The 57,671-nt window shown below is 57.6% G+C and carries 47 protein-coding genes (2 of these 47 only partly in view); 31 read left to right on the top strand and 16 right to left on the bottom strand.

The features are described from left to right. Window positions 1–177: the start of a glutamate synthase large subunit gene (gene gltB / locus BMZ66_RS19995; RefSeq protein WP_092677640.1), read on the bottom strand. It extends 4,344 nt beyond the left edge of the window; 177 of the gene's 4,521 nt are visible here — the first part of the coding sequence; its start codon is at window positions 175–177; its stop codon lies beyond the left edge, outside the window. A gap of 440 nt (window positions 178–617) precedes the next feature. Further along, window positions 618–2,162, bottom strand: a complete 1,545-nt coding sequence (locus BMZ66_RS19990) for a hypothetical protein (RefSeq protein ID WP_092677638.1) — start codon at window positions 2,160–2,162, stop codon at window positions 618–620. A 394-nt stretch (window positions 2,163–2,556) separates the two neighbouring features. On the opposite strand from BMZ66_RS19990, the gene BMZ66_RS19985 reads away from it, so the two are divergent. The 17 genes from BMZ66_RS19985 to ureG all read left to right on the top strand — a co-directional run bounded on the left by BMZ66_RS19985 (window position 2,557) and on the right by ureG (window position 23,050). Then, window positions 2,557–3,450, top strand: a complete 894-nt coding sequence (locus tag BMZ66_RS19985; protein WP_092677636.1) for a branched-chain amino acid transaminase — start codon at window positions 2,557–2,559, stop codon at window positions 3,448–3,450. A gap of 216 nt (window positions 3,451–3,666) precedes the next feature. Continuing rightward, window positions 3,667–5,340: a dihydroxy-acid dehydratase gene (ilvD, locus tag BMZ66_RS19980; RefSeq protein WP_092677634.1), complete on the top strand. Its 1,674-nt coding sequence runs from the start codon at window positions 3,667–3,669 to the stop codon at window positions 5,338–5,340. Between the two features lie 164 nt (window positions 5,341–5,504). Next, complete coding sequence (gene ilvB / locus BMZ66_RS19970; RefSeq protein WP_092677630.1) at window positions 5,505–7,241, top strand: biosynthetic-type acetolactate synthase large subunit; 1,737 nt, start codon at window positions 5,505–5,507, stop codon at window positions 7,239–7,241. Between the two features lie 181 nt (window positions 7,242–7,422). Next, window positions 7,423–8,028: an acetolactate synthase small subunit gene (gene ilvN / locus BMZ66_RS19965; RefSeq protein ID WP_092677628.1), complete on the top strand. Its 606-nt coding sequence runs from the start codon at window positions 7,423–7,425 to the stop codon at window positions 8,026–8,028. Window positions 8,029–8,113: 85 nt separating this feature from the next. Beyond that, window positions 8,114–9,181 (top strand): ketol-acid reductoisomerase, encoded by a 1,068-nt coding sequence (ilvC, locus tag BMZ66_RS19960; protein WP_092677625.1) that lies wholly within the window; start codon window positions 8,114–8,116, stop codon window positions 9,179–9,181. A gap of 205 nt (window positions 9,182–9,386) precedes the next feature. After that, a complete protein-coding gene (gene ilvA, locus BMZ66_RS19955) occupies window positions 9,387–10,655 on the top strand; it encodes a threonine ammonia-lyase IlvA (RefSeq protein WP_092677623.1) in 1,269 nt (422 codons plus the stop codon). Window positions 10,656–11,022: 367 nt separating this feature from the next. Next, window positions 11,023–12,189 (top strand): 2-isopropylmalate synthase, encoded by a 1,167-nt coding sequence (locus tag BMZ66_RS19950; RefSeq protein ID WP_092677622.1) that lies wholly within the window; start codon window positions 11,023–11,025, stop codon window positions 12,187–12,189. Between the two features lie 145 nt (window positions 12,190–12,334). Next, the gene (gene leuC, locus BMZ66_RS19945) at window positions 12,335–13,729 is read left to right on the top strand and encodes a 3-isopropylmalate dehydratase large subunit (RefSeq protein WP_092677620.1); all 1,395 of its coding nucleotides are present in this window, start codon (window positions 12,335–12,337) and stop codon (window positions 13,727–13,729) included. A 357-nt stretch (window positions 13,730–14,086) separates the two neighbouring features. Then, entirely contained in the window at window positions 14,087–14,689 is a 603-nt protein-coding gene (gene leuD / locus BMZ66_RS19940; protein ID WP_439645769.1) for a 3-isopropylmalate dehydratase small subunit, read from the top strand. After that, window positions 14,677–15,798, top strand: coding sequence for a 3-isopropylmalate dehydrogenase (leuB, locus tag BMZ66_RS19935; protein ID WP_092677615.1), 1,122 nt, complete (start codon window positions 14,677–14,679; stop codon window positions 15,796–15,798). Before leuD ends, leuB begins: the two co-directional genes overlap by 13 nt. A 538-nt stretch (window positions 15,799–16,336) precedes the next feature. Then, window positions 16,337–17,371, top strand: coding sequence for an aspartate--ammonia ligase (asnA, locus tag BMZ66_RS19930; protein WP_092677613.1), 1,035 nt, complete (start codon window positions 16,337–16,339; stop codon window positions 17,369–17,371). Window positions 17,372–17,659: 288 nt separating this feature from the next. Then, window positions 17,660–18,184: an urease accessory protein gene (locus BMZ66_RS19925; RefSeq protein ID WP_234795176.1), complete on the top strand. Its 525-nt coding sequence runs from the start codon at window positions 17,660–17,662 to the stop codon at window positions 18,182–18,184. A gap of 169 nt (window positions 18,185–18,353) precedes the next feature. After that, window positions 18,354–19,103 (top strand): urease subunit beta, encoded by a 750-nt coding sequence (locus BMZ66_RS19920; protein WP_092677609.1) that lies wholly within the window; start codon window positions 18,354–18,356, stop codon window positions 19,101–19,103. A gap of 18 nt (window positions 19,104–19,121) precedes the next feature. Further along, window positions 19,122–19,640: a hypothetical protein gene (locus tag BMZ66_RS19915; RefSeq protein WP_092677607.1), complete on the top strand. Its 519-nt coding sequence runs from the start codon at window positions 19,122–19,124 to the stop codon at window positions 19,638–19,640. Between the two features lie 39 nt (window positions 19,641–19,679). Next, window positions 19,680–21,395 carry an urease subunit alpha gene (ureC, locus tag BMZ66_RS19910; protein ID WP_092677605.1) on the top strand — a complete coding sequence of 572 codons (1,716 nt, stop codon included), beginning with the start codon at window positions 19,680–19,682 and terminating at the stop codon, window positions 21,393–21,395. 157 nt (window positions 21,396–21,552) lie between these two features. Further along, the gene (locus BMZ66_RS19905; protein WP_092677603.1) at window positions 21,553–22,224 is read left to right on the top strand and encodes an urease accessory protein UreF; all 672 of its coding nucleotides are present in this window, start codon (window positions 21,553–21,555) and stop codon (window positions 22,222–22,224) included. A gap of 73 nt (window positions 22,225–22,297) precedes the next feature. Continuing rightward, entirely contained in the window at window positions 22,298–23,050 is a 753-nt protein-coding gene (gene ureG / locus BMZ66_RS19900) for an urease accessory protein UreG (protein ID WP_092677601.1), read from the top strand. A 25-nt stretch (window positions 23,051–23,075) separates the two neighbouring features. Here the strand turns inward: ureG and BMZ66_RS19895 are convergent, their stop codons facing one another. After that, window positions 23,076–23,933, bottom strand: coding sequence for an urease accessory protein UreD (locus tag BMZ66_RS19895; protein WP_092677599.1), 858 nt, complete (start codon window positions 23,931–23,933; stop codon window positions 23,076–23,078). A gap of 447 nt (window positions 23,934–24,380) precedes the next feature. On the opposite strand from BMZ66_RS19895, the gene BMZ66_RS19890 reads away from it, so the two are divergent. The 3 genes from BMZ66_RS19890 to BMZ66_RS19880 all read left to right on the top strand — a co-directional run bounded on the left by BMZ66_RS19890 (window position 24,381) and on the right by BMZ66_RS19880 (window position 27,627). Next, window positions 24,381–25,127: a J domain-containing protein gene (locus BMZ66_RS19890; protein WP_092677597.1), complete on the top strand. Its 747-nt coding sequence runs from the start codon at window positions 24,381–24,383 to the stop codon at window positions 25,125–25,127. A 113-nt stretch (window positions 25,128–25,240) separates the two neighbouring features. Further along, window positions 25,241–25,723, top strand: a complete 483-nt coding sequence (locus BMZ66_RS19885; protein ID WP_092677595.1) for an ankyrin repeat domain-containing protein — start codon at window positions 25,241–25,243, stop codon at window positions 25,721–25,723. Window positions 25,724–26,286: 563 nt separating this feature from the next. Continuing rightward, a complete protein-coding gene (locus BMZ66_RS19880) occupies window positions 26,287–27,627 on the top strand; it encodes a S8 family peptidase (protein WP_234795175.1) in 1,341 nt (446 codons plus the stop codon). Between the two features lie 188 nt (window positions 27,628–27,815). Here BMZ66_RS19880 and scpA read toward each other — a convergent pair whose 3' ends face one another. Then, window positions 27,816–29,993 carry a methylmalonyl-CoA mutase gene (scpA, locus tag BMZ66_RS19875; RefSeq protein WP_092677812.1) on the bottom strand — a complete coding sequence of 726 codons (2,178 nt, stop codon included), beginning with the start codon at window positions 29,991–29,993 and terminating at the stop codon, window positions 27,816–27,818. A 221-nt stretch (window positions 29,994–30,214) separates the two neighbouring features. Continuing rightward, on the bottom strand, window positions 30,215–31,996 hold the full coding sequence (locus BMZ66_RS19870) for a methylmalonyl-CoA mutase family protein (RefSeq protein ID WP_092677593.1): 1,782 nt from the start codon (window positions 31,994–31,996) through the stop codon (window positions 30,215–30,217). A gap of 185 nt (window positions 31,997–32,181) precedes the next feature. Between BMZ66_RS19870 and BMZ66_RS19865 the strand changes: the two genes are divergently transcribed. The 3 genes from BMZ66_RS19865 to dnaA all read left to right on the top strand — a co-directional run bounded on the left by BMZ66_RS19865 (window position 32,182) and on the right by dnaA (window position 35,624). Further along, the gene (locus BMZ66_RS19865; protein ID WP_092677591.1) at window positions 32,182–32,946 is read left to right on the top strand and encodes a 5'-nucleotidase C-terminal domain-containing protein; all 765 of its coding nucleotides are present in this window, start codon (window positions 32,182–32,184) and stop codon (window positions 32,944–32,946) included. A gap of 30 nt (window positions 32,947–32,976) precedes the next feature. Then, the gene (locus BMZ66_RS19860) at window positions 32,977–33,915 is read left to right on the top strand and encodes a bifunctional metallophosphatase/5'-nucleotidase (protein WP_092677589.1); all 939 of its coding nucleotides are present in this window, start codon (window positions 32,977–32,979) and stop codon (window positions 33,913–33,915) included. A gap of 152 nt (window positions 33,916–34,067) precedes the next feature. Further along, window positions 34,068–35,624, top strand: coding sequence for a chromosomal replication initiator protein DnaA (gene dnaA, locus BMZ66_RS19855; RefSeq protein ID WP_092677587.1), 1,557 nt, complete (start codon window positions 34,068–34,070; stop codon window positions 35,622–35,624). 147 nt (window positions 35,625–35,771) lie between these two features. On the opposite strand, the gene BMZ66_RS19850 is transcribed toward dnaA, so the two are convergent. Together BMZ66_RS19850 and BMZ66_RS19845 are read right to left on the bottom strand one after the other, a co-directional pair. Then, a complete protein-coding gene (locus BMZ66_RS19850; protein ID WP_092677585.1) occupies window positions 35,772–36,269 on the bottom strand; it encodes a hypothetical protein in 498 nt (165 codons plus the stop codon). Window positions 36,270–36,456: 187 nt separating this feature from the next. Next, window positions 36,457–36,891, bottom strand: a complete 435-nt coding sequence (locus tag BMZ66_RS19845) for an OsmC family peroxiredoxin (RefSeq protein WP_092677583.1) — start codon at window positions 36,889–36,891, stop codon at window positions 36,457–36,459. A 144-nt stretch (window positions 36,892–37,035) separates the two neighbouring features. On the opposite strand from BMZ66_RS19845, the gene BMZ66_RS19840 reads away from it, so the two are divergent. Genes BMZ66_RS19840 through BMZ66_RS19825 form a run of 4 tightly spaced genes read left to right on the top strand, consistent with a single transcriptional unit; the run spans window position 37,036 to window position 39,878 of the window. Then, on the top strand, window positions 37,036–38,529 hold the full coding sequence (locus BMZ66_RS19840) for a GH3 family acyl-acid amido synthetase (RefSeq protein ID WP_092677581.1): 1,494 nt from the start codon (window positions 37,036–37,038) through the stop codon (window positions 38,527–38,529). A gap of 4 nt (window positions 38,530–38,533) precedes the next feature. Further along, window positions 38,534–38,998, top strand: a complete 465-nt coding sequence (locus BMZ66_RS19835; protein WP_092677579.1) for an HAD family hydrolase — start codon at window positions 38,534–38,536, stop codon at window positions 38,996–38,998. Between the two features lie 2 nt (window positions 38,999–39,000). Continuing rightward, a complete protein-coding gene (locus BMZ66_RS19830) occupies window positions 39,001–39,432 on the top strand; it encodes a hypothetical protein (protein WP_092677576.1) in 432 nt (143 codons plus the stop codon). Beyond that, window positions 39,411–39,878 carry a 3-oxoacyl-ACP synthase gene (locus BMZ66_RS19825; protein ID WP_092677574.1) on the top strand — a complete coding sequence of 156 codons (468 nt, stop codon included), beginning with the start codon at window positions 39,411–39,413 and terminating at the stop codon, window positions 39,876–39,878. The genes BMZ66_RS19830 and BMZ66_RS19825 overlap by 22 nt, the downstream gene beginning before the upstream one ends. A gap of 7 nt (window positions 39,879–39,885) precedes the next feature. On the opposite strand, the gene BMZ66_RS19820 is transcribed toward BMZ66_RS19825, so the two are convergent. Further along, a complete protein-coding gene (locus BMZ66_RS19820; protein ID WP_092677572.1) occupies window positions 39,886–40,326 on the bottom strand; it encodes a hypothetical protein in 441 nt (146 codons plus the stop codon). 57 nt (window positions 40,327–40,383) lie between these two features. Then, window positions 40,384–42,510: an OmpA family protein gene (locus BMZ66_RS19815; RefSeq protein ID WP_234795174.1), complete on the bottom strand. Its 2,127-nt coding sequence runs from the start codon at window positions 42,508–42,510 to the stop codon at window positions 40,384–40,386. 368 nt (window positions 42,511–42,878) lie between these two features. On the opposite strand from BMZ66_RS19815, the gene lon reads away from it, so the two are divergent. The 3 genes from lon (at window position 42,879) to hslU (ending at window position 48,071) form a co-directional block, all read left to right on the top strand. Next, window positions 42,879–45,302, top strand: a complete 2,424-nt coding sequence (lon, locus tag BMZ66_RS19810) for an endopeptidase La (RefSeq protein ID WP_092677568.1) — start codon at window positions 42,879–42,881, stop codon at window positions 45,300–45,302. A gap of 129 nt (window positions 45,303–45,431) precedes the next feature. Then, complete coding sequence (gene porQ, locus BMZ66_RS19805; RefSeq protein WP_143080302.1) at window positions 45,432–46,496, top strand: type IX secretion system protein PorQ; 1,065 nt, start codon at window positions 45,432–45,434, stop codon at window positions 46,494–46,496. 162 nt (window positions 46,497–46,658) lie between these two features. Then, window positions 46,659–48,071 carry an ATP-dependent protease ATPase subunit HslU gene (hslU, locus tag BMZ66_RS19800; RefSeq protein WP_092677564.1) on the top strand — a complete coding sequence of 471 codons (1,413 nt, stop codon included), beginning with the start codon at window positions 46,659–46,661 and terminating at the stop codon, window positions 48,069–48,071. A 513-nt stretch (window positions 48,072–48,584) separates the two neighbouring features. Here hslU and BMZ66_RS19795 read toward each other — a convergent pair. The 4 genes from BMZ66_RS19795 to BMZ66_RS19785 all read right to left on the bottom strand — a co-directional run bounded on the left by BMZ66_RS19795 (window position 48,585) and on the right by BMZ66_RS19785 (window position 54,391). Continuing rightward, complete coding sequence (locus tag BMZ66_RS19795; protein ID WP_092677562.1) at window positions 48,585–50,021, bottom strand: RagB/SusD family nutrient uptake outer membrane protein; 1,437 nt, start codon at window positions 50,019–50,021, stop codon at window positions 48,585–48,587. 17 nt (window positions 50,022–50,038) lie between these two features. Further along, window positions 50,039–53,236, bottom strand: a complete 3,198-nt coding sequence (locus BMZ66_RS19790) for a SusC/RagA family TonB-linked outer membrane protein (RefSeq protein ID WP_177204823.1) — start codon at window positions 53,234–53,236, stop codon at window positions 50,039–50,041. Window positions 53,237–53,941: 705 nt separating this feature from the next. Then, on the bottom strand, window positions 53,942–54,112 hold the full coding sequence (locus BMZ66_RS25235) for a hypothetical protein (protein WP_177204822.1): 171 nt from the start codon (window positions 54,110–54,112) through the stop codon (window positions 53,942–53,944). 21 nt (window positions 54,113–54,133) lie between these two features. After that, window positions 54,134–54,391: a hypothetical protein gene (locus BMZ66_RS19785; protein WP_092677558.1), complete on the bottom strand. Its 258-nt coding sequence runs from the start codon at window positions 54,389–54,391 to the stop codon at window positions 54,134–54,136. Between the two features lie 58 nt (window positions 54,392–54,449). On the opposite strand from BMZ66_RS19785, the gene BMZ66_RS25605 reads away from it, so the two are divergent. Continuing rightward, on the top strand, window positions 54,450–54,614 hold the full coding sequence (locus BMZ66_RS25605) for a hypothetical protein (protein WP_177204821.1): 165 nt from the start codon (window positions 54,450–54,452) through the stop codon (window positions 54,612–54,614). Window positions 54,615–54,725: 111 nt separating this feature from the next. Here the strand turns inward: BMZ66_RS25605 and BMZ66_RS25600 are convergent, their stop codons facing one another. The 3 genes from BMZ66_RS25600 to BMZ66_RS19775 form a co-directional block, all read right to left on the bottom strand. Further along, entirely contained in the window at window positions 54,726–54,872 is a 147-nt protein-coding gene (locus tag BMZ66_RS25600; protein WP_177204820.1) for a hypothetical protein, read from the bottom strand. Between the two features lie 650 nt (window positions 54,873–55,522). Then, window positions 55,523–56,923, bottom strand: a complete 1,401-nt coding sequence (locus tag BMZ66_RS19780) for a SusD/RagB family nutrient-binding outer membrane lipoprotein (RefSeq protein ID WP_092677556.1) — start codon at window positions 56,921–56,923, stop codon at window positions 55,523–55,525. Window positions 56,924–56,943: 20 nt separating this feature from the next. Continuing rightward, on the bottom strand, window positions 56,944–57,671 hold the end of the coding sequence (locus BMZ66_RS19775) for a SusC/RagA family TonB-linked outer membrane protein (RefSeq protein ID WP_092677554.1). The gene runs 2,650 nt beyond the window's last position; only the last 728 of its 3,378 coding nucleotides appear in the window; the start codon falls outside the window, past its right edge; it ends in the stop codon at window positions 56,944–56,946.

Genomic DNA, 57,671 nt, shown 5'->3' with positions numbered 1-57,671 from the left:
GGAGTCGGAATCGCAGCCGCAGGCGCCGCGGTGCTCCATATTTTCCAGCATCGTCAGCGCATCGCCGATGATGCCGTGCGTTTTGCGGCCGTTGAGGTAAGTTATAAATCCAGTACCACAGGCATCATGCTCAAATTCGGGGCGGTACAGGCCTTCGGCATTGTCGGTGGATTGCATTGCGAATAGTAGATGCTAAAAGAACCCATCAGGCTGGCCCTGCAGTCAGTAAGCGTTGCCTGAACTGACTCTGGAAGGCACCAGCTGACGATGATTCGCAATTTCCTCGCAGCCTAACTCCGGCAAAGTTTTATTTTGCCTTCGATTACTATTTCCAGTAAAGTATAAATTTTGCTAATGGGCTGTTGTTTAAATATTTATTTGTTGTTTGTGTACAATGCCAAATGCTCCATTTATTGGCGTTACTAGCTGATAAGGCCGTGCTTATAATGATTTAAGGGGTGCACAGTTACGCCTAACCGGTTAACCCCACCCCCAGCCCCTCCCCTCCGGGAGAGGGGTGCCAGACGACGGTCGTTCCAGAACGCACCCCTCTCCCGGAGGGGGAGGGGCCGGGGGTGGGGTTAAACGGTAGGTGGACTCCAAACCAACTCTAGCGCTCACCTCAGCTGCGCAAACTTGCGCTGCATAATCTCCTGCACCGGTCGGTTTTCAATTTTGCTTTCCAGCCAGGAAATGATGTCGAGGTACATGAAGGGCCGCCGCTCGAAGGGGTTAGCGGCAATTTCAGTAAGCTGGCTTTTTAGCTGAATAAAGGCCGTTTTCAGCTCCTGCGGGTTCATGTCACCCAGGGAGCGCAGGAATCGGAAGATAGCCACTTGCATCTGCTGCTGGTCGTTCATTTTGCCCAGAAAGCGGTACACCGATTTGATTTGGTATTCCAAGCTTTCGTCGCGGCCGGCTTCGTAGTGCGCAATCAGGTTCAGGATGCGGGCAAAGCACTGGATGTCTTCGCGCAAGGCACTGTCCTTGAACTGAATAATCTTGGTCAGGTACTCAATGGTCTTGTTGAAGTCGCCGCTGCCGAAGTACAGGCTGGCAATTTTGTAGTAGAACACCATGAGGCGGTGCGGGTCGAGCTGCTGCTGAAACTCGGTGAGGTGGGCCAGCAGCGGCGGTACAATGGCGAGGCCTTCGGTGAAGCGCCCCTGCATGAAGGAGGCGTTTATCCGATTGGTATAAATGTAGAGGAAAAGCAGCGCCTCAATGTTGGGGTTGGAGCGGCGCTCGGGGTCGGCGGCGAAGGTCTCCAGGGTGTTCAGTACCGCTATGAATTTCTTGTAATACAGCAGGTTGTAGGTTGATATCAAGAGGTTGTGCAGGCCCTTGAGGTAGAGCATGGTTTGCTGGTCGCGCATGCTGGGGTGGCGCTCAAACAGGTCGACCCATTTTTGCGCGTAGCGGTAGCAGGCCGCAAAATTCTGCGTGATGGTGTGGTACCACACGTGGGCCTGGTAGTAATAGAGCTCCTCAAAAAAATCGGGGTTCGACATGTCGACGTGCTCCAACGCCGAGCGGAAAAACCGGGTGAGGCGGTCGTAATCTTCCTGGTTGCGGGAGTGGCCAATTTGCAGGTAGAACCCGTACATGCGCAGCGCCAGATTGGACAGCACGTGCTGCTGGCTGACGTGCTCCACCAGCGTCAGGGCCTCGGCCGACAGGTCTTCGGCCCGGCCCTGCAGGCTGCGCGTGATGTACTGGGACTCGATGAGCTTTTCGAAGTCGAGGGCTTGCAGGGCAATGTGGCCCATGCCGGCCTGCTGGGCCGCTATTTTCAGGCGCTCCAGCATGCGCAGGCTCTGCTGGTAGAGGCCGCGGTTGTAGAGCACGCGGGCGTAGTCGAGCTGCTCGTGCAGCTGAATGTCGAGGTTCTGGACGGCGTGGTACATGCGTAGGCTGGCCAGCAGCTGCCGGTAGAGGTTGGCCTTGAGGTTGGCGAGCTGCACTTTTTTGATGGCCGGGCACTGCGCCAGCACCCGCTCGTCGTCGTAGTGCGGGGCGGCATCGAGGGCGTCGAATAGCTGCAGAAACTTCAAGCCGTCCGTCGAGCCCTGCCGGTTGGCAAACAGCCGGAAATGCCGCTTCTCGGAGCGAGTCAACGACTTTATTAATTGAAAAACCGGGTCGCTGCTTTCGTTTGGCATTGTAGAGGACAATTGTGTTATGCTTTGTCCAATAGCAAGTTATGAATGAGAGATTCTCTCTTGGAAATAGTAAGTCCGCTTGAAATAAATTTTAGAACGCTTTTCAGTCGCGCTAAAATTGTGACCATTAACAGGCTGACAAAAAACTAAATACCTTTTTGCTCAGCCTTGCCCTCCACCCGGCGCAAGCTAAGCACTAACACCTGCCGCCGCTTCAGGCTGCATAAGAGCTGATACCCGATGAACCCCTCTTCTCCGACCGTTTTTCTAGTCATTACCATACAGCCCTAGGGCTGAAAGCGCCGTTTTGTCTGCTCACAAATCAGCCTTTCTCAGCCCCGTGCTCAGGAAGGCTTTTTTGCGAATTCTTCTTCCGTCATCATCATCTGTCTCCATGTATTTCGACAACAGTACCCTGGTCTTTCTAGACGGGGATTTCATCCCCGCCGAGCAGGCCACCTGCAGCGCGTACGCCCAATCGCTGCACTACGGCTACGCCGTTTTTGAAGGAATCCGAGCCTACAGCACGCCGCAGGGTACCCGCATTTTTAAGGCCCGCGAGCACTACGAGCGGCTGCATTATTCCTGCCGGGCCATCGGCCTGCCGCTCAACTATTCTGTGGAAGAGCTAACCGAAATCAGCTACGACCTGCTCGCTAAAAACAACCTGTCCGACGCTTACATCCGGCCGCTGGCCTTCGCCGCCACGCCCCACATGACCCTCACCACGCCCGCCGCCGGCAACCTGCTCATGGCCGTGTGGCACTGGGGCAAGTACCTGGGCAGCCAAAGCCTGCGCCTCACCATCTCGCCCTACGAGCGGCCCAACCCCAAAGCCGTGCCCATCGAGGCCAAAGTATCGGGCCACTACGCCAACTCCATCATTGCCAGCTCCGAAGCCAAGGGCCGCGGCTTCGACGAAGCCCTGCTCCTGGACATGAACGGCTACGTAGCCGAAGGCCCCGGCGCCAACTTCTTCGTGGAGAAAGATGGCGAGTTGTTCACCGCGCCGGGTGGCAGTATTCTACGCGGCATCACCCGCAACACCATCATCGACCTGGCTCGCGAAGCTGGCATTACAGTGACGGAAAGGTTCTTCAAACCCGAAGAGCTGCGCGGGGCCACCGGCGCTTTCATGACGGGCACCGCCGCCGAGGTAATCGGCGTGGCATCGGTTGATGATGTCGTGTTTGACACTCCTTTTGAGCAAACGCTCGGGGCTCATCTGGCTGCGAGCTACAGCGCCCTGGTAACTGGCCAGAAGGAAGTAGTGGAAGCACAGTTTTAAGGTGTTTAATAATTCAAAAAAGGAGGCCCTTATGCAGAGCTAAGCATCTCACCACCCTCCGGAACCTCACCCCCTGACCCCCTCTCCAAAAAAGAGGGGGCACCGGTTATGCTTCCTGCGAAAACGTCAGGCTCCCCTCTCTTTTGGAGAGGGGCCGGGGGTGAGGTTCCCCAGCATGAGGTTTCACCCCACTCAAGTTCAGTTTACCCAACCCAAATGGTCCTCAACAAATACAGCCGCATCTACACCCAGGACGACAGCCTGCCGGCCTCGCAAGCCATGCTCATCGGAGCAGGCTTGTCGGAGGACGACCTGCGCAAGCCGTTCGTGGGCGTATGCTCCACGGGCTTCGAGGGCAACACCTGCAACATGCACCTCGACGGCCTGGCCAACGAGGTGAAGCGGGGCCTGGCCTCGCAGGGCCTGGTGGGCTTGCGCTTCAACACCATCGGGGTAAGCGACGGCATCACCAACGGTACGCCGGGCATGCGCTACTCGCTGGTGTCGCGCGAAATCATCGCCGATTCCATTGAGGCCATGGCCGGGGCGCACAACTACGACGCCCTGGCCTGCGTGGTGGGCTGCGACAAAAACATGCCCGGCGCGCTCATTGCCATGGCCCGGCTCAACCGCCCGGCGCTTATGGTTTACGGCGGCACCATCAAGGGCGGCACTTTCAAAGGGCAGCAGCTGAACATCGTGTCGTGCTTCGAGGCCTATGGCCAGAAGCTGCGCGGCCAACTTTCCAACGAAGACTACCGCGGCATCATCAAAAATGCCTGCCCCGGGCCAGGCGCCTGCGGTGGCATGTACACCGCCAATACCATGGCTGCGGCCATCGAAACGCTGGGCATGACGGTGCCTTTCTCATCCTCATCGACCGCCGTGAGCGCCTCCAAAATGCAGGAATGCCTAGATACCGGGCAGTACCTGCGCCGGCTGTTGGAGCGCGACATCAAGCCCCGCGACATTCTGGTGCGCGAGGCCTTCGAGAACGCCATGGTGGTGACCACCGTGCTTGGCGGCTCAACCAACGCCGTTATCCACCTCATCGCCATTGCAGATGCGGCAGGGGTGAAGCTCACGCTGGCCGACTTCCAGGCCATCAGCAACCGGGTGCCGGTGCTGGCCGACCTGAAGCCCAGCGGCAAGTATTTGATGGAGGACCTGTCGGCCTTGGGCGGGGTGCCGGCTGTGCTGAAAACGCTGCTGGAGGAAGGCCTGATTACCGGCGATACCCTCACTGTAACCGGTCGCACCCTGGCCGAAAATCTGGCCGATATCAAACCCCTGGGCGCCGAGCAGGACCTGCTGCATCCCAGCTCGCGCCCGCTGAAAGCCGATGGCCACATTCAGATTCTCTACGGCAACCTAGCCCCAGAAGGCGCAGTAGCCAAAATCTCGGGCAAAGAAGGCGAGCAGTTTGCCGGCCCAGCCATTGTGTTCGACTCCGAGGAAGCCGTGAACGATGGCTTGGCCCAGGGCGTGGTGGAGGCCGGGCAGGTCGTGGTCATCCGCTACGTGGGGCCAAAGGGTGGCCCGGGCATGCCCGAAATGCTCAAGCCAACCTCATCCATCATGGGCGCCGGCCTGGGCGATAAAGTGGCCCTGCTCACCGATGGCCGCTTTTCGGGCGGCACGCACGGGTTCGTTATCGGGCACGTCAGCCCCGAAGCGTATGACGGCGGCCCCATTGCCCTGGTCGAAAACGGCGACTGGGTTGTGCTCGATGCCAGCAAGAACACAATAGATGTGCGCGTGGATGCAGCCGTGCTGCAAGCCCGCCGCGAGCAGTGGCGCCCGCCCGCGATGAACGCCGCCCGCGGGGTGCTGCGCAAGTACGTGCGCACAGTGGGTAGTGCCAGCTCAGGCTGTATTACAGATAGTTGAGCCTATAAAACAGGCGTAAAAACGCCGCTCCAGCCTCTCCTGTCATGCTGAGCTTGCGAAGCATCTTATCCCCGCAGAACGAATAGTTGCACCGTGACAGGATGCTTCGCAAGCTCAGCATGACAGACAAACAATAAGCAAACTCCATCCCAATTCCCTCAGCCATGAGCACGCAAGCATTACCTCTCCTGGATGCCCCAGTTGCCACTACCCGCGAAATATCCGGGGCTGAAGTGCTATTGCGAGGGCTGCTGGCCGAAGGCGTTGACACCATTTTCGGCTACCCCGGCGGGGCCATTCTACCTATTTATGACGCGCTCTATGATTTCAAAGAGCAGCTGAACCACGTACTGGTGCGGCACGAGCAGGGCGGCATCCATGCCGGGCAGGGGTATGCCCGCGCCTCCGGCAAGGTAGGCGTGGTGTTTGCCACCAGCGGGCCGGGCGCCACCAACCTGGTAACGGGCCTGGCCGATGCCCAAATTGACAGTACGCCGCTGGTGTGCATCACGGGGCAGGTATTTGCGCATTTACTGGGTTCCGATGCCTTTCAGGAAACCGACGTCATCAACATCACGGCGCCCGTAACGAAGTGGAACTACCAGGTGACGGAGGCCAGCGAAATCTCCGATATCTTGGCCAAGGCGTTTTACATTGCCCGCAGCGGCCGGCCCGGCCCGGTGCTGATTGACATCACCAAAAACGCGCAGCTCGATAAAATTGCGTTTGCTGGCTACCAGCCCTGCACGCACATTCGCAGCTACCGGCCCGCGCCCGTGGTGCGGCCCGAAGCGGTGGCGCAGGCCGCAGCGCTCATCAACCAGGCCCAGCGCCCGCTGGTGCTGTGGGGGCAGGGCGTGGTGCTGGGCGGGGCCGAGCGCGAGTTTCAGGCCTTCATTGAAAAAAGCGGCATTCCAGCCGCCTGGACCATTCTTGGGGCCGGCGTGTTGCCCTCCAACCATCCGTTGAACGTGGGCATGCTGGGCATGCACGGCAACTACGGCCCCAACGTGCTCACCAACGAGTGCGATGTGCTCATCGCCATCGGCATGCGCTTCGACGACCGGGTGACCGGCCGCCTTGACAAGTACGCCCGGCAGGCCCAGGTTATTCACCTCGACATCGACCCCACCGAAATCGACAAAAACGTGGCCGCCACCGTGCCCGTGTGGGGCGACTGCAAGCAGACGCTGCCGATGCTAACTCGCTTGGTGGCCCCGCGCACGCACCCGGCTTGGCGCGAGCGGTTCGTGCCGTTCCAGAACGCGGAAGTGGACGCGGTAATCCGCGAAGCGCTGTTCCCGACTTCCGCCGAGCTCACCATGGGCGAAGTGATTCAGCAACTCAACGAACTTACTAAAGGTGAGGCCATTCTGGTAACCGACGTGGGCCAGCACCAGATGGTGACCTGCCGCTACGCCCGTCTCAACCAGTCGCGCCGCCACATCACGAGCGGCGGCCTGGGCACCATGGGCTTTGCCTTGCCGGCCGCCATCGGGGCCAAGTTCGGCATGCCGGATACCACGGTGGTCGCCATCATCGGCGATGGCGGCGTGCAGATGACCATCCAGGAGCTGGGCACCTTGATGCAAACCGGCATTGCCGTGAAGATTATCGTGCTCAACAACCAGTTTCTGGGCATGGTGCGGCAGTGGCAGGAGCTGTTCAGCGAGCGGCGCTACTCCTTCGTCAACATCCAAAGCCCCGATTATGTGGCCGTGGCCCGCGGCTACCGCATCGAGGGCCAAAGCGTGTCGGACCGCGCCGAGCTGCGGCCGGCGCTGCATGCCATGCTGGTGCACCCTGGCTCCTTTATGCTGGAGGTGATGGTGGCGCAGGAACAGAACATCTTTCCCATGGTGCCCCAGGGGTGCAGCGTGAGTGAGATTCGACTGAAATAGGCTCTAGCATCTCGCCCAGCGGAACCTCACCCCCGGCCCCTCTCCCGCAGAGAGGGGAGCCTGACGATTTTCGAAAGGTGCATTTCCGGTGCCCCCTCTCCGCGGGAGAGGGGGTCAGGGGGTGAGGTTACCCGGGGCGAGATACCTCCCACGCTCAAAACAGAATAAAAAAACCGCTCCCATGAGCCAGCAACCTACCACCCGCCAGGAATACAACATCACGGCTTACACCGAAAACCACATCGGCTTGCTCAACCGCATTGCCATCATCTTCTCGCGCCGCAAAATCAACATCGAAAGCCTGAATACCTCGCCTTCGGAGATTGAAGGGATTCACCGCTTCAACATCGTCATCACCGAGACGGAGGAAGTAGTTCGCACAATCTCCCGGCAGATTGAAAAGCAGGTTGAGGTGCTGAAAGTGTACTTCAACACCAACGACGAGGTTATCTGGCAGGAAATGGCGCTCTACAAAGTGCCCACCGACGTCATTGCCGAGCGCGCCCTTGTGGAGCGGCTGCTGCGTGAAAATGGGGCCCGGGCCGTGGTCATTCGCAAGGATTACACGGTGTTCGAAACCACCGGCCACCGCCAGGAAACTGACAACCTGATTCGCGTGCTGCAGCCCTTCGGGCTCATAGAATTTGTGCGCAGCGCCCGCATTGCCATCATCAAAGCCAGCGACGGCTTCCACCTCAAGCTCAACGAATTCGAAGAAGCCGAGCCCGGCGACGAAGTCATCGAAAACGAATACCTGAATGACCGCGACGGCGTGTTTGCGATGTGAAGTAGCGCGGACTTTTAGTCCGCGTTTGAAAGATATTTTTAACCCATGCGCGGACTAAAAGTCCGCGCTACAAACCCCAATAACCATGGCACAAATCAATTTTGGCGGAGTCGATGAAAACGTAGTTACCCGCGAAGAATTTCCCCTGGAAAAAGCGCTGGCCGTGCTGCAGGATGATACCATCGCCGTTATCGGCTACGGCGTGCAGGGCCCGGGCCAGGCGCTGAACATGCGCGACAACGGCTTTAACGTAATTGTGGGCCAGCGGCGGGGCACGTCCTCCTGGGACCGCGCCATCAACGACGGCTGGGTAGAAGGTGAAACCCTGTTTTCCTTGGAAGAGGCGGCTGAGCGCGGCACCATAGTGTGCAACCTGCTTTCCGATGCCGGCCAGATTGCCCTGTGGCCTATGCTGAAGGAACGCCTCACGGCGGGCAAAACCCTGTACTTCTCGCATGGCTTCGGCATCACCTTCAACGACCAAACCAACATCATCCCGCCCGCCGATGTGGACGTGATTCTGGTGGCCCCCAAAGGCAGCGGCACCAGCTTGCGACGTCTATTCCAGGCCGGTGGCGGGCTCAACTCCTCGTTTGCGGTGTACCAGGACGCCAGCGGCCAGGCCTACGAAAAGGCGGTGGCCATGGGCATCGGCGTGGGCTCGGGCTACCTGTTCGAAACCGACTTTAAAAAGGAAGTGTACTCCGACCTCACCGGCGAGCGCGGCGTGCTGATGGGCGCCCTGGCCGGCATCATCGAGGCCCAGTACCAGGTGCTGCGCCAGCGCGGCCACTCGCCCTCCGAAGCCTTCAACGAAACCGTGGAGGAGCTCACCCAAAGCTTAGTGCCGCTGGTGGGCGAAAACGGCATGGACTGGATGTTTGCCAACTGCTCCGTAACGGCCCAGCGCGGTGCCCTCGACTGGAAAGGCCGCTTCCGCGAAGCCACCCTGCCGGTGCTCAACGAACTGTACGACAGTGTGGCCTCGGGCCAGGAGGCTGCCCGCACCATCGAGCGCGGCACCACGCCCAACTACCGCCAGGAGCTAGATGCCGAGCTGAAAGAAGTACGAGACTCCGAGCTGTGGCAAACCGGCGCCACCGTACGGCAGCTGCGCTCCAAAGCCGCCGAAAAGGTGGAAGCGCTGAGCTAGCGGGAGTCTGAAACAAACAGACGTCATGCAGAACGCAGCGAAGCATCTTTACCCCACGCCTGTCATGCTGACGAAGGAAGCATCTTCTCTCCGCCGAACGATTAATTCTGACTTGATAGGATGCTTCCTTCGTCAGCATGACAGGCGTGGGGTAGAGACGCTTCAACTGCGCTTAGCATGACGTTCATTACCATTTAAGCAATACATGGAAAACGCCACCGCAGCTCCGCCCATCGTCACCCTGAAAAACGTGGCCCGAGCTGCCCGCCTGCTCAAAGGCGTCATCTCCAAAACGCCGCTGCTCCTAAACCTGGGCCTCTCCCGGGCTTACGAGGCCCAGGTGTACCTCAAGCGCGAGGACCTGCAGGTGGTGCGCTCCTACAAAATCAGGGGTGCCTACCACAAGATGGCAGGCCTCACCGCGGCCGAAGGCGCCCGGAATGTGGTGTGCGCCAGCGCCGGCAACCACGCACAGGGCGTGGCCTACGCCTGCCAGCTGCTGGGCCTGAAGGGCTACATCTTCATGCCCGCCCAAACGCCGGCCCAGAAGGTGGACAAAGTCCGCCTGTTTGGTCAGGAGCAGGTCGAAATCATTCTCACGGGCCGCACGTTTGACGATACCTTTAAAACGGCCCGCGAATTCTGCGACGAGCGGGGTAGCACCTTTGTGCATCCGTTCGATGACCTGGCCATTGTGGAGGGCCAGGCCACCGTGGGCCTGGAAATTCTGAAAGCTGCCACCACGAGCATCGATTACTGCTTTATGGCCATTGGTGGCGGCGGGCTGGCTTCCGGCGTGGGCAGCGTGTTTCGGCAGCTGAGCCCGCACACCAAGCTGATTGGCGTGCAGCCGCTGGGGGCGCCCTCCATGCAGCAGTCCATTGCCGCCGGGCAGCGGCAGGCCCTCAGTCAAATTGAGAGCTTCGTGGACGGCGCGGCCGTGAAATGCCCCGGCGCGCTCACGTTCGAGCTGTGCCGCGAGCTGCTCGACGACGTGGTGCTGGTGCCCGAAGGCCAGGTGTGCCTCGACTTGCTGAAGATGTACAACGAAGAAGGCATAGTGCTCGAGCCCGCGGGCACGCTCTGTATCTCGGCCCTGCACCAATACGCCGAGCAGATTAAGGGCAAAAACGTGGTGTGCGTGGTCAGCGGCAGCAACAACGACATCACCCGCATGGAGGACATTAAGGAGCGCGCCACCCGCTACCAGGGCCGCAAGCACTACTTTATGGTCACGTTTGACCAGCGGCCGGGGGCCCTGCGCCGCTTCGTCAACAGCGTGCTGCTGCCCGAAGACGACATCATCCACTTCCAGTACATCAAGAAAAACAACAAAGAGAAGGGGCCCGTTTTTGTGGGTATTGAGCTGAAGCAGGCGGGCGATGTCGACGGCATGCAGGCCCGCATGCTGGCCGAAGGGTTCGCCTACGAATACCTAAATGACAAGCCCGATTTCCTGAGTTTGCTGGTGTAGGAGGGAGGCTAATAGGAACGTCGTGCCGAAAGCACGTCATGCCGAGCGCAGCCGAGGCATCTCGCTCGCCTCGTTGAACGAATAGGGTTACTACTGCACGCGAGATGCCTCGGTTGCGCTCGGCATGACGTGCTTTTTGTCTTACTCTCCTCAATAGCTTGTGCAGGTGTAGCCACATCAACCTCAAAACGATAGATGGGGGGAGTTTGCAATTGTATTTCCTTATTAGTTATTGTCTTTATTGTTAATCACTTATGGATGATAATTTAACAATTAGAAATAGTAGGCTACCGAAAAAGTAGTTTCTGAGCGAGTCGTAGAGCAGTGTACTTGCAAGCACTTAAAAGTGCTTAGCGCCACTATTCCCATGGCAAGTCAGAAAATCCAAATCTTCGATACCACCCTGCGCGACGGCGAGCAAGTGCCGGGCTGCAAGCTGAACCGCGACGAGAAGCTCGTCATTGCCCGGCAGCTGGAGCTACTAGGCGTCGATGTGATTGAGGCGGGCTTTCCGGTGTCGAGTCCGGGCGATTTTGGGGCAGTGCAGGCCATTGCAGCCCAAACCCGCGAAGCCACGGTGTGCGGCTTGTCGCGGGCCGTGGAAAACGACATTCGCGTGGCCGCCGAGGCCTTGAAACTGGCACGGTATCCGCGCATTCACACCGGCATTGGCACTTCCGAGTCGCACATTCGCTACAAGCTGTGCAGCACGCAGGCCGAGGTGATGGCCCGCGCCGTAGCCGCTGTGAAGCTGGCCAAATCCTTCGTGGAGAACGTGGAATTCTACGCTGAAGACGCCGGCCGCACCGACAACGAATTTCTGGCTCGCGTGTGCGAGGCCGCTATTCGGGCTGGGGCTACGGTGCTCAACATTCCGGACACCACCGGCTATTGCCTGCCCGCAGAGTACGGCGCCAAAATCAAGTACCTGGCCGAAAACGTGACTGGCATTCACAAGGTCACGCTTTCCACGCACTGCCACAACGACCTCGGCATGGCCACCGCAAACTCCATTGCAGGCGTCATCAACGGCGCCCGCCAGATTGAGTGCACCATCAACGGGGTAGGGGAGCGGGCCGGCAATACCGCCCTGGAAGAAGTGGTGATGGTGCTCCGCCAGCACCCCTACCTGCAGCTCGACACCCACATCAACACGCCGCTGCTGGCCGAAACCTCGGCCATGGTGGCCCACCTGATGAGCATGCCCGTGCAAGCCAACAAGGCCGTGGTAGGCGCCAACGCGTTTTCGCACTCCAGCGGCATCCACCAGGACGGCGTCATCAAGCACCGAGAAACCTACGAAATCATGAACCCGCGCGACGTAGGCATGGCCGATTCGTCGATTGTGCTCACGGCGCGCTCGGGCCGTGCCGCCCTGGCCTATCGCCTCCAGAAGATTGGTTACGACTTCGACCGGCAATCCCTCAACAAGGCCTACGCCTCGTTTTTGCAGCTCGCCGACCGTCAGAAGGAAGTGGTAGACCGCGACCTCCACGCCTTGGTAGAAAACGAACAATTGGTGAATGCGAATTAGTATCAACCGACAAACCAGAACGTCATGCAGAGCGCAGCGAAGCATCTCGCGTGCTACCACTAACTCAATGATTCAACGAGGCGAGCGAGATGCTTCGCTGCGCTCTGCATGACCGTTCTTACCTACAAAATCCCACCCCCACCCAATGGCCAAGTCCTTATTCGATAAAATCTGGGATGCGCACGTGGTAAAAGCCATTCCCGGCGGGCTGGAGGTGTTTTACATAGACCGCCACCTCATCCACGAAGTCACTAGTCCGCAGGCCTTTGATGAGCTGCGCGCGCGCGGCCTGCCGCTGCTGCGCCCCGCCCAGATGGTAGCCACGGCCGACCACAACGTGCCGACCCGTAACCAGCACCTGCCCATCGCTGACCCCATTTCCCGCTCACAAGTCGATAAGCTGACTGAGAACTGCGCCAGCTTCGGCGTTGAGCTGTTTGGGCTGGGGCACGAAAACCAAGGCATCGTGCACGTCATCGGGCCGGAGCTGGGCATCACCCAGCCGGGCATGACCATTGTGTGCGGCGACAGCCACACGTCCACGCACGGGGCATTCGGCGCTATTGCCTTCGGCATTGGCACCAGCCAGGTTACGCAGGTAATGGCCACGCAATGCCTGCTGCTCAGCCGCCCCAAGCGCATGCGCATCACCATAGACGGCGAGCTGCGGCCCGGCGTCACGGCCAAGGACCTGATTTTGCACATCATCGCGCAGCTGGGCACGGGCGGCGCCACGGGATACTTCGTGGAATACGCCGGCAGCGCCATTCGAAGCTTGAGCATGGAAGGCCGCATGACGGTCTGCAACATGAGCATCGAAATGGGCGCCCGCGGCGGCATGATTGCGCCCGATGCCACCACCTATGCCTACCTGCAGGGTCGCCCTTATGCGCCGCAGGGCGAGCGCTGGACCCAGGTCCTGGCCTACTGGCAAACGCTGTATTCAGAGGAAGGCGCCGAGTTCGAGGCCGACTTGCTGATTGATGCGCAGACCATTGCGCCGATGATTACCTACGGCACCAACCCCGGCATGGGCATCGCCCTCAGCGGCCATATTCCGGCGCAGGTAGCGGCCAGCGAAGCCGCCAGCTTCGAAAAGTCGCTGCAATACATGGGTTTTCAGCCGGGCGAAACGCTGCTGGGTAAGGAAATTACCCACGTCTTTATTGGCAGCTGCACTAACTCCCGCATCGAAGACCTGCGCGCCGTGGCCGCCTACGTGCAGGGCAAGCAGAAGGCCGCGCACGTGGAGGCCATCATCGTGCCCGGCTCCAAGTCAGTAGAGAAGCAAGCCATTGCCGAGGGCCTCGACAAGATTCTGGCCCAGGCCGGCTTCGAGTTGCGCGAACCAGGCTGTAGCGCCTGCCTGGCCATGAACGACGACAAGATTCCGGACGGCGCCTACTGTGTCTCCACCTCCAACCGCAACTTCGAGGGCCGGCAGGGGCCGGGCGCACGCACGCTGCTGGCCAGCCCGCTGGTGGCCGCCATCACGGCCGTGCAAGGCCGCATCGTCGACATCACCCAATACCTGAACTAATGAAAGTCATCTTGGAGCTGTTTAGAACTGTCATCCTTCATCTGGCGTCCGCTTGCGAAGGACCTTATCAGGGCAGAACAATTGGCAGTAATCCTCTTACTAAGGCTCGTTCTTTCGTGATAAGGTCCTTCGCACGCGGACGCCAGATGAAGGATGACAGGACCTTTAATATTAAACAGCCAGTTTTTACAAACCAATTGATATAGACCACTATGCTACCCTTTTTCAAGAATTCAGCAGCTGTTAATAAGAAGTCCATCGACTGGATAACCTACGCCACCCAACAGCTCCGGCAAGCCGAGCAGGAGGGTGAGCTCCAATTGCCTTCCTACGCCATTATGCAATCCAACACCTCAAATTCCCATGGACAAATTCCAGACCCTGCGCTCTACGGCAGTTCCGCTGCCCTTGGAAAACATTGACACCGACCAGATTATTCCGGCCCGGTTCCTGAAATCGACCACCCGGGAAGGCTTCGGGGCCAACCTGTTTGCCGACTGGCGCTACGCCTCCAACGGCGAGCCCAAGCACGGCTTCGTGCTGAACGACACGCGCTACCACGGCCAGATACTGCTGGCTGGTCACAACTTCGGCTGCGGTTCCAGCCGCGAGCACGCCGCGTGGGCGCTGTATGATGCCGGTTTCAAGGTGGTTATATCCAGCGAATTTGCCGACATATTTCGCGGTAATGCGCTGAATACCGGCCTGCTGCCGCTGCAAGTATCGGCCGAGGTGCTGCAGCGCCTGGTGGCGCGCGTGACGCACTACCCCAACACCCAGCTGGAGGTGGATTTGCCCACCCAAACGCTCAGCGTGCCCGTGTGGAACGAAAGCTTTGCCTTCGACATCGACCTCTACAAGAAAGAATGCCTCATTAATGGCTACGACGACATCGATTATCTGCTAAGCCAGCAGTCCGCCATCACCACCTACGAAGAAGCGCGCACATGGAGTATTTAAGCAAACGAATTGTGGTATTGCCCGGCGACGGCGTCGGCCCGGAAGTGTGCGGCGAAGCCGTGCGCGTACTCAAGGCTGTGGCCGAGCGGTTTGGACACCGCTTCACCTTCGACTACCGCCTGATGGGCGCCTGCGCCATCGACGCCACCGGCAGCCCCTTGCCCGAAGCTACGCTCGACGCCTGCCACCAGGCCGACGCCGTGCTGCTCGGCGCCATCGGCGACCCCAAGTACGACAACAACCCCTCTGCCAAAGTGCGCCCCGAACAAGGCCTGCTGGCGTTGCGCAAAAGCCTGGGCCTCTACGCCAATATTCGCCCCGTCACGGCCTACGAGCAGCTGCTGGAGTTTTCGCCGCTGCGGCCCGAGCGCATTGCTGGCACCGACCTGCTCATCTTCCGAGAGCTGACCGGCGGCGTGTACTTCGGCGAAAAGGGCCGTACGCCCGATGGCACTGCCTTCGACCACTGCACCTACAACCGCGAGGAAATTACGCGCATTGCCCACCGCGCTTTCCGCGCCGCCCAGGGCCGCCGCCAACAGCTGACGCTGGTCGACAAAGCCAACGTGCTGGAAACTTCCCGGCTCTGGCGCGAAGTCGTTCAGGGCATCGCCCCGGACTACCCCGAGGTGGCCGTCGACTACTTATTCGTCGACAATGCAGCCATGCAGCTAATTCTCAACCCGCGGCAGTTCGATGTTATCCTGACCGAAAACATGTTCGGCGATATCCTGTCCGACGAAGCCTCCGTGATTGCGGGTTCGCTGGGCCTGCTGCCCTCGGCCTCCCTTGGCGATGGCGCAGGGCTGTTCGAGCCCGTGCACGGTTCCTACCCGCAGGCCAAGGGCAAAGGCATCGCCAATCCCATTGCCGCCATCCTCTCGGCCGCCATGATGCTGGAGTACTTCGGCCTGCCCGACGAGGCCCGTGCCGTGCGCGCCGCCGTGGAAAACGCCCTCAGCGAAGAAGTTTTAACGCCCGAACTCAGCCCCGGCGCATCCTACACCACCGAGCAGGTGGGCAGTTTTATTGCCTACGGCGTGCTCGACTTGATGGACTGCCACCTACACCGCAGCAATGTGGCGTGCGGCAAGAGTACAATTATTTAGACTAACTTTTTGAACCTGTAATAATAGGCCGTTGCGCCGGTCCGCCCGCCCTAGGCGGGCCGACCGGTTGCCGTTGGAGCAAGCGGCGCATCCTTCAACCAGTCGGCCCGCCTAGGGCGGTCGGACCGGCGCAACGACTCGATAGGAAATGACTTCCTCGACACTTTTAATTACGAAGCTTGAAAAATTAATCCTTGCATCTTAAAATTAATTGTTCCTTATTTGCTTTCGCTAAGTCAAAAACAGAACCCAATGCCCTTCCGCAGCAACAATTCTTTCCTGAATAACTCGAATAATAATAATTTATTCCGAGACAGGGAGGCTATTGTTCCGAGGGGTTAACCCAAGAACATATTTTCAATTTGAAAAGCCTTCCGTCACTCGGAAGGCTTTTTTTTTAGTCCTCCCGGCCCAAGGCTCACTTCCGGAATTTCAAAAAACTCCCCGCAGGGGAGGTGGCCGCTTATTGCCCAAACTCAAGGGACTGATTCTTTAATTAATTCAAATCATCTCAAACCAAACCCCCCACTCCACACCCATGAAAACCAGTTCAACCTCCACCGCCTGGCCCACCGCGGCCGACCTGCTCGAAACCGAAGAAGCCATTACGTTCGTGAAAGAAACCTTCTCGAAAGTGCTGGCCCAGCAGCTGCACTTGGTAAAAGTGTCGGCCCCGCTGGTGGTGCTCGACGGCACCGGCATCAACGATGACCTGAACGGCATTGAGCGGCCTGTGGGCTTCCCCATCAAGGCCCTCGACGAGCAGCGCGCCGTGGTGGTGCACTCCCTGGCCAAGTGGAAGCGCCTGCGCCTGTCCGAGCTGGGCATTCCGGCCGGCAAAGGCCTGCTCACCGACATGCGCGCCCTGCGCCCCGACGAGGACTACAGCGCCATCCACTCCATCTATGTGGACCAGTGGGACTGGGAAAAGCACATCCTGCCCGAGCAGCGCACCATTCCCTTCCTAAAAGCCACCGTCGAAACCATTTACGGCGCCCTGAAAGCCACCGAAGAGCAGGTGCGCAAGCGCTTCGGCATCGAGCCCATTCTGCCGCCCACCATTGCCTTCATGCACGCCGAAGACCTGTTGCAGCGCTACCCCGACCTCACGCCCAAGCAGCGCGAAGACGAAGCTGCTCGCGAGTTCGGCGCGGTATTCCTGATGGGCATTGGCGGGGAGCTGAGCCACGGCGAAATTCACGACGGCCGAGCCCCCGACTACGACGACTGGAGCACCCTGAACGAGGATGGCCACCGCGGCCTGAACGGCGACATTCTGCTGTGGAACCCAGTGATGGAAACGTCGTTTGAAATCTCCTCCATGGGCATTCGGGTCGATAAAGTGGCCCTAGCCCGCCAGCTGGAGATGCGCGGCTGCCCCGAGCGCCAGTCCCTGCATTTCCACCGCATGCTGCTGGCCGATGAGCTGCCGCAAAGCATCGGCGGCGGCATTGGGCAGTCGCGGGTGACCATGTTTTTGCTTCGCAAGGCCCATATCGGGGAGGTGCAGGTGAGCATCTGGCCCGAGGCGGTGCGCCGGGAGCTGGCCGAAGGCGGCGTGGCACTGCTATAAATAGCTGCTGCAAGCGCGATTTTATAGTGGGGGAGTAAATGTCTGGCTGGGCATTTACTCCCCCATTTTGTTCATCGGAAAGGGTAAAAAGCAGTTTTTCTAACTATTAAAAAGAATGATGATAGAAAATTGATTAATATTGAAAAATGCCTTTCAGAATTGGGTCATATATCCTGAGTTCGGGTGTGTTTAGCTACGAGTACCCTTTAAATGCAGGTAGTATTGCCAATTTTGTTTGCTTCTGTGGCCGGAATGGGTCATGCATTTGAACCTGACCATTTGCTGGCTGTGGGCAACCTTATTTCGCGCCGCGATACGATGGCCGAAGCCTTGCGCGACGGAGTGTACTGGGGCCTGGGCCACACCACCACGTTGGTAGTTGTGGGCAGTTTTATTCTGTTGGGACGCGTCACCTTTCTGACCTCCGGCTATTTCGAAGCCGCCGTGGGCCTCATGCTCGTCGTGATGGGCATCAGCCGCCTGCTCGACCAGCGCCGCGAAGCTGCTAAGGTGCGCCCTGGCGTGGCCCCGTCCCGCGCGGCCTACGCCGTGGGCCTACTGCACGGTCTGGCGGGCAGCGGTGCACTGGTGCTGCTGGTGATGAGCGAAATCCGCAACCCGTGGCTGAGCGTGCTGTATTTTCTGGTGTTCGGCATCGGGTCTATTCTGGGCATGTTTATCGTGGCAGGGATGTGCAGCGTGCCGTTCACCAAGCGCATGAAAATCAATCGGGTGTTGAAGTTGAGTGCTGTTACCCTTTCGTCGCTGCTGTGCATCGGGTATGGCGGGTGGATGATTTATGGGAGTATTTAACCGGGCAACATCGCGCCTCACCCCTAGCCCCTCTCCCAAAAGGAGAGGGGAACTAGCTCTAGACCTAGACCTAAATTGTCATCCAGAAAAGCAGCCCCCAAAAACTAAAACTAGTCCCCCTCTCCTTTTCGGAGAGGGGCTAGGGGTGAGGCGCCCGTAAGACCGATTTATGCATTTAAGCCCCAAAGACCTCGACAAGCTCGTTCTCCACCAAGCCGGTGTCGTGGCCCAAAAACGCTACGCCCGCGGCCTGCTCCTGAATTACCCCGAAGCCCTGGCCCTCATCGCCACGCAGCTGCTGGAGTTCATCCGCGACGGCGAGCGGGTGGCCGTGCTCATGGACAAGGGCAAGCAGCTGCTGGGCCTGGCCGATGTACTGCCCGGCGTGGCCGACATGATTCACGAAGTTCAAATCGAAGGCACCTTCCCCGACGGCACCAAACTCGTTACCGTGCACCACCCCATCTGCCGCGAAACCGGCGATGCCGCCCTGGCCCTCTACGGCTCCGGCCTCAGCAAAGCCCCGGCCCCCAGCGCCACGCCCGCCAACGCCAGCCACCCCCAGCCCGGCGAATACCAACTGCACCCGGCCGAGGTTATCCTCAACGAAAGCCGCGCCACGGTAGACGTGGACGTCGTTAACATGGGCGACCGGCCCGTGCAGGTCGGCTCGCACTATTCCTTTTTCGAAACCAACGCGGCGCTACACTTCGACCGCGCCGTCGCCTACGGTTTCCGCCTCAACATCCCAGCCGGCACGGCGGTGCGCTTCGAGCCCGGCGAGCGCAAGCGCGTGCGCCTGGTGGCCCTGGCCGGCGAGCGCATCGTGTACGGCGGCAATGGGCTGATTGATGGGAAGCTCGATGATGCTGGAAAGAAGCAAACGATATTAGAGAAGATATCCGCTCAGGGCTTCTGATTTATCAATAGTCATTACATGAAACAGCTTCAGTTCTTTATTCATTTGGCATTGGCAACGACAATTCTCGGAAGTGTTTCCTGCAACAAAATCAAGACTAAAAAACAGCAGTTGAGTCAATCAATTCACCGATTCTTATTCGAAAAAAAGGAACGAGTATTTCCTGGCTTTGACTCGGCAACTCCTGACACTGAAAGTAACAAAAGACGCTTTAAAGATTTCTTAGGAATCGAGCCAACGCCAGATGTGAAGAACATCTATTGCAACTCTGATAGGCTAGGTATTGATGCTTCTTACTCGTTTGTTTTCAACTGTGATTCATCAACTCATCAGGCAATAATCAAGCAACTGGAATTAAAGCCCGATTCTCTTATTCATGACTTTGCTACGGGTGGATTTGGGACAAGCGTTTGGTGGTGGAATAAAGAAATTCCTGCTACAGTGAAACCATATAGCCGTCAACAAAAGGATTTGTGCTGGTACTTATGGCGTGACCAGAAAAACAGCAAAGATTATTTCCTTACCTACGATATGTGAGGCGCGAAATCTTTTAGAAAACAGCATTAAAACAACGATATGTCCCTCCCCATCTCCCGTCGCGCGTATGCCGACATGTACGGCCCCACCACTGGCGACCGGGTGCGCCTCGGTGATACCGGCCTGCTGATTGAAGTGGAGCGCGACTACTGCGTGTACGGCGAGGAATGCAAGTTCGGCGGCGGCAAGGTGCTGCGCGACGGCATGGGCCAGGCCGCCGGAATCGGGCAGGCCGACGCGCTGGATTTGGTTATCACCAACGCGCTGGTCGTGGATTACACCGGCATTTTCAAGGCCGATATCGGCATCAAGGGCGGCCGCATCGTGGGCATCGGCAAGGCCGGCAACCCGCACATCATGCCCGGCGTCACGCCCGGCATGGTGGTGGGCGTGACCACCGAAGTCATTGCCGGCGAAGGCCAGATTCTAACTGCGGGCGCCATTGATTGCCACATCCATTTCATCAGCCCCCAGCAGATTCCCGAGGCGCTGGCCTCCGGCGTCACCACCATGATTGGGGGCGGCACCGGGCCGGCCGCGGGCACCAACGCCACCACCTGCACGCCCGGCGCCTTCTACCTCGAAATGATGATGAAGGCCACCGAGGCCTACCCGCTCAACTTCGGGTTTTTGGCCAAGGGCAACTCCTCCAAGCCGGAGGGCCTGCGCGAGCAGGCCGAGGCCGGAGCGCTGGGTTTCAAGCTGCACGAGGACTGGGGCACCACGCCGGCGGCCATCGACATGTGCCTCAGCATTGCCGAGGAATACGACGTGCAGGTCTGCATCCACACCGATACGCTGAACGAGAGCGGCTTCGTGGAAACGAGCACGGCGGCGTTTAAGGGGCGCACCATCCACTCCTACCACACGGAAGGGGCGGGGGGCGGCCACGCGCCCGACATCATCAAAATCTGCGGCGAGCCCAACGTCATTCCGTCGAGCACCAACCCCACGCGGCCCTTCACGGTGAACACCATCGACGAGCACCTCGACATGCTCATGGTCTGCCACCACCTCGACCGCAACATTCCCGAAGACGTGGCCTTCGCCGAAAGCCGCATCCGGGGCGAAACCATCGCCGCCGAAGACATCCTGCACGATATGGGCGCGCTCAGCATCATCAGCTCCGACTCGCAGGCCATGGGCCGGGTGGGCGAGGTCATCACCCGCACCTGGCAAACGGCCCACAAAATGAAGCAGCAGCGCGGCCCCCTGCCCGAAGACGCCGCCGGCCAGGCCGACAACTTCCGTGTGCGCCGCTACGTGGCCAAGTACACTATCAATCCGGCCCGCGCCCACGGCATCTCGCACGAGGTAGGCTCCGTCGAAATCGGCAAGCTGGCCGATTTGGTGCTCTGGAAACCCGCGTTTTTTGGGGCCCGACCAGAGATGATTATTAAGGGCGGCATCATCGCGCAGTCCCAAATGGGCGACGCCAATGCCTCGATTCCGACGCCGCAGCCGTCGTTCTCGCGCCCCATGTTCGGGGCGCTGGGCGGGGCCATCGGGAAGGGTTCGATGGTGTTTGTGTCGGCCGCCTCAGTGGCGCGGGTGCGGGCTGATTATGGACTGACGAAGCAGGTAGTAGCCGTAAAAAATTGCCGCAACATCGGCAAAAAGGACATGGCCCTGAACGACTATCTGCCGAATATATCAGTGGACCCGGAGACCTACCGGGTGATAGTGGACGGCGTGCACCTGACCTGTGAGCCGGCGGAAGTGCTGCCGCTGGCGCAGCTGTATAACCTGTTTTAGCAGATGGCGCGGGCCTACGGCCCGTGCCATCTATTTGCTGGCCTCCGGCCGGCGCGGCACCTTGCCACCAGCAACGATTTCGGCCAACGATTGCGGGCCGGAGCCCCGCTAATAGTCGGCATGGGGCAGAAACCCGCGCCATCTACCTCATCCCAACATGCAATTCGCCCGCCTCCTGCACCTTGTCGATTCGGCCATTCCCACCGGCTCATTTGCCTATTCCTCCGGGCTGGAAAGCAGCATCACGCTGGGTTTGGTGAGCACGCCCTTTGCGTTGCGGAACTACCTATATTCTTTCTTGCAGCAGGCCGGCAGCGCCGAATTACCGTTCATCAATTCTAGCTTTCGACTCGCTGAGCTTGGCGAAGAACTGAAAGTGGTGGCCGAAGAATACGACGCGCAGTTACTGGTGTCGGGCCTCTACAAAGCCAGCGCCGTGCAGGGCCGCAACTGGCTGAAGCTGCTGGCCAGCTTCTACCCGGAAGCTGAGCTGGAAACCATTACCCAATGGTTCGCCGCCCAGGAAATTCCACCGCATTTCACGCTGGTTTTCACGCTGGCCTTGCAGCGGGTCGGCTTTGAGCTAAAAGAATTGCAAGCCATGTACCTGCACATGCTACTGCGCGACCAGCTCAGCGCCGCCATCCGCCTCGGGTTTCTGGGGCCGCTGGAGGGGCACCAGCTGCAGCACGATTTCTATGCAGTGTTCGAGCATATTCTGGCAGCGCACGCAGGCAAGGAATATGGCGAGGCGACTCGCTCAGCATTTTTGCTGGAAGTGGCCCAGGTGCTGCATGAAGACATTTATTCCAAGCTTTTTCAGAATTAGTAGCGCGGATTTTTAGTCTGCGAGTCCACATCGTTCCAACTTATTCGCGGACTAAAAGTCCGCGCTACTGCTCATGGCTTTTGTCGAAAAACTCGCCCTTCTCCTCCACGGCCACCAGCACGAAGCCTATGAATCGCCGGGCGACTTCAAGGAGCGCGAAACCCGGCGGCTGCCAAGCTACCGCAATTTCCGCAAGCGGGCTTTCACTGTGGGCATTGGCGGGCCGGTGGGCACGGGCAAAACGGCGCTGCTCAAAGCCCTGTGCGAACGACTGCGCCACGAGTTCGAGCTTGGTGTAGTCACGAATGACATTTTTACCCGCGAAGACGCCGAGTTTCTCATCCGCCACAGCGCCCTGAGCGAAGACCGGATTGTAGGCGTGGAAACCGGTGGCTGCCCGCACGCCGCCATTCGCGAAGACATTTCCCTAAACATGGACGCGCTGGAAGGCCTCATGCAGCGCTTCGACTACGGGCTGGACTACCTCTTCGTGGAAAGTGGCGGCGACAACTTGGCCGCCCACTTCAGCCGCGAGCTGGTCGACTATTCCATCTACGTCATCGACGTGTCGGGCGGCGACAAAATCCCGCGCAAGGGCGGCCCCGGCATCACCCAGTCCGATTTGCTCATCATCAACAAAATCGACCTCAAAGACCTGATAAAAGCCGACCTGGGCGTGATGGAGCGCGACTCACGTAAGATGCGCGGCGATGGCCCTTTCCTTTTCGCTCGCGCCATCGATGGGCACGGCCTGGATGAGATTATCGGCCACATCAAAGCGGCGAAAGCCCGTGCCCTGGCTGCCGTGCGCGAAGACCGGCGGTAGCAGTGCCGGGCACGGCGGCGCTACCTCAGTACTTCCGCGCCAGCGGATTATACCCCAGTAGCTCATCATCTGCCAGCGCCGCCAAAATATGCTCGCACAGCGGCTGCAAAGCCATCCGGCCGGTCGCAGCCGCCCGCAGCACCCACACGTTTTCCCGCGCCCTGGCCACCGAAACTACGCATTCATGGCCGTTGAGGTTGAAGTGCGGGCCGGTGCTGCCGGGCATCGTTTGCTGCTGTAGCGCCTCGGCCAGCAGCCGGAAGCGCGCATCGGTGGGGCTGCCCACCAAAAACATCGAGAAGAAGGTTTGGTACCCCGCAAAGTTGCCGGGCGATTTGGCAATGTTTTCGGCGGGGCTGAAGGCAAACCGGTCCAGCAGCACCAGCCTGTTGGCTATGCGCACGCGCAGCTCCGAGTGCAGGGCGGTGAAAGCAAACCGCTCGCCCTGGTCCATGCGGCCGGAGTGGAACCAGTCGACCAGCAGCAGCAGCGAATCGGGCGCAAGCTGCCACTCCTGGGTTTGGCGGTAGCGACTCTGGGCCTGCAGCACCACTGGGTCGGGAAAAACCACGGCCATGGCGCCCGTGGCCAGGCTGCCGGTGGTGTGCTGCTCGGCCACGGCACCGTCTATCGAGCGAAAAATTTTAGTGCTGGCCTGAGTGCTCACCACCAGTTGTGCGTGCGGGGCCGCGGCAATGCGCAGCCGAATGGCATCGCCGGCCACCATGCCGCCGCCGTAGCTCGACAGCACCACGTGGCAGGTTTGGCTAGGCGAGGCCGGGTTGAAAACCTTAAGGGGCTGAATGCTTTTGCTGGTGATGAGCCGCGATTTGCCGCGCACCTGCGCTACCTCCAGCGTACTCCACTCCGTCGGGGTGTTCATGTGGGGTGGCAAGTGATGGAGGTTGAAGGCTGAAGCGCTGCTCGCACGCAGCGTCGGAACCACGAATTACGTCCTTGCTGCTCAGTAAGCAACTATCCATAAACTCCGTTTCTGCAAAGCTTATCTTAACAATTCCACACCCAGTAATTTTCAGATTGGTATTTCGTGATGCCAGCGCCAGCCTGGATTAAGTCCCGGTGGCAACTCTACAAAGCTGTTTGAGTTAATAAAAACGGCCCTGCTGAGCTGGCCGAAGCATCTCTACTGCTTCGCGAGAGCCGGTGCAACGAAGCGGCAGAGATGCCTCGGCCAGCTCAGCACGACGTTCGGGTTGGCTTTTGGCTAACCCAAGTATCTTCCAAGGCTTTGAGTGTAACCGGGCAGCGATAGGCAGCGTTTAACTATATAGTTTTAAATGTATTTTATAACTTCAGCCGCGCTTGACGTATGCAGAACTACTACCGCGTCTTGGGCATCGGCCCCACGGCCACGGCCGTGCAGATTGAGCAAGCTTATGCACGCCAGCGCGCCCGTTTCAAGCGCCTCGCGGCCGCCGACCGCATCATGAAGGCGCGGCTGGCCGATGTGGAAGCCGGGTTCGACATTCTGGGCAATGCCCGCCGCCGCATTGCCTACGACCTGCTGCTGGCCCAGGAACCCGAGGCACCCGCCCGGCCGCGCTTGCGCCCCGACGAACGCCTCCGGCGCTACGCCCGCGTAGCCCGCAGCCTCAACGCCGCGCTGCTGGCCTGCTTCCTGCTGCTGGCCCTCGATTGGGCCTTGCCGCTGCGCGAATTCCCCAACGAAAAGGTGCGCACCCGCTTTCCGGTATTCGTGTCATCGGCCCTGTCCGCGCCGCAGCTGGCCTACCGGGTGCACACCCAGCACACCTCGTTTCGGCTGTCGAGCCACATCAGCCAGCGCGTGCGCGCTGGCCAGCGCATCAATGTTTGGAAGACGCCTTTGCTGGGGGTGGTGCGGCGCGTGAGCTCGCCCGCCTCGCCCGATGGCCCGGAGGTGTTTCAGCCTTATGGCGGCACCATCTACGGCACATTTGCCCTGCTGCCACTGCTGCTGGGCCTGGTGGCGGGCGTGGGCGTGTGGCCCAGGCTCTCGTCCGAAGCCGTGATTAATACCGCTACCGTGAGCAGTTTGCTGACCGCTCTAAACCTGGTCATGCTGATGTGGTTTTAATCTTTGGTTGTCAGTATGAGGGAGTCAGGTAGTGGTGAGCAAACTTTTGCCAACTCCCGGCCCTGAATTATCGAATACAGACCACCAAGCTCTCAACTCTGATTAGCCCAACCATGGATTTTACCTCTTCCCGCCCCGAGGATTTGCTATTTGATGCCGCCCGCCGCGGCGACGTTGCCGTGCTGCAGGAACTGCTGGCCACTGGCCTCGACATTAACGTAACCAACGGCAAAGGCTTCTCGGCCCTCATCCTGACTGCCTACGACGACCACCTCGACGCCACCCGTTTCCTGCTCGAAGCCGGCGCCGACCCCAACGTGCAGGACGTGAGCGGCAACACCGCCCTGATGGGCGTCAGCTTCAAAGGCTACCCCGAAATTGCCCAACTCCTCATTCAACACGGCGCCAACCTCAACCTGCAAAACGGCAACGGCGGCACGGCCCTCATGTTTGCGACCCTCTTCGGCCGCAACAACCTAGTGAAGCTGCTGATTGAAGCCGGCGCCGACCAAACCATTGCCGATGCCCGTGGCTTCACCGCCCGCGGCCTGGCCCTGCAACAGGGTAACGAAGAAGCCCTGACCCAGCTGGCCTAGCTCCGTCAGCTCCATCCAACACGACCTGAAGATTCCCAACCTGCTGCCAGCATGTGCGGGTACTGGTTGTGTGTGCCCCTTCGGGCCGGTGCCCGGTGCCGATGCGGCGCCCCAGTGTTCCCCTTGTGAATAGCCAACGGTTATTGGACGGTGGCGAGCCCGCCGTGGGAGATTTTGCGAGGAACTATTTTTTATTTCTTTGAATCAGAACAAAAGTTGCTGATTTAGGAGCATTTCATAGTCGGCTGTTGGATAAATCGATGGCACAATCTACGGATGATGTTATCGGCTTAATTGGTTTCAATCCAATTTAAACTATGAAAAAATCAGGTAGGTGGCGTAATAATTGATTAACTTCAAAGAGGCTTAAGCAGTATGTAGGCTCTTTCTATCCTTCGTTCATTAATAGTTATTCTATGTGGTACCATACCTCTACCCGGCGTATTATCCCAGCGCTTTGTTTGGGTCTGCTTTTTGTTGCTGGTTGTAGCAAAGACCCAGTGAGCCCCGAGGGGCCAGAAGCATCGCCCGTCTACCAAGACAGCAAACCGAAAAAAAAGGACGTGCAGCTGCTGTCCAAGCACTACATCGTTATCTACTCGGGCGATGGACTACCGTCCGACCTTGCTAACCAAACCAAGCGCGCCAAGGGCAAGGTAACCGCCGAGTTCAAAGGCGCGGGCCTGGCCACGGCCACCTCCGACGACCCCGACTTTGCTGCTCAAGCCGCCAAGATGCCGGGAGTGCAGGCCGTAGTCAATGATTTCGTGTTTTATTCCGATGAAGTTCAGCCGGCGCGCCCGTTTGTAAAGCCAGCTTCTCACGCCGGCTCCGGCGTGCGAGGCAACAACCCTTTTCTCCCGCTGCAATGGGGCCTGACGGCCATTCAGGCACCTGCTGCCTGGAACACCGGCGCCCGGGGCGAGGGCGTGATAGTGGCCGATTTGGACACCGGCTATGACCTGACCCACCCCGACCTGCAGGATAACATCATCGGCAGCACCTCCTTCGTAACGCTGCCCGGCGAAAGCTACGATGCGCAGCATCGCACCTACGGTACCAGCCACGGCACGCACACGGCCGGCACCATTGCCGCTGCCGACAACAACGAGGGCGTGATAGGAGTAGCGCCCAAGGCCAAGCTTTTGCTGGTGAAGGTGATGAGCGACGCTGGCGAAGGCCAATTGTCTTGGCTAATCAACGGCATTATTTACGCCGCCGACCATAACGCCGATGTCATCAACATGAGCCTAACGGCATTGCTGCCCCGCAACGGTAAGTTCCGCGACGAAAACGGCAAGACCATCAATAATTCCAAAGCCACCAAGGACTTGCTGTCTGCCCTGAACAAGGCTACCAGCTACGCCCGCAAGCGTGGTGCCACCATCATTGCCTCGGCCGGTAACGACGGCATCGACACCAGCCAAGACCACAACTGGGTGCGCATGCCAGCCGATGCCTCCGGGGTTATCGCCATTTCAGCCACGGGCCCCATGGGCTGGGGCAAAGCCCCCGAAACCTGCAACCTCGACCGGTTTGCATCTTACTCCAACTACGGCACGCCCACGGTGGCGTTTGCTGCACCAGGTGGCGATTCCCGTTACCCCGACTTTTATGAAATAACTACGCTATTCGGCTATTACCAGCCCACCTACGCCATGGACATGGTGCTCAGCACCGACCACCACGGCGGCTATTCCTGGCTGGCCGGCACGAGCATGGCCGCGCCCCACGCCAGCGGAGTCGCCGCCCTCATCATCGGCAAAAACGGCGGCCAGATGGACCCCGCCCGCGTCGAGGCCATCCTCCGCGCCTCGGCCGATGACCTGGGCAAGCCTGGCCGCGACCCGTACTACGGGTTTGGGCGGGTGAATGCGCTGCGGGCTGTTACTCAGAAAAAGTAGGTTTATAAATGCCCCTTCTGTGGCAGCCGAAACATCTAGCCTTGGTTGCTCATATCCCGGATTAAAGCGGCATTAAGCGTTATAGATTAGAAGCTCAAGAATTTTAATAAGAAAAAAAGCCCGCTTTATTCAGCGGGCTTTTTTTGTCAGTGAGATTTACACTATGCAACTGCGATGGTGGAAATTACTTACTCCGCCAGCTTCGCCAGAATCTCCTGCGCTGCCGTGGCAATCACCGTGCCCGGCCCGTACACGCCGGCCACGCCCGCCGCATATAGAAACCCATAGTCCTGCGCTGGAATCACGCCGCCAGCAATCACCAGGATATCCTCACGCCCCAGTTGCTTAAGCTCCGCCAGTAGCTGAGGCAGCAGGGTTTTATGGCCGGCCGCGAGGCTGCTCACGCCCACCACGTGCACGTCGTTGTCGGCGGCCTGGCGGGCTACTTCACCCGGGGTTTGGAAGAGGGGCGCAATGTCCACGTCGAAGCCCACATCGGCGAAGCTAGTGGCGATGATTTTGGCGCCGCGGTCGTGGCCGTCCTGGCCCATTTTGGCTACCAGCATGCGGGGGCGGCGGCCTTCGCGGGCGGCAAAATCTTCGGCGGCCTTGCGGGCCTGTTCGAATGCTTCGTTGTGGTGCATTTCCTGAGAGTACACGCCCGACACGGTGCGCGTGGTGGCCTGGTGCCGGCCGTACATGGCTTCGAGGGCGTCGGAGATTTCGCCGAGGGTGGCGCGGGCCCGAGCGGCGGTCACGGCCAGGGCCAGGAGGTTGTGGGTGAGCGGTTGGCTATTGTCGGCTGTTGCCTTTGCGGTCGCTAGCTCCTCTACGCGCACGCCGGCCGCTTCGGTCAGGGCGGCCAGTGCCACCTTCACGGCCACGTTATCGCGGCTGGCGCGGATGCTCTTGAGGCGCGCAATCTGGCTTTCGCGCACGGCGTCGTTGTCGATGTCGAGCACCTCCACTTCGGTTTTCTCGGTGGTCTGGTACTTGTTCACTCCCACAATAATTTCCTTGCCCGAGTCGATGCGCGCCTGCTTGCGGGCTGCGGCTTCTTCAATGCGCAGCTTAGGCAGGCCGGTCTCAATGGCCTTGGCCATGCCGCCCAATTCCTCCACTTCCTGAATCAGGGCCCAGGCCTTGTCGGCCAACTCGTGGGTCAGGGACTCCACGTAGTAGGAGCCGCCCCAGGGGTCGACTACTTTGGTGATGTCGGTTTCGTGCTGGAGGTAAAGCTGGGTGTTGCGGGCAATGCGGGCTGAGAAGTCGGTGGGCAGGGCAATGGCTTCGTCCAACGCGTTGGTGTGCAGGCTTTGGGTACCGCCAAGGGCCGCGGCCAGCGCTTCAATGGCGGTGCGGGCCACGTTGTTGTACGGGTCCTGCTCGGTAAGGGAGTAGCCCGAGGTCTGGCAGTGCGTGCGCAGGGCCAGGCTCTTGGGGTTGGTGGGGTTGAACTGCTGCATGAGCTTGGCCCACAGCAGGCGCCCGGCGCGCAGCTTGGCAATCTCCATGAAGTGGTTCATGCCAATGGCCCAGAAGAAGGATAGGCGCGGGGCAAATTCGTCAATTTTCATGCCCGCCGCCAAGCCGGCCCGCACGTACTCCAGGCCATCGGCCAGGGTGTAGGCCAACTCCAGGTCAGCGGTAGCGCCGGCTTCCTGCATGTGGTAGCCCGAGATGGAAATCGAGTTGAACTTGGGCATGTTCGCCGCCGTGTAGCTGAAAATATCGGCGATGATGCGCATGCTGGGCGCGGGCGGGTAGATATAGGTGTTCCGCACCATGAACTCCTTCAGAATGTCGTTCTGAATGGTGCCCGCCAGTTTATCCGGCGTCACGCCCTGCTCTTCGGCCGCCACTATATAAAAGGCCAGCACCGGCAGCACGGCCCCGTTCATGGTCATCGACACCGACATCTGGTCAAGCGGAATCTGGTCGAAGAGAATCTTCATGTCCTCCACCGAGTCGATGGCTACGCCGGCTTTGCCCACGTCGCCCTGCACCCGCGGGTGGTCGGAATCGTAGCCGCGGTGCGTAGCCAAATCGAACGCCACCGACAGCCCTTTTTGCCCGCCCGCTAGGTTGCGGCGGTAGAAGGCATTGCTGGCCTCGGCCGTTGAGAAACCCGCGTACTGCCGAATGGTCCACGGATTCTGCACGTACATGCTGGCGTAGGGCCCGCGCAGGTACGGCGGCAGGCCCGCCCCAAAGCCCAGGTGGTCGAGCCCGGCCACATCGGCGGCAGTGTACACCGGCTTAATGGCAATGCCCTCCGGCGTGAGCGTAGCAGCTTCCGAAGCAGCAGGTGTGGCGCTAGGCGCCGTAGCCGCGTTGTAGGGAATGGTGGAGAAATCGGGTTTCATAGGCGGAATGGCGAAAGGCATCAGTCATTGCGAGTGGAGCGCAGCGTAACGCGGCAATCCGTCCTCTCAATGCGACCAGCTTTGTAATGTGATAGGCTTACTAATTTGTTTTTGAATGGTGTCGCGCTCCGACGGTCTCTGGTGATTACAAGACGGATTAGCTGCGCTGAACTTCGTTTGCCGCGTTCCGCTGCGCTTCACTCGCAATGACAAAGCTTGGCTTAACGTCCTTGAATGCGGTCCAGCACTTGCTCAGTGGTGTAGCCCTGCACCTTCATTTCGTGAAACCCAAACACCCGTACAGCCTCTTGCAGGGTGGGCATGTCGGAGCTGAGCAGGGTAGGGGGAATGAATACCTGCTTCTCGGTCGGAATTTGATAGATGAAGCGAGCGAAGCGCTGGAACTGTTCGGGCGTGGCGTACATCAGCGTAGCTTCTTCGGGCGACGAGTACAGCAGCGACAAAGTGCCTTCCGGATGGCTGGCAGCAATTTCGGGCCGCTCGTGAGGCAGCAGCATGTTGAGAAAAGTCTCCAGAATCACTTGGTTGGTGTTGGTGCCCAGTAGCACCACGGCGGCGCGCTTGCTCTTTTTCTCGCGGCGCTCAAAGTGCAGGGCTGTAGCCAGGCGCAGCACCTCGGTGGGATAGGACGCACGGGTGACGTCAAATTCGGCGGACCGCAACAGCTTCTTGGGGTTGAAGCTGAACTGCTCGCCCCGGTTTTGGAAGCGGTTGGTTCCGACCACAATTTGCTGGCCGCTCGCAATGCGCCGAAACGTCTCGGTCGCCACTTGCTTGATTTCGTCCAGCACCTGCGCCCGCACTTTGGGCAGCCCACCGGCCGCCTCCGTGCGCTGAAAAAGCGCCCAGGCTTCCTGCGCCAGCTGGTCGGTGAGGGTTTCGAGGTAGTAAGAGCCCGCGGCGGGGTCCTGCACCCGGCCCAGGCCCGATTCTTCACGGAGCAGCACCGAAAGGTTGCGCGCCAGCCGACCCGAAAAATCGTTGGGCTCGGCAAATAAGCTATCGAACGGCGCCACCGAAAGCGAATCGGCACCGCCGAGTACGGCGCTCATGGCTTCGGTGGTGTGGCGCAGCAGGTTGGTGTGGGGGTCGAGGGTGGTTTGCGTCCATGAGGCCGTGGCGGCGTGAATGCGCAGGCGCTGGTTGAGCGCGGCGGGCAGGTCAAAGCCATGCAGCAACGTGGCCCACAACCGGCGCAGGGCCCGCAGCTTGGCAATTTCGGGGAAGTAGCTAGGCGTAATAACTACGTGCAGGTGCAAGGCCGCCGCTACCTGGTCCGGGCTAATTTCGTCGTTGGGCAGCTCGGCTAGCAGCGCCGCGGCCGTATTCAGGCTGAAGGCAATCTGCTGGGTGGCAGTAGCGCCGCGGTTGCCAAAAAAGGCGCCGTTCACAGCCAGAGCCTGGAAGTCGGGCATGCCCGTGGTCAGGCTCACGCATCGTCGCAGGGCAGTGCGGTAGTTGGCTAGTTCGGCGCCTTCGGGCACCGCGCCGGGCGCGAAGCGCAGGAAGCCCCGCAAGGCCGTGCCTGGTGCTGTATCTATCAAATGGGCAAGTAATACGTCGGGCTCGGCGGCCACCGTGTAGCCAATGTAAGTGGTGGGCAAGGGCATTTGCTCGGCCAGATGATGCACGGCAAAGGACTCGGCTTCCGTCAGCACAAAGTGAATGCCCTCGGCTCCTTGCTCTAGCGCGGCGGCCGCGCGGTCAATTTCGGCGCGGCCATCACCGGCGGGCACGTTTATCACGGGCACGTTCAGCCATGGCGCCTGCGGGTGGGGCAGGGGGGCAGGCAGCCCGCCCAGCGCGGCCAAGGCCTCGCGGTGGTAGAAGGGCTCCACACTAAAGCCATCGGGTAGGGGCCAGCGGAGCGTGGCGGGGTCCTGGCCTTTCAGGTCGCGGGTCAGGCGGGCTTGCCACTCCGCGGTGGTTACGGCCGGAAATTCGGCAAACGAAACGGGCGTGGCAACGGGAGAATCAGACATAAGTATTGGCGCTTCGGGGCATCATTTCCATCGGTTCTGCTTTGGGCATAGCAACGCTGAAAACAGGCCGAAAGATACCGCGCTAGTCCCGAAGCTGCCCGCTGGCGGCTTCCCGGTTCAGCATAAGGAGGAACGGGCATCGTAGCTTTGCAAAAAATAACCAAGCTGCTTTAGCTGTCGCCTTCATGCTGCAAAACTCTTTTCGTACCGCTTTAGCCGCCCTGCTGGTGGTGGTAGCGGTTGCCCCCGGTTGCCAACGAGCCGCGTATGCACCCACGGCCCGCTTTGCGCCGACCACCAGCCAGCCCGTTGGAAAAACCCAGGCCGAAGACCCCGCCGTGGCCGCCATGATTGCGCCCTACCACGACAAGGTGACCACCCAAATGCAGGAGGTGCTGGGCACGGCGCCCATGCCGCTGCTCAAAGCCCAGGGCGAGTCGCCGCTGGCCAACTTCGTGGCCGACTTGCAGCGGGCCCGTGCCAGTCAGGTACTTAGCGAACCCGTTCCGCTGGGCGTGATGACCAACGGCGGCCTGCGCGCCAGCCTCTCAGCTGGCCCGGTTACGCTGGGTTCGGTGTTTGAGCTGATGCCGTTCGAAAACGAGCTGGTGGTGCTCGACGCCCCCAGCGCGGTGGTGCAGCAGCTATTCGAGTACGCGGCTAACATCAAAATGGCAGTTTCGGGTGCCACCTACGCCGTAACTTTCGACGGCCTGCCCAAAGACATTCGCATCGGCAACCAAGTCTTCGACCCCAACCAGGACCGCACCTGGCCCATCGCCATTTCCGACTACCTGGCCTCGGGCGGCGATAACATGGGGTTCTTCAAAACCATTGAGCCCCGCCACACCAACGTGCTGCTGCGCAACGCCATTGCCGACCACATCCGCAGCCTCACCAAGGCAGGCCAACCCGTGACCGCCAAGGTCGAAGGCCGCGTGAAACAGTAAAGCGCAAGGACTCTAATTACTACTATCCCGATGACTACTCGCCGCGATTTTCTTCGTCAATCCTTGCTCGGCACTGCCGGTCTCACCGTGCTGGGTGGCCTGGCCAACACCGCCGAAGCCGCTGCTGCTAAAGAGCCCATCAAGCTCACCATTCTGCACACCAACGACATGCACTCGCGCATCGAGCCCTTTCCCGACAACGGCGGGCAGTGGGCCGGGCTGGGTGGCATGGCGCGGCGCGCGGCGCTCATCAAAGACATCCGCAGCAAGGAGGCCAACGTGCTGCTACTCGACTCGGGCGACATTTTCCAGGGCACGCCGTACTTCAACTTCTTCGGCGGCGAGCTGGAGTACAAGCTCATGAGCGAGATGAAGTACGACGCCAGCACGCTCGGCAACCACGATTTCGACAACGGCCTCGACGGCCTGATGCGCCAGCTGCCCAACGCCACGTTCCCCTTCCTCATCGCCAACTACGACTTCTCCAAGACGCCGCTGGCCGGCCGTTTTGCTCCTTACAAGGTATTTGAGAAGCAGGGCGTCCGCATTGGAGTGTTCGGCCTGGGCATTCAACTCGCGGGCTTGGTGGGCGATAAAAACTTTGGTGCCACCGAGTACCTCGACCCTGTGGCGAAGGCCACCGAAACCGTGGCTCAGCTGCGCGGAGCCGAAAAGTGCGACTTGGTTATCTGCCTCTCGCACCTCGGCTACAAGTACGAAAGCGCGAAAATTGACGACCGCAAGCTGGCGGCTCAAGTCTCCGGCATCGACCTGATACTGGGCGGACACACCCACACGTTTATGGACGCGCCGGAGCCCATTGCCAGCCCCGACGGCAAGCCCACCCTGATAAATCAAGTGGGTTGGTCAGGTATAAATTTAGGAAGGCTGGATTATGAATTTTCGCCGAAAACAAAACGGGCCGGTTTAGCTAGTGCCTCTGTGGTGCCGGTTCGGGCAGCCTGTTAAAAGCACGATATAAACAAGCGGGAAACGGCTTTTTTAAGTGCTGAGTTTTCCACAATTTTGTCCCCCTCTAAAATAATATGGGCACCTCGTGCCCGCTGTTTTCGTCACTCTTTTCGCTCCCGGCCCGCACCCGGTTACTGTTCAAATAACTCATGCTCAAAGATTTTCGCACGGTTTGGGCTGGCTGTTTACGCAGCATCTCGGCGGAAATCGGGGAGCAGAGTTTCAAGACTTGGTTTCAGCCCATTGTTCCGGTTGAGCTGAAGGGCAACGTGCTGACCATTCAGGTGCCGAGCGCCTACTTCTACGACTGGCTGGAGGAGCATTACGTGGACGAGCTGCGTCGCGCCCTTTTCCGCGAGCTGGGCGCCGATGGCCGCCTCGAATACAGTGTAGTAGTGGACCAGGGCAACGACCAAACGCCGCCGCGCGCCCTGCATCTGCCGCCGCCCCGCAAAACGGCCGCGCCCGACCCGCGCGACGCCCCGCAGCCGGCACCATCGCAACCCGCGGGCAACCCCTTTGCCGGCAGTGCACGGGCCGGTTCGGCCCGCTACGTGAATTCGGCGGCGGTGCGCACTACGCCCCGCGGCAACTTCGGCATCAACAACCAGACGGCCGATACCATGGCGCCGCCGCGCAACCCCTTCGACACGGCCCGCCCCATGGACGGCAACCTCGTGCCGTCGCAGCTGAACGGCTCTTACACCTTCGATAACTACATCGAGGGCGATTGCAACCGCCTAGCGCGCTCAGCGGGCTTGGCCGTGGCCAACAAGCCCGGCACCACCAGCTTCAACCCACTGATGGTGTACGGCGGCGTGGGCCTGGGCAAAACGCACTTGGTGCAGGCCATCGGTAACCACATTAAGGCAACGGCGCCCGAGCGCTTTGTACTGTATGTGTCGGCTGAGAAGTTCACCAACCAGTTCATCGATAGCGTGCAGCGCGCGCAGGTGCAGGACTTCGCCAACTTCTACCTGCAAGTCGATGCCCTGATTCTGGACGACGTGCAGTTTCTGGCCAACAAAGGCAAGACCCAGGAGATGTTCTTTCACATCTTCAACCACTTGCATCAGTCCGGCAAGCAGATTGTGATGACATCGGACCGGCCCCCCAAGGACCTGCTGGGCCTGGAAGACCGGTTGCTCAACCGCTTTAAGTGGGGCCTCACGGCCGATGTGCAAAGCCCCGACTTCGAGACGCGGGTGGCCATCATCCGCAACAAGATGGAGCAGGATGGCATCGATATTCCGCCAGACCACGTGGTGGACTACCTTGCCAACTCGGTGCACACCAACGTGCGCGAGCTGGAAGGCGTGATTGCCTCGCTGGTGGCGCAAAGCAGCCTCTCGCGCCGCGATATCGACCTGGAAATGGTGAAGCAGGCCCTGCGCCACATCATCGAAGAAGTAGAAGCTGAAGTCAACCTCGACTTCATTCAGAAGACTGTGGCCGCTTATTTCGGCATCTCCGTAGAGCTGCTGAAAGACAAAACCCGCAAAAAGGAAGTGGTAACGGCCCGCCAGGTTGCCATGTACTTCGCCAAGCACCACACCGCGCACACGCTGAAAACCATTGGTTTTCACTTTGGCGGGCGCGACCATACCACCGTGATGCACTCGGTGCAAACCGTGTCGGATTTGGTGGATTCGGACAAGAAATTTCGCGACCAAGTCGACGAGCTGCGCAAGAAGTTCGCGAAGTAGAGACGCGACGCTTGGCTACGCCAACCTGCGGTTTGCGCCTCGGCGGTGAACAATAACTAAACGATAGGAGGGGCTGCTACAACTCAACGGCGCAGAAGCCGAGACGCCAAGTGTGGCGTCTCTACAGCATGCTGCAAATCCGAATAACTAGGCTGTAGCCGTAGGGTTATTGGTTTCCGAGAGCCGAACCTCATGCTTAGCGGCAAACTCCCGTACCTGCTCACGAAAGCGGGTTTTGCGCATTTTGCCTTTCACTTCGCGTAGGTTCAGGGCATATACTTCGCCGTCTTTTAGCTGCAAGCGCAACAGCATGGGGCGAAGCTCAAGGGTCGCAATCCGCTCGGCGGCAAATACCTGCTTGGCACGGAAGAGACCGGCCTTGTGCACGATGTAGCCAGGGGTGAACTCCAGGTAGCTCTGGGTACCAAAAATGGGGGCGTTGTGCACTAGCACGTAGCCGATGTACACGAATGTGAACACAAGGAAAACCCAGTGCAGGAAATGGTAATCATTCGCTTTGGTATCGCCCCACATCGAAAACAGCACATAGGTCAGCCAGAAGGCGCCGATGGCTAATTGACCCCAGAAGGGGATGCGGGAAGTATTAGCGGGGCGAAGACGGATGCGAGTAGTACCAGTGGGCATAGGGCAAATTTAGTGCGGAAAGCAGAAACGGCGGCGTGTAGGGTGATGATGACGACTTGGAACAATAAAAACGTCATGCTGAGCTTGCTGAAGCATTTCCATCGCACTACTAGAATTGATTAGTTGCGCGGTGGAGATGCTTCGGAAAGCTCAGCATGACGGCCTTTCAAATTAGCTGGGGCTAAAACTAGCCCACAAACTTAGCATCCAGCGTCATTTCGGGCACGGCGCTCAGCGCCTTCGACACGGGGCAGTTGGCTTTGGCGTCTTCAGCGTGCTTCTGGAAATCCTCGTCCGTAATGTTGCCGCCGCTCACGCGGCCCTCGGTGCTCACGTGAATGCGCTCGATGACGGGGTGCCCGTTGTTTGGGTTCATTGTGACGGTGGAGGTGGTGGTGATGCTCTCGACCTGGTGGCCGTGCTTGGTGAGCACGCTGGTAAGGTACATGGTGTAGCAGCCGGCGTGGGCTGCGCCGATGAGCTCCTCGGGGTTGGTGCCTTGCTTGCCTTCGAAGCGGCTGCCCACGGAGTAGGGAGCGTTGAGTGCGCCGCTTTCGGTGCTGAGGGTGCCACTGCCTTTGATGTCGCCGGTCCAGGCGGCGGTGCCTTTGTGGTCTGCCATGATTGTTTGGTGATTGGTGAGTTAAGTGTTGAGTATGGGAAACAAGGGTAACGGCGGCAAGTTAGCCGGGTTGCCGGGCTTGCGCACTGGTGCACCGAGCCAACGTACCTTCGCAACCGCTGAAACAGCGCTTTTAATCAGATTATGGGACTAAAATCTGCACTCAGCCGGCCGCTGGCCCGGTACGTTGCCCGGCGCCACCAGCGCTGGCAGCACCGCCCCGAAGCTACCCAACTAGAGTTGCTACACCAGCTTACCACTGCGGCTGCCAACACGGCGTTCGGCCGCGACCACGGCCTGGGCGGCATAGCGAGGCCTACCGACCTGGCCCGCCAAGTGCCCGTGCGCGACTATGAAGGCCTCAAATCTTATTTCGACCGCACCCAAGCCGGCGAAGCCAATGTGCTCTGGCCCGGCCACCCGCTGTATCTGGCTAAAACCAGCGGTACCACCTCTGGCACCAAGTACATCCCCATCACGAAGGACAGCATCCCCAACCACATCGATGGGGCCCGCGATGCCCTGCTTTACTACATATACCGCACCGGCCGCAGCCAGTTTCTCGATGGTAAACTAATCTTCCTGTCGGGCTCCCCGGAGCTGGAAATACACCACGGCATCCGCACCGGCCGCCTCTCGGGCATTGCCAACCACCATGTGCCGGCCTACCTGCGCCGCAACCAGCTGCCGAGCTACGCCACTAACATCATCGAGGACTGGGAAACCAAGCTGGAACGCATCGTGGACGAAACGTTGGGGGAAAAGATGACCCTCATATCGGGCATTCCGCCCTGGGTGCAGATGTACTTCGACCGGCTCACGGCCCGCACCGGCCGCCCCATCAAAGATATTTTTCCAGATTTTAACCTGTTCGTGTACGGCGGAGTCAACTTTGAGCCTTACCGCGCCAAGCTCTTCGAAAGCATCGGGCGGCCCGTCGATAGCATTGAGCTGTTTCCGGCCTCGGAGGGCTTCTTGGCCTTCCAGGACGAGCCGGGCAACCCGGGGCTGCTCCTGCTGCTGAATAGCGGCATCTTCTTCGAGTTTGTGCCGGCCGAGCGCTTCTTCGAGCCCGACGCGCCCCGCCTCACCATCGCCGATGTGGAACTGGACAAGCAGTACGCCGTGGTGCTCACCTCCAACGCCGGCCTATGGGCTTACTCGTTGGGCGACACCGTGCGGTTTGTGAGCCTGGCGCCGCACCGCGTGGTGGTAACGGGCCGTATCAAACACTTCCTTTCGGCCTTTGGCGAGCACGTCATTGGCGAGGAAGTGGAACAGGCCTTGCGCGCCGGCATGGCTCAGTTCCCGGAGGTAGAAGTAGTAGAATTCACCGTAGCGCCCCTGGTAAGTGAGGACCCCGCCACCCCTTCGCGCCATGAGTGGCTGGTAGAGTTTGCGCGCCCGCCGCGCGATGCTGCTGCTTTCGCGGCGGCTTTGGATGCGGCATTGCGCCAGCGTAATTCCTACTATGATGACCTGCGCCGTGGCAATATTCTGGTGCCGCTGCAGTTGACGCCGCTACCTGCTGGTGCGTTTCAGCGGTATATGAAAAGCCTGGGTAAGCTGGGCGGGCAAAACAAGGTGCCGCGCCTGGGCAACGACCGGAAGGTTGCCGAGGGCTTACTTTTCGTTTAATACAATGCGAGTCGCCTTTGACCTTGATAACACCCTTATTCACTGTGGATATAACTTCCCGTTGGAGAAGCCCCGCAGATATATTTTAGCCAGGCTGCTAGGCGGCCAGCGGCTGCGTCAGGGAATTGAGAAACTTGCGGAATACTGCCAGCAGCAGGGCTGGGAAGTGTGGGTGTACACTACTTCTTACCGTAGCATTTGGCACATCCGCAAGCTGTTTTGGTTGCACGGAATCTGGTTGGATGGAGTAGTGAACCAGCAGCGGCACAACCAAACAGTTAAAGTGAGATGCACCAAGCACCCGCCAAGCTTCGGTATCGATTTGTTGATTGATGATTCGGATGGAGTGCGAATAGAAGGCGAACGGCACGGCTTCCGCATGCTGGTGGTGGCGCCCGATGATGAACAATGGGCCGAAAAGGTGCGGGCGGCACTTGAGTTAGCTGGCAGTCAAATCAACCAGGCATAAGCATGAAGAGAAGCAAACTCAAGTTTTCTGTCACCATTGACCACGATGATGATTATTCATTCGACATAGAGATTATCAGGCCAGATGTTAAAGCACACGTATATTTTTATGGTGATGCCGGTATGTTTACAGCTTTCGGAGAATCGTTGATGGAATTCCCCAAAAGCGCCACGGGTACGGTTAGTTTTGAAATTGGCCAGGTTGGGTATCCTTCGTCTTTGGGCTACTTGCTCATAGAGGCTTATTGCACCAGCCCAGCAGGGCATGCGGCGCTGAAAATAATAGTTGATAATAACGAAGAGCGAGCTGAGCATCACCGGTTCGAATTTTCAATTGCTTCCGAAGTAGCTGCCATCAACAAATTAGGAATGCTGCTCTCGAATTGGCAGATGCAAATCAATTCGCAAATAGTATGGAAAGCCGAGACGAGATGACCAAACCCGCCCTCCACGCCCTCTGCCAAGCCTTTATCCAGGAGCGCATCGATGCGGCGCGCACCGCCATGCAAGCCGCCCAGGAGTCCTCGAGCTCCGAAACCAAGAGCAGCGCGGGCGACAAGTATGAAACCGGCCGTGAAATGGCCAATGCCGAGCGCGACCGCAACGCCGCTCACATGCAGCAGGCCCAGCAGCTACAAGCCGAGCTGGCCCGCATCAGCCCCAATGGAGCTTGCGACACCGTGCGGCCCGGCGCGCTGGTGCACACCAGCATGGGCCGCTTCTATATCAGCATCAGCGCGGGCAGGTTGGTGATAGAGGGTGGGCCCGAAGTCTTTGCCGTGTCGGCTGCTGCGCCGGTGGCGCTGGCGCTGAAGGGGCTGCGGGCTGGCGAGCAGGTCGCGTTCAACGGCAGGGCGGTGCAGGTGCTGGCAGTGGAGTAGGAGAGGTCTAGCGGGCGCTCCACTCGGCCAGTAGCGCGGGCAGGCGGTTGGTGCCTTCGGTGAGCCACTGTAGGGCCGACAGGACATCCGAGAAATAATGCGACTCGAACCGAATGGCGGGCTGCACCAAGTCATGCAGTGCGTCGATGGCCAGCTGGTTGTGCAGCTGGCCACTATCGATGGCCAGCACCAGACGCTCCAGCGGCAGCTGCACAATGCCGGGCATCCAGTAGGTGCCCAGCCACAGCTCGTCTTCCACCGAAATGTTGGGCAGCGAGTTCATGTCGATGAGCAGCGTGCGCACGGCCAACTCCCGAGCCAGGAGCAGCAGCTGCGCGGCACTGGCGCGGAGCGTCTGAGTGGCTTCGCCCGAAACCCATTCCATGCGCAGCAAGCCCAGCGTGTCCTCGTACTGCAGGCTAAAATCAGGAATGTGGTTGAGTATCACGTTAGCCTGGGTTTGATTGCCTTGAGTAGAAGCGGCGATGCTGCCATTAAGACTACGCTATTTCCAATCTCCCCCGCCATCGGCTGGCTTTTCGTTGTCGGGTTTGATGAGGCGAAACTCGACACGGCGGTTCACCTTGGCGTCGGCATCGGTCAGCTCGTCTTTGAGGGGGCGGGTAGAGCCGTAGCCCAGGCTCTCGATGCGGTTGGGCTTGAGCTTGCCCTTGCGCTCAATGTAGCGGCGGATTTCCTCGGCGCGGTCCTGCGAGAGCTGCTCGTTCACGTCGGGGTCGCCGCTGGCATCGGTGTGCCCCCCAATGTTGAGCCGGAACGTGGGGTGGTCAACCAGAAAAATGGCTATCCGGTCGAGCGTCGTGTGCATGGAGGGCAGAATAGCTGACTTACCCGGCTGAAATTCAATATTTTTAAAAATCAGCGGCAGCTTATAGTCGATGCTGTTCGTAAGCAAGGTCATTACCGTGTCGCCTTTCAGCTCAAACTGTTTTTCCACGCTGAAGAAATCGGTGCTCTGAATCAGCATGGCGTAGTGCGAACCCTCCATCAGCTCGAAGTCGAAGGTGCCATCGGGCCGGATAAACTTGCTGGCCACTTCAATGCCGTTGTCCAAGTCAATAATGCTCACAATACCTTTGAGCGGCTTGCTGGACACCGAATCGAGGAGAGTGCCCTCGACGTGGGTGGTGGCCAGCGGCTGGGCCTCCATGGGCAGCGGGAAGGAGTAGAGGTCGAGGTTGTTGATGTTCTCGGCTTCGGAACGGGCGTAGTAGAGGTTTTTGCTATCGGCGTCGATGGTAAAGTAGTATTCCGACCCCTTGCCGTTGACCAAGGGGCCAATGTTTTTGGGCTCCTGCCAGCGGCCACCCACGCGGTAGGTCTTGTAGATGTCGAAGTCGCCAAAGTTCAGCAGCTGACCACGCGAGCTGAAGTACAGCACGTGGTAGAGCGGGTGGTAGAAGGGGCTTACTTCGCTTTCGCGGGTGTTCACCACGGGCCCAGCGTTTTGGGCGGGGCTCCACTGGCCATTTTTCAGCTTGTGCGTGAAGTAGATGTCCGACAGTCCGAAGCCCCCGAGCCGGTCAGAGGCAAAGTATAGCGTATCCTCGTTCTGCGAAAGCGTGGGCTGCGAATCCCAGGCTGACGAGTTTACGTTGGGCCCCAAGCTTTTAGGCGTGCTCCATTTGCCGTCTTTCCCCTTGGTGGCCGTGAACAGGTCGCAATTGCCGTGGCAGGTCGAACACTCGCAGCGGGCAAAGAAAATGGTCCTTCCGTCCTTGCTCAGGCACGCCGAGCCTTCGTTGTTGGGCGAATTGATGGGCTTGGGCATGGGCTCGGCGTCGCTCCAGTTGATGCCTTCCCTGCGGGAAAAGTAGAGGTCTTCGTCCATCACGCCGGTGATGCCCCGGCGCTTGCGCTTGCTGCTAAAATAGATAATGGAATCGTTGCCGCCCATGGCGGGCCCGTAGTCCGGCGACTTGGTGTTCACGGCATCGCCCATGCTCGTGTACACGCCGCGGGGAGGATGAAACGTGTTCAGGTTTTTGCGGTACTCCACTAGGTCGTAGTACGTTTTGAGGGGGACGTACAGGTCCTGATTTTTTTTCTCGAGCGAGTCGTAATAGAGTTGTATTTTTTTAATGTCGGTGCGGTGGTGCTTGAGGGCGAGGCGGTAGTAAGCCTTCGCCTTCGCCTGCTGATTGTCGCGCTCTAGCAACTGCCCCAGGCGCCAAAGCATGTCGGTATTGCGGGCAAAATTGGTGGGGCCAAACTTGGCCACGTAGCTCTCCAGCATCAACCGAGCCTCGCGGTACTGGTGCCGGCGCTCGGCTTTGGCAATGGCCCGCAGGGCTTTCTTATCCTCAAAATAAGGGTAGCTGTTGATGTAGATGAAGTCCGGAGTGCCGTCGGAGCGCAGGCGCAGTTTTCGCGTGATGCGGCCATTTAGGCCCGTAACGCGATAGCTGCCAGGCGCAATGGTCGGCTGGTTGGCCGGAGTGGGGCTGGCGGTTGGTGTTGTCCGTGGCTTGGTTGCGTTGGGAGTGCGGCCGGCCGGGGCAGCCGAAGCGCCACCACTGGTGGTGTCCGCAGATGGTGATGCGGCCGGAGGAATTCCTTTGGTAGGGCGGCGTTGGGCTTGAGCGTGCGGAGCGGCGGCCATTCCCAGCATAAATAGGAGAATTAATTGGCACAAACGCAATATGACGGACATTAGTAGAGTATTGGTATAATAATTTACGCAAGTTGCCAACAAATTAGCGATTTCAAGCGGAGGGCAGCTGCGATTTCGTAGCGAATTGCGCCGCTTTGGCGGAACAGTTTCGCTGGCACGGCCATTGATGTCCAAAAGTGCCGGGAAGCCGTACCTTGTACCTCCCGCTTCTCGCGGCGTACGGCTGCCAAACTGGCACCATTTTCTTGCTTTAGGCTTTATTCTCGTTCATGCGTTTGGCACCAGTCACTTCCCCTACATCCTCTGCGCCGTCCCGCATTCGGGCCTTCAGCGACACTAATTCCCAACCCGAAGCTATTGCCATTATGGCCGCCGACCCCGACCACTTGCTGCGCGGCGACGATGCCCCGCCTACGTTGCTGTTGCTGCCCGTGCGCAATACCGTCCTGTTTCCTGGGGTGGTGCTGCCGGTCACGGTCACTCGCAAAAAAAGCATCAAGCTAGTACGCAAGGCTTATGCTGCCGACAAGCTATTGGGGGTAGTAGCCCAGCAAAGCCCCGACGCCGACGAGCCCACCACCGAAGAGCTGCATTCAGTAGGCACGCTGGCCCGTATTCTCAAGCTGCTGGAGCAGCCCGATGGCCAGGTTACCATCATCCTGCAAGGGCAGGTGCGCTTCACCATTGAAGAGCAGCTCACCTTCACGCCGCTGCTCACGGCGCGGGTATCTTACTTTTCGGAAGTAGCCCTCAACCCCGACATCCCCGGTGAGTTTGGCTTGCTGCAGGCCCTGCGCGAGGCGGCCACCAAGGTCTTGGAGCTCACGCCGGAGATTCCAATGGAAGCCCGGGCAATGCTCGACGGCATCCAGTCGCCGGCTTTCCTGACGCATTTCTTGTCGTCGAATGTGCAGCTGGACCTGCCCGCCAAGCAAAAATTGCTAGAGCTAGCCGACCCCGAGCAGCAAGCGCGCCAACTGCTGGAGGCCTTGCTCAGCCAAGCCGAGCTGCTCGAAATTAAGCAGGACATCCGTTCAAAAACCCACACCGGCATCGACGCGCAGCAACGGGAGTACTTCCTGCGCCAGCAGCTCAAAACCCTGCAGGATGAGCTGGGCCAGGAGGGCCCCGATGAGGACGTCCATCGCCTCAAGGCCCGCGCTGAGACCAAAAAGTGGCCCGAAAGCGTGGCGCTCCATTTCAAAAAGGAGATGGAAAAGCTGGCCCGCACCAACCCCATGGCGCCCGACTACTCGGTGAGCATGAACTATGTGGAGTTCCTGCTCGACCTGCCCTGGGGCGAGTACACCAAGGACAAATTCAACCTGAAGCAAACCAAGAAGATTCTTGATTCCGACCACTTCGGCCTGGAAAAGGTGAAGGAGCGGATTCTGGAATACATCGCCGTGCTCAAGCTAAAGCAGGACCTAAAGGCGCCTATTCTGTGCCTTTACGGCCCTCCCGGCGTGGGCAAAACCAGCCTGGGCCGTAGCATTGCGGCCGCCATGGGCCGCAAGTACATCCGCATGAGTTTGGGTGGCGTGCGCGACGAAGCCGAGATTCGCGGGCACCGCAAAACGTACGTGGGGGCCATGCCCGGTCGCATTATTGCGCAGATTAAGAAGTCTGGTAGCTCTAACCCTGTCATCATTCTCGATGAGATAGACAAGGTGAGCAGCGACTTCCGCGGCGACCCCAGCTCGGCCCTGCTCGAGGTGCTCGACCCCGAGCAAAATGCCACCTTCACCGACAACTACCTGGAGGTAGAGTACGACCTGAGCAAGGTCCTGTTCATTGCCACTGCCAACTCGCTCGATACCATTCAGCCCGCCCTGCGCGACCGCATGGAAATCATCGACCTCACGGGCTACACCCAGGAGGAGAAAGTGCAGATTGCCCGCAAGCACCTTTGGCCCAAGCAGCTGAAAGACCACGGCCTGGGCGAGGCTGAAGTGAAGATTACTGACGCCGCCCTGCACCGTGTGGCCGACGACTACACCCGGGAATCGGGCGTGCGCGGCCTGGAGCGCAAGCTGGCCGCTGTGACCCGCAACCTGGCCCGCCGCAAGGCAGGAAAGGAGGAGCTACCCGCCGTGATGGAGCCGGCAGAAATCCGCAAAATCCTCGGCGCGCCGATGTTCGACCGCGACCAATATCAGGACAACGACACCGCCGGCGTAGTAACGGGCCTGGCCTGGACCAGCGTGGGCGGCGACATACTCTTTGTAGAAAGCCTGCTGAGCCGCGGCCGTGGCAAGCTCACGCTCTCGGGCCAGCTCGGCGACGTGATGAAGGAGTCGGCCATCACGGCCCTTTCCTACCTGCGCAGCCGTGCCGATGAGATTGGCATCGATTACCGCTTGTTTGAGCAGTACGACTTGCACATTCACTTCCCCGAAGGCGCCGTGCCCAAGGACGGCCCCAGCGCGGGCATTGCCATCTTCACCAGTATGGCTTCTGCCTTCACGCAGCGCCGCGTGCGCCCGCGCCTGGCCATGACCGGCGAAATCACCTTACGAGGCAAGGTGCTGCCCGTGGGCGGCATCAAGGAGAAGCTGCTGGCTGCCCGCCGTGCCGGCATGAAGGACATCATTCTGTGCCCCAAAAACCGCAAGGACATCGAGGAGATTCAGGAAGACTACCTCAAAGGCCTCACCATTCACTACGCCGAGCGCGTGGACGACGTGCTGCGCGTAGCCTTGCTCGATGAGCTGGTGCCGCATCCGCAAAAGCTTCCCGTGCGCGACGAGCCCGTGCCCGTGGTAGGGCCCAGCGTAGAGGTGCAGTAGGTGTAGCGCACGTTTGAGCTTGTTGCCAGAAAGAGCACCCTTATACTTTAGCTAATTGGCTAGCGTTGTTCGGGAGGGCCCTTGCTGGCAACAAGCTCAAGCGCGTTCTACAAGCGTTAACTTAGACGTATGAAGCAGTTTTCCGCTCACCGGGTTGCCGGTTTATGCTTATTGGTTGGGGGAATTGTAGCGTTCCGGCCTGCTGCTGCCCAGCAGCTTGGGGGCCGCACGGTGTTTCCCTTTCTGGACCTGCCAACCGGTGCCCAACAAGCCGCGCTGGGCAGCACCAATGTATCGGCCCGCAACGACGACCCCTCCATGCTTTTTGCGAACCCGGCCCTGCTCAACGAAGGCATGGACGGCCGCCTCGCCCTGAGCTACGTGGCTTACGTGGCCGACATCAAGCAGAGCACCGCCGCTTACGTCTTCAACACCGAGAAATACGGCCGTTTTGGCGTGGGCATCACTTACCTCAACTATGGCAGCTTCGAGAGCTACGACCCGGCCGGTAATAGCTTGGGCACCTTTGGCGTAAATGAGTACACGGTGGGCGTATCGGACTCGTACACCAAGGGCAAGTTCACGTTTGGCGCCACTACCAAGCTGGCGGTTTCCAGCATTGCCGGCAACCGCTCGTTTGCCGGTGTGGCCGATGTAGGGGTAGTGTTCAAGCACGCCACGCAGGATTTCACAGTGGGCTTGGCTGCCAAAAACGTAGGGCTCCAGCTCACGCCTTACCCCGGCACCGACCGTGGCCCCCTGCCCCTCGACGTGCAGCTCGGTGCCACCATCAAGCCCGAGCACATGCCGCTGCGGTTTTCGCTCACGGCCCACCACCTGCAGCAGTGGGACATTCAATACATCGACCCCAACCAACGTGGCCAATTAGACGGCAACAACGTAGAGAAAAAGCCCACCAAAAGCTTCGGCGACAACCTGGCGCGTCATTTTACCGCCAGTGCTGCCCTGGAGCTTAGCAAGAACCTTCACGTGCGCGCGGGTTACAACCACCTTCAGCGCCGGGAGCTGCGATTGGAAAACACCAGCGGTGGCGCCGGTCTTAGCTTCGGAATCATGCTTAAAATCAGCAGTTTTCAAATTGACTATACCCACGCAGTGCTGCAAGCCGCTGGGTCTAGTGAGTACTTCACACTGTCCCGCAATCTGGACTCCTTGTTCAAAAAGAAAGAATAGCGCTGCCTTCTCTACCTAACCACCACAACGGTCATGCTAAAAGCAGCCGGAGCCATTCTACTGCAGCAGTACCCCCTCGCGTTAGGGATAGGTGCTTAGTAGAGCCGCCTCGGTAGCTTTCAGCATGACGTTCTTATTTCAGATCCTCCCGTACATCCGTTTATGCTTAATCAAGATTTTCTGACCCCGGCCCAAATCGTGGCCGAACTCGACAAGTACATAATTGGCCAGCACGATGCCAAGCGCCACGTGGCCATTGCCCTGCGCAACCGCTGGCGCCGGCTCCATGCCCCGGCCGATATGCAGGCCGAAATAGTACCTAATAACATTCTCATGATAGGCGCCACCGGCGTGGGCAAAACCGAAATTGCCCGCCGCCTGGCTCACCTTGCCGATGCTCCCTTTGTGAAAGTGGAAGCCAGCAAGTTTACCGAGGTGGGCTACGTGGGCCGAGACGTAGAAAGCATGGTGCGCGACCTGGCCGAGCAAAGCGTTAACCGCGTGAAAGCCCGTCGCCAGGAAGCCGTAAAAGCCCAGGCTGCCGATGCAGTCGAAGAATTGATTCTCGACGCCTTGATTCCAGCCGTGCCCCGTCCTGCAGGGTCCAAAGCTGGTCTGGGCTTCGGCGGTGGGGGAGGGGCCGACGACACTCCCCAGTCCGACGCCGAACTGAACGAGCGCACCCGCGAGCGGTTTCGCCAAAAAATCAAAAACGGCGAGCTCGAAGACCGCCGCATCGAAATTCAGGTGGCCCAGTCTGGCCCCAACATCGGAGTGATGGGTGCGCCTCCCGGCATGGACGAAGGCACCCTCTCGGGTCTGCAGGACATGCTGGGCAACATGCTGCCCAAGAAAACCCGCAAGCGCAAAGTGACCGTAGCCGAAGCACGCCGGCTCCTTCTCGATGAAGAAGCCGCTAAACTCATCGACATGGACGAAGTAAAGGACGAAGCCATTCGCCAAGCTGAAAACGCCGGCATCATCTTCATTGATGAGATTGACAAGGTAGCCAGCAGCGGCAGCCGGAGTGGCGGCGGTGGCGGTCCCGACGTAAGCCGCCAAGGCGTGCAACGCGACTTGCTGCCCATTGTGGAAGGCTCGGCCGTCAACACCAAGTATGGCATCGTCAACACCGATCATATCTTGTTCATTGCCGCCGGCGCTTTCCACGTCAGCAAACCTAGTGACCTCATTCCCGAGCTGCAAGGCCGCTTTCCCATTCGCGTCGAGCTGCAAAGCCTGACCAAGAACGACTTCTTCCGCATTCTTAAAGACCCCAAGAATGCACTTACTAAGCAGTACGAAGCCTTGCTGAAAGCCGAGGAGGTAGAACTCACCTTCGATGATGCCGCCCTCGAGCGCATCGCTGAAATAGCTTCTCAGGTGAATGCGGAAGTGGAGAACATTGGGGCTCGCCGCTTGCACACGGTTATGAGCCGTTTGCTCAATGATATTCTCTACGACGTTCCGGATAAGATTGGCCCCAATGCCCGTATCCTCATCACCGCCGACCTCGTGAATGAGCGGCTCAATGACATGGTGAAGAACCGGGATTTGAGCCAGTATATCTTATAACATTCTAACGGGTAATAAATGTAATAAAACTCATATAATCACAACTTTGCTTGTTCAGGAAGCTAAGATAGATGGATTATGCTGAGTAGACATGTTGGGTTGATAACAGTTTTGAAATGCGTTGAGGGCTGTAAGAACAATGGATGATTATAGTTATTGCATAGCACTGATATTATGCGCCGTCGCTATAATCTATAATTGTGAAAATGAAATGCCTTAGCCTACTAAGTCTAATTACATCCTGCTGCTACGGCACCGAGCCTTCGCCACTTCCAGGTGGAGAAGTGCCAGCACGAGTGTCCATTTTGTAAATAATTGAACTAGCATTGCGTTTACGTCAAAATGGTCATCAACCAACACAGAGTTTGACATCCGGGTTGTTAGCGAACAAAGGTTGAAGCAACTTGAAAACAGAAGTAGTATTCTGTGAAGATTACTTATGGTGGTATCTTATTTATAAAGCAATAAAAAAACCCAGCCGTTACGGCTGGGTTTTTTTATTGCTTTGCAAGCCTAGTACCCAGGGTTTTGTACTAAGTTGGGGTTCTGCTGAGTATCAACAAGCGGAATGGGCAGTACCGCTCGTTCAGCACCGTAAGCCACACGGCTCGAACTACGCTTGTAACGGAACAAGTCGTAAAGGCGGTGACCTTCAAAAGCTAGTTCTAGGCGGCGTTCCAACAAAATGGCCTCAATCAGAGCGGACTTATCAGCAAAGTTACTGGCTGAATACGAAGGCGATGTAGCAGGCTTTGAACGGTCGCGCACAAGGTTTAGCAAGGTAATCGCCTCAGCGCTTACGTTGGTAGCGGTTTGGGCTAGTCCTTCGGCTCTATTCAACAACGTTTCAGCATAGCGGGCAATTGGAACGTAGTCACCTGATGCCTCCCTGTACTTCTGAGTGAGCACAACAGGAGTAGTGGTTGATGTAGGTGGGGTAGTAGGCGACAACAACAACAGTCGACGACGGTCATCCAATGGGAAGCTTGTAACTGGGATGAGAGCGTAAGGGTTCACGCTTATGTCACCGGAACCGGCACGGCTCCGGTAGTGCTGACCAAGCGCGTTGTTAGTGTTAGGGTTATCGGACGCGTTCATGGCCACTGAAAAAATTGATTCAGGGTTGTTGAACGTTGCAAGTCTGAAGGGAACATCTGGTGTGGCAGCCAAAGTGTGCCGATTTCCAGTGATTACTTCTCCAGCCAACCGGGCAGCATCCGCATACCGGCCTTGGTATAGATACACTCGCGAAAGCAGGGTACGGGCAGCATCTTTAGTAGCACGTCCGGTTCTCTCAAAAGCAGTTGGATATGTCTCTGGCAGACCAGTGATGGCATCATTTAAATCCGACTCGATTTGAGTGTAGACCTCCCTTACTGTCGAACGCGGTTTGGCTTGGCTTGGATCGAATGCTGATGCAGCATCGGGAGCCGTGAGCTGCAGTATTACACCTGGGTGCGAAGCGTCAGCAGTGAAGTTGTAAGGTTGAGCAAACAAGTTCACCAAATGAAAATAGACGAGTCCCCGGATGAATTTAGCCTCACCTATATACTGTGCTTCTAGAGGAGCTGATACTTTGCCTGGATTCTTGGCAATCTCCTGCAGGAAGAAATTGGCGCCATACAAGGTACGGTAGCCACCAGTCCAGGCAAGCAATACGGTGCCGTCATTAGCGTTAGCCGTAAATGTTCCTATACCGCCAAAGAAAGCAGCAGGGTTTGTGTCATCACTGCGAATATCACTGTAAATGAGTGCACGGCCACCCAAAAATTCAGCGTTCTGCAACTGGTCATACATGCCAATTACACTGTTGGCAATCCGGTCGGGGTTGGCAAATGCGTCCTCTGCAGTCAGTGCAGACGGAACATCTTGGGTCAGAACGTCGCAGCCACTTGCTGCGGACAGCAGCAAAGCACATAGGGCGAGACGTTGAAACTTGGAATTAAACATGATTCGAAAAAATAAGATTAAATGCCTAAGTTGATTCCAAACGTGAAGCTGCGTTGCACCGGAACCGAACGACCATCCGTTCCAAAGGCAATGTTGGCACCGGTAGCTGCTGCATTGACGTTGGAGTTCACTTCTGGGTCAAGGCCTTTGTATTTGGTGAAAGTATAAAGGTTTTGCGCCAAAGTGTAAACGCGAACATTGTTCAAGCCGAGTCGGGTAACTAGTCCTTGTGGCAAATTGTAGCCTAAGCTAACTTGGCGAAGCCGTAAAAAATCACCCTTTTCCAACCACCGCGTCGAAGCTATGTTGGACTGATTGTCACGAAGCACCTGCTTGGGAACATCAGTGTTCTGACCAGGAGTAGTCCAGCGGTCCTTAATTTCCTCAATGTTATTCTGGAAATTGCTGCTCAGCATGGCTTGGCGGTAACCATTGAAGACATAGTTGCCTCCACTGTACTGCAAGAACACGCCTAATTCCAGTCCTTTAAAAGCAAATGTGTTATCAAATCCGCCAAAAAAGGTTGGATAACCAGTCTTGTCTTGGTATTTGAAGTCTGTAGCGGTCAAAGCAGTGGTAGGTTCACCAGCTGCGTTCAGCCAACGACCAATTGTGAAGCCTCCGGCTGGGGTTGTTACGGCATAAGCAGCGTCGTACTGCTTGATGTTACCATCCTTATCTCTGAATTGAGCATTGCCGTTAGCAGGATTTACGCCAGCCCAATCTGGCAGAAAGTAAACGCCCAAGCTCCTACCTACGCTTGCGCGCTGGTTTCCTTGGTTGATGTCGTTTGGCGTCGATAGTGCCGTCACCCGGTTTTTGATAATTGTACCGTTAAGCGACGATGTCCAAGTGAAACCGTTCTCCAATTGAACGTTGGTGGTATTCAAAGTAAGCTCGATGCCACGGTTGTACATCGAACCAATGTTGCGGCTGATGGAAGCACCAGGAACACCCGTGGAGCGCAAGGTTGGAGCAGCGAGCAACAGGTCGCTAATGTCGTTGTTGAAAAAGTCAAACGTGATGCCTACCCGGTTATTCAAGAGCGATGCATCGAGACCAATATCGAGCTTCTTGGATTTTTCCCAAGCTAACAAAGAGTTGCCAATCTGGTTCGGAGTGAAGCCGTTGAGGTCAGCATAAAGTCCGCCCCCAACGGTGGTACGCGAGGCATAAGAGCCAATGCCATTTGAGTTACCGACCAAGCCGTAGCTGGCACGAATTTTCAAGTCATTCACAACGGCAAGGTTCTTCATAAAACCCTCCTGCGAAATGCGCCAGCCTACTGAACCGCCTGGGAAAATCCCGCGCTGATTGTCTGCCCCAAATACAGAAGAAGCGTCCGAGCGAAGCGAAAACGAGGCGTAGTATTTGTTGTCAAAGTTGTAGTTGAGGCGCCCGAAGTAAGACTGGAAGCCAACATTGAACTGCTGGCCACCTCCAGGTGCTACCGAAGTAAATACGTTGTCTAGGATTGATTGGAACTTGGTATCAGAGAAACCTCCTGCAACGGTATAAGTGCGACGGGTTCTGGTTTCCTGATATTCTACACCACCCGTTAGGCCAACATTATGCTTCTCGGCAAAGGTTCGGTCATAGTTAGCATAGTTCTGCCAGTTAAACTGGGTACGGTCCGTGCTGTATACCTGAACCAAGCCGAGTTGGCCCTGACCAATGGCGTTTCTACCGAGTCCGCCTACCCTTGGGTCGCTGTATTGCTCCTCAAAGTTATTTGTGTAGTCGATACCGTATTTAGAGGTCAATTGGAGTCCTTTGATGGGTTCCACCGTCACATACCCGTTTCCTAAAGTACGCTGGGAAGTGTTGTCGTTTCTGTTCAACTCAAGCGTGCCTGGAATATGAACATATGGATTAGGCGCATAGCTCGAGTTCGGCAAGAGATTATTGCCATTTCCTAAATTGAAAACACTGTTCAAATAGAATGAGCCGTCAGGATTGCGAACTGGTACGTTAGGTGGAGCAGTGTAACCAGACACCGTAGCGCCAGCTAGTGCGTTTTCTCCGTTGATTCCCTGGTTAAGGGTTTTGGCATAGCTAAGGCTGACACCTGCTTTCAGCCACTTTTTGGGAGTCAAATCAAGATTCAAACGTCCTGAACCGCGACGCAGGCGATTGTTCAAGATAATACCTTTCTGGTCGTTCCAGTCGCCTGAGCCATAGTAAGAAGCAAATTCATTGCCTCCCGACAGAGCCGCTTGGTAGTTCTGCTGGGTACCGTTTTGGAATATTTCATTAATCCAATTGGTTTCGTCGTTAACGCCATCACCATTAAGGTCAATGGGCCTAGCGATGTTGATGGGAAAAGTGGTGTTTACCACTCCATTCGAGCTACCGAAGCGGCTATTGTTCGCTTTTTCGTTGTTTATGAGTTCGAAATCAGCAGCGTTTAGCACTTTTGGAGTCTTTACGGCTTGCTGGAAACCGTAAAAAGAATTGATGGAAACCCGGTTTTGACCTGATTTACCACGTTTCGTGGTAATAACAAGTACACCGTTGGAGGCACGTGAACCATAAATAGCTGCAGCCGATGCATCTTTTAGCACATCTATCGACGCGATGTCATTGGGGTTGATGTCGGCCAATGGATTGTAACGAGTACTCAATACGTTGCCCTGCTCAGTCGTATTAAGTGGCACGCCATCAAGAACGATTAGCGGTTGAGAACTATTGCTAATCGAGTTAGCACCGCGAATACGGATAGCAGATTGGTCTCCCAAAGTACCACCCGTGGTGTTGATGCTTACACCAGCCAAACGACCTTGCAAGGCACGGTCTACGCTTACCACAGGCTGAAGCAAGAGCTTCTCCTCTTTCACGCGAGCCACCGAGCCAGTGATGTCTTTAACGTCCTGTGAGCCACCGTAGCCGGTTACTACGACTTCCGTAAGTTGTTTGGTATCAGTAGCCAAAGCTACTTGAAATTCCGATTGAGAGCCGATTACGCGCTCTTGCGTGGTCATTCCAATGGAGCTGAACACGAGGGTACCACCGTTTTCGGGTACGGTTAAGCTGAAAGCACCGCTAGAATTGGTTGAAATGCCATTGGTTGTGCCTTTGAGCAAGATAGTCACGCCAGGCAGTCCTTCACCAGTTGCCTGGTCTGTTACCCGCCCGGAAATGGTCCGCGTTTGCGCCATTGCTCCGTTTAGGAATGTAAACATGAGCACTAAGCTCATGAGTAAGATTCTTTTCATGGACATAAAAGTTAAAAAATTAAAAAGGTGGTGTTGTCTTTGATTACCAAAAATAGGGCGTTCATGTCACATTCTCACAAATTAAATGTCTTTAACACCTTGAAAATTTTCAACCTGACAGAAAACACAGTTGAATTTTAAATTCACTTTATTAGTTGTTGAAATAGAATAGTTATCTTAAATATTATAAAAATCTAAACCATGCATTTCATAGTAGCTAGATGAAGGCCTCTTCAAGCGTTCTATGCAAATAATAGTACTTTAGAGATAATGATTTATCCCAGCAAGCTGTATTGGTAATTGATTTTTGCCAAAAGTAAAATGACCCTTATGATAGAGCTCAATTTTATAAATGAGTTGGGCTGTTGAGTTATGCTAAGGGCATAGTGGCATAGAATGGTAAAGTAGTCGCTCGCTTCATCAAGTTGCCTTGAACTTGGCACAAGTAACCATTCAACCAAATCCAACGTTCATAATTCATTCCTCTATGAGTAGTTTGCTAACTGTACTACTCCCCAAAAAATGAACAGTTTAGGCAGGGTCTATTGATCAAACTGACAGCGGGTTAAAAAGGGGAGCGAAGACTTGAGCAGGTGTTTCCTTCAGCGCTTGGTGGGAACGGTGGTGATTGTAATACGTGAAGTAGGTGTGTAGCTGCTGGTGGAGGTGCTGGCCGTCGTTGGTCGGGTTGAGGTGGACGCACTCCTACTTGACCGAGCGCCACAGGCTCTCCATGAAGGCGTTGTCGGTGGTGTGCCCGCGTCCGTCGCGGCTGATGCGGCACCCGACTTGCAGCAGGGCTTGCTTGGAGGGCTGGCTGGTAAACTGGCCGCCCTGATCAGAGTTGAAGATGAACGGGGTCGGATGCTGCTGCAAGGCTGTGTGCAACGCCGTCAGTCAGAAGCCCGCGTCGAGTGTGTTCGGTAAATCCCAGCTGAGCACGTGGCGCGCGTGCCAGTCGAGCACGGCCACCGGATAAAGAATGCCCTGGGCCATGGGGATGTACGTGATGTTGGTGCTCCACACCTTGTTTGGGGCCGTGGCCGGGCGGTCCCGCAGCAGGTAAGGGTAGGGCGTAACGCCCCGACTAGGAACATTGAGGAGCGGCTTGGGGTAGGCCGGCTCGTGGCCCATCAGGCGTACGAGCCGGCGCACGCGCTTTTCGTTGACGGCGTAGCCGGTTAGGCGGCAGGTCGAGTACCCCCTTGAAATTGTGGCGGGTAAACTCCTCGTTGAGCAAGCGCATCAGGAGCAGATTCTGGGCGCTTTCGCCCTGGGGCTGGTAATAGTAGTTACTGCGCAAAAACCCCAAGGCCTGGCAGCGGGCCTGCACCAGGGCGCGTTACTGGGCTACGTCCTAGTGTTTTCTAGCAGCTAATTCTCCATCTGCAGCTGTCCGATGGCGGCATAAAGTGACTTAACATCCACCTCTGTCGCGACCGCCGCGCCGGGCTGGGCTCGGTAAAGACCCGTGCGGCCTGCGGCGCAGCTACGTCTTCCAACGACTAAGTTGCTCCACCAATAACTGGTAGCACGTGGTTAATTCGGCCAGCGGGTGACGCTCGGTCAGGGCGGCCAAGGCCACCTCTGCCTTAAACTCGGCAGTGCAGCGGCGAAGGTTACGTTTGGGGTTCATGATGTTGACTAAGATAGCCGCCACAAACTGTCCAACTTTATAAGGAGTACTACAAACAGGAGCGAGAATTCATCAAGATGATGATATAAAGTGCATTCGGAGAGGCGGCGTTAACTTTAAAAAATAGAGCTTTTTTGACTAATTAAGTAGTCGGATACCCTAGCATTTTGAAGTTGTATGAGGGCTAAAATGGTCGAACTGAAAGCACATTTGCTCCTCTTAACTGATATGTTGAGCCCTGCCTTTATTATTTTTAACCCAATTGAGGCACCAATTTTTACAACCCTATGCTTCGACTTCGCTTCTATACCATGCTGCTCGCATCACTGCAAAGTGCTCTAAACAAGCTGCGACGGCAATAACAAATTTTGGGTGCCCAATAAATGGTATTTGGAGCTGGCCCGGACGATACTACTTGTCAACAGTATCCCAAATGATTATTCAGGTAGAGCTTCATTAAATAGGATAATATTATAGTTACTTATTTCTACCTAATATAGGATTCTCGCCGTGTGGTACTCGACTTGTTCGCCATGGGAGCTGATTGATGCATGACGTGCTGCCTACTCAATTAAAATAAACAAAAAAACCTGGTCCAAATCGGACCAGGTTTTTTATATAAGAATAGCTAAGCTAGTAAAGCGAGCAGCCTAGCGATTCACAGGGGTTTTATCGAACACACCTGGAATTGGATTTGGTACATTCGGGTTGGCATTCACCTCACTCTGTGGATAGAGCAAGCGCTGTGGTAAGCTGGGGGCAGTTGAGTTCGTTCTTGGCACACCAATCTCATTATTGGTACGGCGCAAGTCATGGAAAGGCTCTAGCTGACCAATCAGGCTCAGATACTTCTCGGTAAGAATTTCTTTCAGCAAAGCTTGCTGCTGAGACTGGCCGGCCACAGTGTTCATCAATCCACCAGTGGCGAAGTCAGCTAGCGTATAGGCCGTATAGCGAGCGCCCGCACCTGCGTACTTAGTTCTATTCACTGCGCGGATGTTGTTGAGCGCAGTCAACGCCCCATTCAGGTCGTTAAGACCACCCTGTGAAGTAGGACGAGCCAACGCCTCGGCCAGAATGGCCTGCGTTTCCACGTAAGTGAGCAATGGAGCGTCAGCATCTGCAGCAAAGGCGCCATCCAAGTAGTTCAGGTCGAACGGATAGTAGTCGCCGTCCTCAGTATAGAAAAAGTCACGACGGGCCGTTTCGAGATTCTTGGCATTTGTGCGAGAATTCAGCAGAGTAAGTGCGTATGAGCCTTGAGCCGAAATATAACCAGGACGGTTAACGTCGATGAAGTCATAGTACGGATTCACGTCACCGCTGATGGCTGTACCTGCATAAGGCATTATCATATCATCTACGCTGCTGGAAATACCCAAGCGCGCTTGTGCAGCTGCCTGAGCATAGTTTTTCACATGCAGGTAGTGACGCGCTTTGAGCGAGTGAGCAGCCGCTGTCCATTTCGCTACCGAGCCTTGGTAAAAAATGTCACGGCTGCGGGTATAAACACCGTTCAAGGGCAGGTTTGTAATAGCTTGGTCAAGCAAGGTTTGGGTAGCGGCGTACACATCGGCCTGGGCGTCAAACTTGCCTGGAGCGTTAGGACGCAGCGCTTCCGAATAAGGTACATCACCCCATAAAGCAGTAATCTGACCCACTATTTGTGCTTCTATTACTTGGGCCACGCCCAATAATGCACGGTTGTTTACGGCTTGCGCTTTTTCCTCTACAATGCGGGCCTGAGCCAACGTGGTAGCGTAAGCAGTACCCCAAGCATTGTCGTAATCGCCAGCAGCAGTATTGTACAGGTTAAGACCGGTGTATTGACGGTCGGCACCAGTAAACATGCCACTCCAAATCCCAGCTTGGCGCGGCATTTCGCCGCTCATAAAAAAGCCCATGCTGAGTTCGGCGGCTGTAAGCTGCTGGTCAGCGGGGGCGTCTTGCGGCGCATTGGGATTGATGTCGGCTCCTTCAATGAGCTTATTACAGCTGCCTAGAGCCAAGCCCATAGCAGCCAACAGCACGAATTGTTTGATATTTTTCATGGTGAGGATTCCCCTAAAGACTAGTAGGTGAACTTAATGGAGAAAATCACCGAGCGAGTGCTCGGGTTATTGAAATAATCGAGGCCGCGGCCATTCGAAACACCAGTCAGGTTAGTCTCGGGGTCAACACCAGTGTAATTCGTCCAGAGGTAAAGGTTCCGGCCGGTCACCGACACGTCAATGGCAGCTAGCTTGGTAGCGTTGCGCAACCAGTCTTGCGTGATGCTGTAGTTCAGAGACACTTCGCGCAAGCGGGTATAGCTAACATTCTCGATAAAAGGCTTTGCTGGGCCGCCAGAGAAACCATTGCCTAAGCCAGCACGGTACCACTGCTCATCGAGTGCCACGTTGTTGCCACCAAAGTTGCCAACAGTGCCACGGAAGGTATAATTCCCATTAACCAATGGGTAGGCTGAGGCAACTGTGGTGCCATTGTAGCGAAGCAAGTTTGCAGCAACATCGGCCGATACTGTTGTTTCCTGCTCCAGTTCATCTGAGGTACCAAAGAAGTAGAGGGCACCTTTGGTGCCGTTCCAGACGTCGAAGCTGTTAACGTGGTCAACCAAGACGTTTAGCGAGAGACCTTTGAAGCTGAACGTGTTGTTCAGGCCACCGCGCCACTTTGGGTTCGGGTCGCCAATCACACGTTCGGTACCACCGTCGGCCAAGACTGGGAAGCCATTGGCGTCCAGAATATACCCGCCCGATTCGTTGCGGCCGAACTCGGTGCCCCATAGGGCGCCCAACT

Source organism: Hymenobacter arizonensis (assembly GCF_900115775.1).
Taxonomy (GTDB): Bacteria; Bacteroidota; Bacteroidia; order Cytophagales; family Hymenobacteraceae; genus Hymenobacter; species Hymenobacter arizonensis.
This window is presented reverse-complemented; position numbering and strand designations above follow the sequence as displayed.

What these genes read in the sequence shown, in the direction of transcription:
- BMZ66_RS19990 (WP_092677638.1), bottom strand. Translation starts at nt 2,162, where the DNA reads ATGCCAAACGAAAGCAGCGACCCGGTTTTTCAATTAATAAAGTCGTTG.
- BMZ66_RS19985 (WP_092677636.1), top strand. Translation starts at nt 2,557, where the DNA reads ATGTATTTCGACAACAGTACCCTGGTCTTTCTAGACGGGGATTTCATC.
- ilvD (WP_092677634.1), top strand. Translation starts at nt 3,667, where the DNA reads ATGGTCCTCAACAAATACAGCCGCATCTACACCCAGGACGACAGCCTG.
- ilvB (WP_092677630.1), top strand. Translation starts at nt 5,505, where the DNA reads ATGAGCACGCAAGCATTACCTCTCCTGGATGCCCCAGTTGCCACTACC.
- ilvN (WP_092677628.1), top strand. Translation starts at nt 7,423, where the DNA reads ATGAGCCAGCAACCTACCACCCGCCAGGAATACAACATCACGGCTTAC.
- ilvC (WP_092677625.1), top strand. Translation starts at nt 8,114, where the DNA reads ATGGCACAAATCAATTTTGGCGGAGTCGATGAAAACGTAGTTACCCGC.
- ilvA (WP_092677623.1), top strand. Translation starts at nt 9,387, where the DNA reads ATGGAAAACGCCACCGCAGCTCCGCCCATCGTCACCCTGAAAAACGTG.
- BMZ66_RS19950 (WP_092677622.1), top strand. Translation starts at nt 11,023, where the DNA reads ATGGCAAGTCAGAAAATCCAAATCTTCGATACCACCCTGCGCGACGGC.
- leuC (WP_092677620.1), top strand. Translation starts at nt 12,335, where the DNA reads ATGGCCAAGTCCTTATTCGATAAAATCTGGGATGCGCACGTGGTAAAA.
- leuB (WP_092677615.1), top strand. Translation starts at nt 14,677, where the DNA reads ATGGAGTATTTAAGCAAACGAATTGTGGTATTGCCCGGCGACGGCGTC.
- asnA (WP_092677613.1), top strand. Translation starts at nt 16,337, where the DNA reads ATGAAAACCAGTTCAACCTCCACCGCCTGGCCCACCGCGGCCGACCTG.
- BMZ66_RS19920 (WP_092677609.1), top strand. Translation starts at nt 18,354, where the DNA reads ATGCATTTAAGCCCCAAAGACCTCGACAAGCTCGTTCTCCACCAAGCC.
- BMZ66_RS19915 (WP_092677607.1), top strand. Translation starts at nt 19,122, where the DNA reads ATGAAACAGCTTCAGTTCTTTATTCATTTGGCATTGGCAACGACAATT.
- ureC (WP_092677605.1), top strand. Translation starts at nt 19,680, where the DNA reads ATGTCCCTCCCCATCTCCCGTCGCGCGTATGCCGACATGTACGGCCCC.
- BMZ66_RS19905 (WP_092677603.1), top strand. Translation starts at nt 21,553, where the DNA reads ATGCAATTCGCCCGCCTCCTGCACCTTGTCGATTCGGCCATTCCCACC.
- ureG (WP_092677601.1), top strand. Translation starts at nt 22,298, where the DNA reads ATGGCTTTTGTCGAAAAACTCGCCCTTCTCCTCCACGGCCACCAGCAC.
- BMZ66_RS19895 (WP_092677599.1), bottom strand. Translation starts at nt 23,933, where the DNA reads ATGAACACCCCGACGGAGTGGAGTACGCTGGAGGTAGCGCAGGTGCGC.
- BMZ66_RS19890 (WP_092677597.1), top strand. Translation starts at nt 24,381, where the DNA reads ATGCAGAACTACTACCGCGTCTTGGGCATCGGCCCCACGGCCACGGCC.
- BMZ66_RS19885 (WP_092677595.1), top strand. Translation starts at nt 25,241, where the DNA reads ATGGATTTTACCTCTTCCCGCCCCGAGGATTTGCTATTTGATGCCGCC.
- scpA (WP_092677812.1), bottom strand. Translation starts at nt 29,993, where the DNA reads ATGAAACCCGATTTCTCCACCATTCCCTACAACGCGGCTACGGCGCCT.
- BMZ66_RS19870 (WP_092677593.1), bottom strand. Translation starts at nt 31,996, where the DNA reads ATGTCTGATTCTCCCGTTGCCACGCCCGTTTCGTTTGCCGAATTTCCG.
- BMZ66_RS19865 (WP_092677591.1), top strand. Translation starts at nt 32,182, where the DNA reads ATGCTGCAAAACTCTTTTCGTACCGCTTTAGCCGCCCTGCTGGTGGTG.
- BMZ66_RS19860 (WP_092677589.1), top strand. Translation starts at nt 32,977, where the DNA reads ATGACTACTCGCCGCGATTTTCTTCGTCAATCCTTGCTCGGCACTGCC.
- dnaA (WP_092677587.1), top strand. Translation starts at nt 34,068, where the DNA reads ATGCTCAAAGATTTTCGCACGGTTTGGGCTGGCTGTTTACGCAGCATC.
- BMZ66_RS19850 (WP_092677585.1), bottom strand. Translation starts at nt 36,269, where the DNA reads ATGCCCACTGGTACTACTCGCATCCGTCTTCGCCCCGCTAATACTTCC.
- BMZ66_RS19845 (WP_092677583.1), bottom strand. Translation starts at nt 36,891, where the DNA reads ATGGCAGACCACAAAGGCACCGCCGCCTGGACCGGCGACATCAAAGGC.
- BMZ66_RS19840 (WP_092677581.1), top strand. Translation starts at nt 37,036, where the DNA reads ATGGGACTAAAATCTGCACTCAGCCGGCCGCTGGCCCGGTACGTTGCC.
- BMZ66_RS19835 (WP_092677579.1), top strand. Translation starts at nt 38,534, where the DNA reads ATGCGAGTCGCCTTTGACCTTGATAACACCCTTATTCACTGTGGATAT.
- BMZ66_RS19830 (WP_092677576.1), top strand. Translation starts at nt 39,001, where the DNA reads ATGAAGAGAAGCAAACTCAAGTTTTCTGTCACCATTGACCACGATGAT.
- BMZ66_RS19825 (WP_092677574.1), top strand. Translation starts at nt 39,411, where the DNA reads ATGGAAAGCCGAGACGAGATGACCAAACCCGCCCTCCACGCCCTCTGC.
- BMZ66_RS19815 (WP_234795174.1), bottom strand. Translation starts at nt 42,510, where the DNA reads ATGCTGGGAATGGCCGCCGCTCCGCACGCTCAAGCCCAACGCCGCCCT.
- lon (WP_092677568.1), top strand. Translation starts at nt 42,879, where the DNA reads ATGGCCGCCGACCCCGACCACTTGCTGCGCGGCGACGATGCCCCGCCT.
- porQ (WP_143080302.1), top strand. Translation starts at nt 45,432, where the DNA reads ATGAAGCAGTTTTCCGCTCACCGGGTTGCCGGTTTATGCTTATTGGTT.
- hslU (WP_092677564.1), top strand. Translation starts at nt 46,659, where the DNA reads ATGCTTAATCAAGATTTTCTGACCCCGGCCCAAATCGTGGCCGAACTC.
- BMZ66_RS19795 (WP_092677562.1), bottom strand. Translation starts at nt 50,021, where the DNA reads ATGTTTAATTCCAAGTTTCAACGTCTCGCCCTATGTGCTTTGCTGCTG.
- BMZ66_RS19790 (WP_177204823.1), bottom strand. Translation starts at nt 53,236, where the DNA reads ATGAAAAGAATCTTACTCATGAGCTTAGTGCTCATGTTTACATTCCTA.
- BMZ66_RS25600 (WP_177204820.1), bottom strand. Translation starts at nt 54,872, where the DNA reads ATGAACCCCAAACGTAACCTTCGCCGCTGCACTGCCGAGTTTAAGGCA.
- BMZ66_RS19780 (WP_092677556.1), bottom strand. Translation starts at nt 56,923, where the DNA reads ATGAAAAATATCAAACAATTCGTGCTGTTGGCTGCTATGGGCTTGGCT.